General features: G+C 61.0%; 38 protein-coding genes (2 of these 38 running past the window's edge). 18 read left to right on the top strand and 20 right to left on the bottom strand.

Going from position 1 to position 57671, the window contains the following annotated elements; genetic code table 11:
* The 9 genes from CPA54_RS07635 to CPA54_RS07595 form a co-directional block, all read left to right on the top strand.
* Positions 1-756, top strand: the 3' portion of a protein-coding gene (locus tag CPA54_RS07635) for a hypothetical protein (protein WP_249086007.1). 87 nt of this gene lie to the left of the window's left edge; only the last 756 of its 843 coding nucleotides appear in the window; its start codon lies off the left edge, out of view; its stop codon occupies positions 754-756.
* 133 nt (positions 757-889) lie between these two features.
* Positions 890-1669, top strand: coding sequence for a gluconate 2-dehydrogenase subunit 3 family protein (locus tag CPA54_RS07630; RefSeq protein WP_249086005.1), 780 nt, complete (start codon positions 890-892; stop codon positions 1667-1669).
* Positions 1670-1672: 3 nt separating this feature from the next.
* Positions 1673-3466: a GMC family oxidoreductase gene (locus CPA54_RS07625; protein WP_146046919.1), complete on the top strand. Its 1794-nt coding sequence runs from the start codon at positions 1673-1675 to the stop codon at positions 3464-3466.
* A gap of 62 nt (positions 3467-3528) precedes the next feature.
* Positions 3529-4839: a cytochrome c gene (locus CPA54_RS07620; protein ID WP_103765682.1), complete on the top strand. Its 1311-nt coding sequence runs from the start codon at positions 3529-3531 to the stop codon at positions 4837-4839.
* 298 nt (positions 4840-5137) lie between these two features.
* A complete protein-coding gene (locus CPA54_RS07615; RefSeq protein ID WP_081562917.1) occupies positions 5138-8407 on the top strand; it encodes an efflux RND transporter permease subunit in 3270 nt (1089 codons plus the stop codon).
* Complete coding sequence (locus tag CPA54_RS07610; RefSeq protein WP_081562918.1) at positions 8407-9606, top strand: efflux RND transporter periplasmic adaptor subunit; 1200 nt, start codon at positions 8407-8409, stop codon at positions 9604-9606. Before CPA54_RS07615 ends, CPA54_RS07610 begins: the two co-directional genes overlap by 1 nt.
* Before the next feature lie 8 nt (positions 9607-9614).
* The gene (locus CPA54_RS07605; protein ID WP_373364571.1) at positions 9615-11273 is read left to right on the top strand and encodes an efflux transporter outer membrane subunit; all 1659 of its coding nucleotides are present in this window, start codon (positions 9615-9617) and stop codon (positions 11271-11273) included.
* 135 nt (positions 11274-11408) lie between these two features.
* Positions 11409-12503 carry a catalase gene (locus CPA54_RS07600; RefSeq protein ID WP_249079868.1) on the top strand — a complete coding sequence of 365 codons (1095 nt, stop codon included), beginning with the start codon at positions 11409-11411 and terminating at the stop codon, positions 12501-12503.
* A 3-nt stretch (positions 12504-12506) separates the two neighbouring features.
* Entirely contained in the window at positions 12507-13055 is a 549-nt protein-coding gene (locus tag CPA54_RS07595) for a cytochrome b (protein ID WP_249086003.1), read from the top strand.
* A gap of 79 nt (positions 13056-13134) precedes the next feature.
* Here the strand turns inward: CPA54_RS07595 and CPA54_RS07590 are convergent, their stop codons facing one another.
* The 3 genes from CPA54_RS07590 to CPA54_RS07580 form a co-directional block, all read right to left on the bottom strand.
* Positions 13135-14526, bottom strand: a complete 1392-nt coding sequence (locus tag CPA54_RS07590) for an NAD-dependent succinate-semialdehyde dehydrogenase (RefSeq protein ID WP_249086001.1) — start codon at positions 14524-14526, stop codon at positions 13135-13137.
* 133 nt (positions 14527-14659) lie between these two features.
* On the bottom strand, positions 14660-15820 hold the full coding sequence (locus tag CPA54_RS07585) for an iron-containing alcohol dehydrogenase (RefSeq protein ID WP_081562922.1): 1161 nt from the start codon (positions 15818-15820) through the stop codon (positions 14660-14662).
* A 221-nt stretch (positions 15821-16041) separates the two neighbouring features.
* A complete protein-coding gene (locus CPA54_RS07580) occupies positions 16042-16635 on the bottom strand; it encodes a TetR/AcrR family transcriptional regulator (RefSeq protein WP_086431560.1) in 594 nt (197 codons plus the stop codon).
* A 153-nt stretch (positions 16636-16788) separates the two neighbouring features.
* Here CPA54_RS07580 and CPA54_RS07575 point away from each other — a divergent pair, with 153 nt between their 5' ends.
* The 3 genes from CPA54_RS07575 to CPA54_RS07565 all read left to right on the top strand — a co-directional run bounded on the left by CPA54_RS07575 (position 16789) and on the right by CPA54_RS07565 (position 19985).
* Entirely contained in the window at positions 16789-17490 is a 702-nt protein-coding gene (locus CPA54_RS07575) for an AraC family transcriptional regulator (protein ID WP_249085999.1), read from the top strand.
* A gap of 84 nt (positions 17491-17574) precedes the next feature.
* Complete coding sequence (locus tag CPA54_RS07570) at positions 17575-18477, top strand: dihydrodipicolinate synthase family protein (RefSeq protein WP_249085997.1); 903 nt, start codon at positions 17575-17577, stop codon at positions 18475-18477.
* A 215-nt stretch (positions 18478-18692) separates the two neighbouring features.
* Positions 18693-19985 carry an esterase family protein gene (locus CPA54_RS07565; protein ID WP_249085995.1) on the top strand — a complete coding sequence of 431 codons (1293 nt, stop codon included), beginning with the start codon at positions 18693-18695 and terminating at the stop codon, positions 19983-19985.
* Between the two features lie 2519 nt (positions 19986-22504).
* Here the strand turns inward: CPA54_RS07565 and CPA54_RS07560 are convergent.
* Together CPA54_RS07560 and CPA54_RS07555 are read right to left on the bottom strand one after the other, a co-directional pair.
* The gene (locus CPA54_RS07560) at positions 22505-23968 is read right to left on the bottom strand and encodes a mannitol dehydrogenase family protein (protein ID WP_081562377.1); all 1464 of its coding nucleotides are present in this window, start codon (positions 23966-23968) and stop codon (positions 22505-22507) included.
* A 72-nt stretch (positions 23969-24040) separates the two neighbouring features.
* Positions 24041-24712, bottom strand: a complete 672-nt coding sequence (locus tag CPA54_RS07555) for an HAD family phosphatase (RefSeq protein ID WP_052348991.1) — start codon at positions 24710-24712, stop codon at positions 24041-24043.
* Between the two features lie 281 nt (positions 24713-24993).
* Between CPA54_RS07555 and CPA54_RS07550 the strand changes: the two genes are divergently transcribed.
* Positions 24994-25776: a DUF421 domain-containing protein gene (locus CPA54_RS07550; protein ID WP_081562378.1), complete on the top strand. Its 783-nt coding sequence runs from the start codon at positions 24994-24996 to the stop codon at positions 25774-25776.
* On the opposite strand, the gene CPA54_RS07545 is transcribed toward CPA54_RS07550, so the two are convergent.
* On the bottom strand, positions 25777-26430 hold the full coding sequence (locus CPA54_RS07545; protein WP_219811875.1) for a hypothetical protein: 654 nt from the start codon (positions 26428-26430) through the stop codon (positions 25777-25779).
* An 84-nt stretch (positions 26431-26514) separates the two neighbouring features.
* On the bottom strand, positions 26515-27081 hold the full coding sequence (ssb, locus tag CPA54_RS07540) for a single-stranded DNA-binding protein (RefSeq protein WP_043558983.1): 567 nt from the start codon (positions 27079-27081) through the stop codon (positions 26515-26517).
* A 137-nt stretch (positions 27082-27218) separates the two neighbouring features.
* On the opposite strand from ssb, the gene uvrA reads away from it, so the two are divergent.
* From uvrA to CPA54_RS07520, 4 genes are all read left to right on the top strand, one after another.
* Positions 27219-30155 carry an excinuclease ABC subunit UvrA gene (gene uvrA, locus CPA54_RS07535; RefSeq protein ID WP_249085993.1) on the top strand — a complete coding sequence of 979 codons (2937 nt, stop codon included), beginning with the start codon at positions 27219-27221 and terminating at the stop codon, positions 30153-30155.
* 14 nt (positions 30156-30169) lie between these two features.
* Positions 30170-30508, top strand: a complete 339-nt coding sequence (locus CPA54_RS07530; RefSeq protein WP_043558985.1) for a multidrug efflux SMR transporter — start codon at positions 30170-30172, stop codon at positions 30506-30508.
* Positions 30509-30511: 3 nt separating this feature from the next.
* Positions 30512-31057, top strand: coding sequence for a hypothetical protein (locus CPA54_RS07525; RefSeq protein ID WP_249085992.1), 546 nt, complete (start codon positions 30512-30514; stop codon positions 31055-31057).
* 239 nt (positions 31058-31296) lie between these two features.
* The gene (locus CPA54_RS07520) at positions 31297-33477 is read left to right on the top strand and encodes a TonB-dependent receptor (protein WP_408902151.1); all 2181 of its coding nucleotides are present in this window, start codon (positions 31297-31299) and stop codon (positions 33475-33477) included.
* A gap of 68 nt (positions 33478-33545) precedes the next feature.
* Here CPA54_RS07520 and CPA54_RS07515 read toward each other — a convergent pair whose 3' ends face one another.
* The 8 genes from CPA54_RS07515 to CPA54_RS07480 all read right to left on the bottom strand — a co-directional run bounded on the left by CPA54_RS07515 (position 33546) and on the right by CPA54_RS07480 (position 50698).
* Complete coding sequence (locus CPA54_RS07515) at positions 33546-34490, bottom strand: rhodanese-related sulfurtransferase (RefSeq protein ID WP_043558988.1); 945 nt, start codon at positions 34488-34490, stop codon at positions 33546-33548.
* 109 nt (positions 34491-34599) lie between these two features.
* Positions 34600-36120, bottom strand: coding sequence for an autotransporter strand-loop-strand O-heptosyltransferase (locus CPA54_RS07510; protein ID WP_248630756.1), 1521 nt, complete (start codon positions 36118-36120; stop codon positions 34600-34602).
* Positions 36117-37286, bottom strand: a complete 1170-nt coding sequence (locus CPA54_RS07505) for an autotransporter strand-loop-strand O-heptosyltransferase (protein WP_043558991.1) — start codon at positions 37284-37286, stop codon at positions 36117-36119. Before CPA54_RS07505 ends, CPA54_RS07510 begins: the two co-directional genes overlap by 4 nt.
* Positions 37287-37356: 70 nt before the next feature.
* Positions 37357-39180 carry an AMP-binding protein gene (locus CPA54_RS07500; protein WP_249085988.1) on the bottom strand — a complete coding sequence of 608 codons (1824 nt, stop codon included), beginning with the start codon at positions 39178-39180 and terminating at the stop codon, positions 37357-37359.
* A complete protein-coding gene (locus tag CPA54_RS07495) occupies positions 39177-45689 on the bottom strand; it encodes a type I polyketide synthase (RefSeq protein ID WP_249085987.1) in 6513 nt (2170 codons plus the stop codon). The genes CPA54_RS07500 and CPA54_RS07495 overlap by 4 nt, the downstream gene beginning before the upstream one ends.
* A 57-nt stretch (positions 45690-45746) precedes the next feature.
* Positions 45747-47324, bottom strand: coding sequence for a class I adenylate-forming enzyme family protein (locus tag CPA54_RS07490; protein WP_198027161.1), 1578 nt, complete (start codon positions 47322-47324; stop codon positions 45747-45749).
* A gap of 97 nt (positions 47325-47421) precedes the next feature.
* Positions 47422-48381 carry a glycosyltransferase gene (locus CPA54_RS09225; RefSeq protein ID WP_249085985.1) on the bottom strand — a complete coding sequence of 320 codons (960 nt, stop codon included), beginning with the start codon at positions 48379-48381 and terminating at the stop codon, positions 47422-47424.
* A gap of 103 nt (positions 48382-48484) precedes the next feature.
* Positions 48485-50698, bottom strand: a complete 2214-nt coding sequence (locus CPA54_RS07480; RefSeq protein ID WP_249085984.1) for a protein-disulfide reductase DsbD — start codon at positions 50696-50698, stop codon at positions 48485-48487.
* Positions 50699-50856: 158 nt separating this feature from the next.
* On the opposite strand from CPA54_RS07480, the gene CPA54_RS07475 reads away from it, so the two are divergent.
* Positions 50857-51510: an RDD family protein gene (locus CPA54_RS07475; protein ID WP_249085981.1), complete on the top strand. Its 654-nt coding sequence runs from the start codon at positions 50857-50859 to the stop codon at positions 51508-51510.
* A 4-nt stretch (positions 51511-51514) separates the two neighbouring features.
* On the opposite strand, the gene mdoH is transcribed toward CPA54_RS07475, so the two are convergent.
* The 5 genes from mdoH to CPA54_RS07450 form a co-directional block, all read right to left on the bottom strand.
* Positions 51515-53824, bottom strand: a complete 2310-nt coding sequence (mdoH, locus tag CPA54_RS07470) for a glucans biosynthesis glucosyltransferase MdoH (protein WP_249085979.1) — start codon at positions 53822-53824, stop codon at positions 51515-51517.
* Complete coding sequence (locus CPA54_RS07465) at positions 53821-54936, bottom strand: polysaccharide biosynthesis/export family protein (RefSeq protein ID WP_181005218.1); 1116 nt, start codon at positions 54934-54936, stop codon at positions 53821-53823. The genes mdoH and CPA54_RS07465 overlap by 4 nt, the downstream gene beginning before the upstream one ends.
* A 35-nt stretch (positions 54937-54971) precedes the next feature.
* Positions 54972-55976 (bottom strand): hypothetical protein, encoded by a 1005-nt coding sequence (locus CPA54_RS07460; protein WP_248630748.1) that lies wholly within the window; start codon positions 55974-55976, stop codon positions 54972-54974.
* Positions 55977-56203: 227 nt separating this feature from the next.
* Complete coding sequence (locus tag CPA54_RS07455) at positions 56204-57484, bottom strand: YncE family protein (RefSeq protein WP_227449731.1); 1281 nt, start codon at positions 57482-57484, stop codon at positions 56204-56206.
* A protein-coding gene (locus CPA54_RS07450; protein ID WP_408902150.1) for a creatininase family protein crosses the window boundary here: on the bottom strand, positions 57481-57671 show its 3' end. The gene runs 700 nt beyond the window's last position; the window shows 191 of its 891 coding nt (coding positions 701-891); its start codon lies beyond the right edge, outside the window — the gene reads right to left on this strand; the stop codon is at positions 57481-57483. The genes CPA54_RS07455 and CPA54_RS07450 overlap by 4 nt, the downstream gene beginning before the upstream one ends.

Genomic DNA, 57671 nt, shown 5'->3' with positions numbered 1-57671 from the left:
CTGGCTCTGCTGGCAGGCTGTGCCTCCGGCGGTTCCGGAGAGGAAACATTCCCGTCACCGGATTACAGCTACCTGCCCCCCCTCAACCTGAATGTCAGCCAGGTTGATGTCAGCAACCAGGTCCAGCCCGACAGTGACGCCCTGTCCTCCCACAGCCCGACCAACCCCGCCGACGCTCTGGCCCTTATGGGGCGCCAGCGCCTGCACGCCATGGGGGCATCCGGTACAGCCAGCTTCACCATCACGAAAGCGGAGATGAGCAAGGCCCCGCACCATGCCCTCAGCGGGAGTTATACAGTCCAGCTGAACCTGAATGACGCCGCCAGCCATCACCACGGCTTCATCACGGCGCATGTCCAGCGCACGATTGATGCCCCGGGCAAGCTCGGGCTGGAGCACAACCTCCATACGCTCAACACGCAGCTCATGGATGACATGAATGTCGAGCTGGAATACCAGGTTCGCAGCCATCTGGCCTCATGGCTGACGGACGCAACAGGCACACCGCTGAATGCCGCCACCATCCAGAGCCAGGAGCTGAGCAGCACGGATCTGTCCGGCACACCCCCGGCTGCACCGCAGCCCCCGGCCAGCACGGTCGTGACCGGTGCCACCGCAACGGCAGACCGGGCCGTTGGCAATACTGCCAGCACTGCCGGCAGCTGGCAGAAACCGGCTGATACGGAAACAGGCCAGGCACCTTCCGCAGGCCGCATCCATTCTCCCCAGCCCCACATGCTCACCCTGCCCCAATAACGGACCTGGGCGCCCAATGCGGGAAAAAAGGCGGAAGAAAGCAGGCATGACAGCTGGTTAACTTGTCTTCTGCTGCCTTTTTTCCCATTCTGCCCCCTCTTCTGGACTTTCTCAAACCGGGCCGCCCTGTGCGATGACATCATCTTCCTCCCCTCCCTCCCACGATGCTCCTGCCCCGCTGTCCCGGCGTGGCTTCATGGGAGGGGCAGCCTCCCTCTCCAGCCTTCCCCTGCTCAGCCATGCCGCCCGGGCAGACGAAAAGGATGGGAAACAACAGCCCGCCCCCCCGGATGATGACCCCGCCCATTACAGGCCCGTCTTTTTCAGTGCGGAGGAATATCTCTTTCTCTGCCATGCGTGCGAGCGCATCTTTCCGCAGGATGAAAACGGGCCGGGAGCCCAGGCCCTCGGCGTACCCCGCTTCATCGACAGGCAGATGACCACCCCTTACGGCCGGGGTGACCTCTGGTACATGAAGGCCCCCTTCGTGAATGGGCCGCCAGAGCTGGGCTACCAGCTGCCCTACAGCCCACAGGACCTCTATCGTGGGGCCATCACGCCCATCAACACCCATTGCCTCATGCTGCATGATGCCGTTTTTGCAGCCCTCTCGCCACAATGGCAGGATGAGGTGCTGCATGCGCTGGAAGATAACAAGCTCCACCTCAATGACATTCCCGGTGCCGCCTTCTTCGAGCAGCTGCGGACCAATACACTGGAAGGAGCCTTCTCCGACCCTGCCTATGGCGGCAACCACAACATGGCTGGCTGGAAAATGATGGATTTTCCCGGTGCCAGGGCGGACTTCATGGACTGGATCAACCAGGACGGGGCCCGCTACCCCCTGGGCCCGGTCGGCATGCCTCCAAAACCGGACCCATACAGCGCCTCTTTCCAGAATGAGGAGGGATGAACCATGACAGACCAGACATTCCCTCCCGCGAAGCCGGATGTCGTTGTCATCGGCGCTGGCTGGGCCGGCAGCATCATGGCCAAGGAACTGACAGAGGCCGGACTGAACGTCACCATGCTGGAACGTGGGCACGACCACAGCACAGCCGTGGAAGGGACCTATCCCGGCTCCATTGACGAACTGCGGGGCGCCGTGCGCAAGCGCCTCTTCCAGAAACTGGCCCGCACCTCCCTGACCATCCGCAACCGCCCAGACCAGACTGCCCTGCCCTACCGCCAGCTGGCCGCCTTCCTCCCCGGCGAAGGCGTTGGTGGTGCCGGACTGCACTGGTCAGGCTGCCACTTCCGTGTCACGGAGGATGACCTCCGCCTGCGCAGCGCCACCATTGAGCGCTACGGGCAGAAATTCATCCCCAAAGACATGCACCTCCAGGATTACGGAATCAGCTACGGAGAACTGGAACCGTTTTTCGACAAGGCAGAGAAGGTCTTTGGAACTTCGGGGGAGGCATCCTCCGTGCAGGGGCAGAAAACAGGCCGTGGCAACGTCTTTGCCCTGGACCGCTCCAGCCATTTTCCCCTGCCGCCCATGGCAGACACCTTCTCTGCCAGCGTCTTCCGCCAGGCAGCCCGGGAGGCAGGCTTCCACCCTTACAGCATGCCTGCCGCCAATGCCTCCCAGCCCTATACCAATCCTTATGGCTGCCAGATGGGCCCCTGCAACTTCTGCGGTTATTGCAGTGGCTATGCCTGCTATCTCTATTCCAAAGCCTCCCCGAACGTGAACATCCTGCCCGCTCTGCGGCAGGACAAACGCTTCCGGCTCATCACACAGGCACAGGTGCTGGAAATCCTGCTGGATGACACCCGCAAGAGAGCCACCGGTGTGCGGTACATCGACCTCAAAACCGACTCCGAACAGGTCATTGAGGCGGATCTGGTCATCCTCAGCGCCTTCCAGCTGCACAATGTCCACCTCATGCTGACATCCGGCATTGGCAAACCCTATGACCCGGTCAGCCAGAGCGGGACCATCGGCCGCAATTTCACCTACCAGACCATCACCTCCTCCCGTGTCTGGCTGCCGGAAAACCGCTGCACAAACCAGTTTGTCGGCGCCGGCGGCGCTGGCGTGGCCATTGATGACTTCAACCAGCCCGGTTTCGACCGGGGGCGGGCCGGTTTCATTGGCGGGTCTCCTGTCTGGGTCAATCAGGCGGGCCTCAAGCCCATTGCTGCCGCACAGGGCAGTGGCGGAAAAGGATCACCCCGCTGGGGAGGTGCCTACAAGGCCGCCATGATCGACCAGTACAGGCATTCCTTCAGCATTGATGCCCATGGCAGCAACATGGCCTACCGGGATGTCTATCTCGACCTGGACCCCACATGGCGCAATGCCTATGGCCAGCCCATGCTGCGGATGACCTTCACATGGAAGGACAACGACATCCGCATGAACCAGTATGTCGTCAGGCAGATCGGCGACATTGCCCAGGCCATGGGGGCCACACGGACCAGCCTGAACAGCCTCCAGCCGGGCCAGCTTTTCGACAGCCGCATCTATCAGACAACACATCTCAGCGGTGGTGTCATTCTGGGCAGCAACCCGAAGACCAGCGCCCTGAACCGGTATCTCCAGAGCTGGGACGTCCCGAATCTCTTCGTCATCGGCTCCAGCGCCTTCCCGCAAGGAATGGGATACAACCCGACAGGCCTGGTGGCAGCACTGGCCTACTGGTCCGCTTACCATATCCGCCAGACCTATCTCCGCAATCCCGGCCCGATGGTACACGCCTGATGTCCCTGTTCCTCCGTTCCACCGGCACGAAACGCACATCCCCCCTTCGCCCCCTGCTGACGATGGGGCTGGGTCTGCTGGGCATCGTGGCTGCCACCCTGCCCACCCGTCCTGCACAGGCTGATGATGCTCCCCTGCCTGCCGGACTGATTGAAGAGGGCCATTATCAGGCCGTTCTGGGCGACTGTGCCGCCTGCCACACCCAGCCGGGGCGGCCACCCTACAGCGGGGGGATGCCCTTCAAGCTGCCCATAGGCACCATCTACTCCACCAACATCTCGCCAGACCCCGTCCACGGCATCGGCCACTATACCGAAGCCGAATTCGCCCGGGCCGTCCAGCTCGGCATCCGCAAGGATGGCAGCGCCCTCTATCCGGCCATGCCCTATCCCTCCTACGCACGGCTGAGCAAGGCGGACATCCACGCCCTCTATGTCTATTTCCAGAGGGGGGTGACACCGCAGCCTGTTGACCCGCCCGCCAATGGGCTGATCTGGCCACTTTCCATGCGCTGGCCCCTGCATATCTGGCGCTGGCTGTTCTCACCCTCCATCCAGTCTGCCCAGCTGCGCACCAACAACCAGTTCTCCGACCCCATACTTGCCCGTGGAGCCTATCTGGTGGAAGGACCCGGCCATTGCGGGGCCTGCCACAGCCCCCGCAGCATCACCCTCAATGAAAAAGCCCAGACAGCCAAGGACGGGCCGCTCTTCCTCTCTGGCGGGGGCGTGGTGGAACAATGGGTCGTCCCCTCCCTCCGGCAGGAAAACCGGACAGGACTGGGCCGCTGGAGCGAACAGGACATCGTGGATTTCCTCCGCACGGGGCGGTCCCGGACTGGTGCCAGCTTTGGCGGGATGACGCCTGTCATCGTCCATAGTGCCCATGCCTTCAAGGAGGCGGACCTGCACGCCATTGCCCGTTACCTCATGCAGCTGGCCCCGGCACGCAAGGAAACACCCTGGGTCTATGACCCCACGACGACCGACATGCTCCGCCGTGCCGACCTCTCCCAGCCCGGGGCACAGACCTACATGGACCGCTGCGCCGCCTGCCACCGCACCGATGGTGCCGGGTATGGAACGGTCTTCCCCCCACTGGCTGGCAACCCCATCGTGATGACGGATGATGCCACATCACTCATCCATATCATTCTGGCCGGCGACAGTATGCACGCCCTGCCTACGGCGGCCTCCGCCTTCACCATGCCGGGCTTTGCGGACACGCTCTCTGACAGGGAAGTAGCTGATGTTGTCAGCTTCATCCGGCAGAGCTGGGGCAATAACAGCAGCCCCGTGAAGGAAAGTACCGTGAAACACATCCGCCACTCCATCCCGCAGGCAGAAACACCGGACCAGCTTCCCAAAAACTGACACCATCGGCACGGAAGGAAGAAACACCCTTGGCGGTTTTTTCCCTCCGTACCCATACAGACGGAGCGCTGCATTCCGTGACATTCCTGTAACCTATGCTCCCGTCATCTCGTGACAGGATGAAGACTGCAGAACAGAAGCAGGGGCCTTTCTGCCTGCCCTACAGAGGAAGGTGCCGTACCTTACGGAGATGTCATAACTCAGACTAAAACAGTATTTAATTCGCCCTGTCGTCCTTTTTGCCTAGATTGTCCCGGCTTCCTTCTGCCTCTGGAATAAAACTGGAACAGTCCGACCCATGAATGCCATTGTCATCACCGCCCTGAAGCGGCCTCTGACCTTTGTGGTACTGTCCATCCTGATCGTGATGTTCGGGGTGATGTCAGTCTTCAAAACACCGACTGACGTCTTTCCGAATATCAAGATCCCGGTGGTCTCTGCCGTCTGGACCTATGGCGGGATGCTGCCTGAGGAATTTGCAGGCCGCATCATCTACAATTACGAGCTGATGGTGACCTCCACCGTGGAGGGCATCGAGCACATGGAGTCCAACTCCTATTACGGGCGGGGGATCGTGACGATCTTCTTCCAGCCCGGGTCTGAGATTGGCGAGGCAGAGGCGGAAGTCACCGCCATTTCCCAGACCGTCATCAAGCAGCTGCCGGTGAACATCCCGGCCCCGATGATCATGCGGCTGGATGCGTCTTCCGTTCCAGTCATCTCGCTACAGATCACCTCGGACAAGCAGACGCCGTCCGACCTCTACAAGCTGGCGATGATCCGTGTCCGTCCGCTTCTGGTCACCGTCGAGGGGGCCGTGGTGCCGCATCCCTATGGCGGGATGGACAGCTTCGTGATGGTCACGCTGAACCAGGACCAGCTGCGGGCGCACCATCTCTCGGCCATGGACGTGCAGAATGCCATGCATGACCAGAACATCGTCCTGCCCGCCGGTGACCAGAAGATCGACGCCGTGGACTGGATGGTGCAGACCAACGCCACCCCCAAGAGCATGAAGGCCATCGGCAACATTCCGGTCAAACGGGTGGGCAATGCGGTGATCTACGTTCACGACGTGGCGGACGTCTATCGTGGCGGCCATCCGCAGACAAACCTCGTGCTCGTGAAGGGACGTCAGGGCGTCGAGGTCGTCGTCATGAAGAGCGGCGAGGCCTCCACGCTGGACGTGGTGGATGGCGTGAAGAAGGCCCTCCCCCGCCTGCGGGCCGTGCTGCCGGATGACGTGAAGGTCAGCATCCTGACCGACGCCTCCATCTTCGTGAAGGACGCCATCAAGGACGTGGTGCGGGAGATGGTCACCGCTGCCTTCCTGACCGGCATCGTGGTGCTGCTCTTCCTCGGCTCGTGGCGGTCCACCGTCATCATCGCCACCTCCATCCCGCTGGCCATTCTCTGCTCGGTCATCGGGCTGAGCTGGGCCGGGGAATCCATCAACGTGATGACACTGGGCGGGCTGGCCCTGGCGGTCGGCATCCTCGTGGACGACGCCACGGTGATGATCGAGAACATCGACACCCATCTCGAGATGGGCAAGGAGCTTGAACCTGCCATCATCGATGCCGCCAACCAGATCGTGACGGCGACCTTCGTCTCCACCACCTGCATCTGCATCGTGTGGCTGCCCCTGTTCGAGCTGGACGGCGTGGCCGGTTACCTCTTCCGCCCGATGGCGGAAGCCATCATCTTCGCCATGATCGCCTCCTTCGTCCTCTCCCGGACGCTGGTCCCGACCATGGCAAAATACCTGCTGGCCAATCATGGTCACGGGCATGACATCCCGGACAGGGAGCAGCATACTGCCGATGCCAACGCTGCTGCCGTGGCAGCCGGTCACCCGGCCAACCGTGGCGACGGGACAGACAGCCACAATCACTCCGCTCCCCTGCCACCACGCAGCGGTGTCATGGGCTTCTTCATCCGCTTCCAGCGGGGCTTTGAGGAAAAGTTCAACAGCTTCCGGGACGGCTATTACGCCATTCTGGTCCGCTGTGTGGAGCAGCGCAAACTGTTTGTCGGCATCTTCCTCGGCCTTTCCGTCCTGTCATTGGGGCTTTACTTCACGGCCGGGCGGGACTTCTTCCCGGAGACGAAGTCCAACGCCCTCCAGATGCATATGCGGGCCCCGCTGGGTACCCGTATCGAGGTTGCGGGCCGCATTGCCGCTCTGGTCTCCGACCGCATCGAGCAGGACCTGCCCGGCCAGGTGGAAGAGATCGTCAGCAACTGCGGCCTGCCGGAAGGGGCGCACAACCAGGCCTTCATCCCGACACCGACCATCGGGACGCAGGACTGCGACCTGACCATCGCCCTGAAAAACGAGGCCTCCCCCGTGTGGGATTATCGTGCCCTGCTGCGCAAGGACCTCTCCGCCCGCTTCCCCGGGACGGTCTTCACCTTCCAGCCGGCGGACCTGACGGCGAAGATCCTCAATTTCGGCTCTCCCGCACCGATCGACATCCAGATCAACGGGCCGGACATTGCCGACAATTATGACTATGCCCGCAAGATCATGACCCGCCTGCGGCACATCCCGGGGGCTGCCGATGTCGTCATCCAGCAGACGATGAAGACACCAACACTGATGATCCGTGGCAACCGGACCTTCAGCCAGGCCACCGGCCTGACCGAGGCCGACCTCGCCAACAACCAGCTGATGACGCTCTCCGGTTCCAGCACGGTGGACCCGCAGTTCTGGCTCGACCCCAGCAACGACGTCACATTCCCGCTGAACACCTACGTCTCGCAGGACCAGCTGACGCATCTGAGCGACCTGCTGACCATTCCGGTGGACAAGGGCGACGGCAACCCGACCGGTACGGGCGACCAGCTTCTGGGCAGCATCAGCACCGTCGTGCCGACCGGCACGCCGGGTGAGGTGTCCCACTTCAACTCCATGCCGGAGGTGGACATCTACGTCTCCACCGAAGGACGGGACCTCGGGGCCGTGCTGACGGACGTCAAGAAGGTCATCAGCGACACGAAATCCCTGCTGCCCAAGACGGCCGCAACGGAGATTCATGGGGCCGCCGTGACCATGTACGGGGCCTATGGCCAGCTCATCATCGGGCTGATGGTTTCCATCGTGCTGATCTACCTGCTGATCGTCGTCAACTTCCAGTCCTGGATGGACCCGTTCATCATCATCACCGCCCTGCCCGGCGCACTGGCCGGGATCGCCTGGGCCCTGTTCCTGACCGGGACACGCCTGTCCGTCCCGGCCCTGACAGGGGCCATCATGTGCATGGGGACGGCCACGGCCAACTCCATCCTTGTGGTGTCCTTCGCCAGGGAGCGGATCGAGCTGCATGGTGATGCCCTCCGGGCAGCGACGGAAGCCGGACGGGAGCGCATCCGCCCCGTGCTGATGACGGCCCTTGCCATGGTGGTGGGGATGATCCCCATGGCCACCTCCAACTCCACCAATGCCCCACTGGGCCGGGCCGTGATTGGCGGGCTGATTGTCGCCACGCTGTCCACGCTGCTCTTCGTTCCCTGTGTCTATGCAATCATCCACAACCGTACTGCGCGTCATAAGGAGACCGTCTGATGGCCAGCATGTCCCGCAAACACAAATTACTGCTCGGCCTGATCGCCCTGGCGCTGGGCCTCTACATCATCGTGCTGCTGCTCGGCCGCATGGCCCACAACGCCCACCTGCATGACGTGGCGGAACAGAGTGCCGTGCCCAACGTGGCCATCATCCTGCCCCACAAGGCGGACAGCAAGGTGAGCCTCACGCTCCCCGGCACGATTGATGCCTGGTATCAGGCGCCGATCTATGCGCAGGTCTCCGGTTACGTGAAGATGTGGTACAAGGATTACGGTGCCGTCGTCCATCAGGGTGATGTGCTGGCCGAAATCAACGCCCCGGCACTGGATGCCCAGTACGCCCAGGCCCTGGCAGACCTTGATGCCCAGAAGGCCAAGTACAATCTGGCCTCCGTGACGGCCAACCGCTGGCGGGCCATGGGGCACTCCCAGGCCGTTTCCGGGCAGTCCGTCTCCGTCGCCACGGCGGATGAACAGGCCGCCTACGCCAAGATGGAAGCAGCCCAGCGCAATGTGGACCACTTCGCCGCCCTGGAGAAGTTCAAGCAGATCGTGGCTCCGTTCGATGGTGTCGTGACGGCCCGCTCCATCAATGTGGGTGACTATGTCAACAGCGGGGGCGGGCAGCTCAACGCCACTGGTGGGGCCTCCGAACTCTTCACCGTGGCGGACACGCACCGCCTGCGTCTCTTCATCTCCGTGCCGGAAATCTTCTCCTACATGCTGACGGACGGGCTGACGGCGGAGGTCCACGTGCCGCAGTATCCGGACCGCATCTTCACGGCCAAGTTCCTGACGGCATCCCTCGGCTATGACCCCAACACGAGAACGGCCGTCTCCGAATTCACGCTGGACAATGCCGACCACGCCCTCTGGCCGGGGACCTTCGCCTCTGTCTCGCTGAAAGCCAACAATAATGCCTCCCACCTGCTGAAGATTCCCACGGGGTCCCTCGTCTTTCAGGAAAAAGGAATGCAGGTGGCAACCGTGGACCAGAAGAACACCGTCCACTTCAAGAACATCCGTGTCGGCAAGATGGCGGACAGCTCCACCGAGGTTCAGGCAGGCATCACGGCGGATGACCGCATCATCAACAACCCGCCCGCCGACCTTCTGGAAGGCGACCCCGTCCACATCGTGACACCGGCCCGGGGCTATAACCAGAGCGGCTGGGAAGAATCCGGAGATGATGACTGATGACCACCATGATCTCTGACCGTTCTTCCTCCATGAAGAAGACCCGCCGCAGGCTGGGCCGTCTTGCCCGCCGGACTGCCCTTGGTGGCAGCCTGCTGGCCCTGACGGGCCTCGGTGCCTGCGACCTCGCCCCACACTACGAACCGCCGCATTTTGTCGTGCCGGACAGCTGGCAGGGGCAGGCCCCCTTCGCCGTGGCGCAGCCCGCCGATGCCACTCTCCCCAGCGACTGGTGGACGCTCTTTCATGATCCGCTGCTGAACGAGCTGGAAGACCGGGCCATTGCCGAGAATGGCGACCTCCAGGCCGCCGCCGAGCGTTTCCTTCAGGCCCGCTCCCTCGTGGCCAAAGCCCGGGCGGACCTGCTCCCGCATCTCAGCCTTGATGCAGGCGGGTCGGACAACAAGCAGTCGGCAGACAGGCTCTTCCGCAACGGGGCCACGCTGACCCAGACGCAGGAAGAATATGCCGGTCTGGCCTCGTGGGAGCCGGACATCTGGTCCGCCATCCGCAACCGTGTCCGCATGAACCGGCAGGCCGCCCAGCAGGAGGCCGCCCGCTTCGCCATGGCACGGCTGAGCCTGGAGGCCGAGCTGGCCACCGACTACATCCAGCTGCGTGGTTATGATGCGCAGATCGCCATCTACCAGCAGTCCATCGCCTATTATAACCGGGCACTGGATGTCACCCGCACCCAGCTGAAATACAAGGCGGCCCCCCGGCTGGACCTCGCCCGGGCAGAAGCCCAGCTCTACACCACGCAGGCCGCCCTGTATGACATCCAGGCCGCCCGTGAGGTGACGGAACATGCCATCGCCGTGCTGACCAACAGTGCGCCCTCCAGCTTCCACATCGACCCCGTCAAGGCGCTGGACTTCCACCAGCCCAACATTCCGGCGGGCGTGCCCTCGGGCCTGCTCCAGCGGCGGCCCGACATTGCCAGTGCGGAGCGTGAGATGGCCCAGGCCAACCGGGCCATCGGCATTGCCCGTGCCGCCTTCTACCCGCATTTCTCTCTCAATGCGGATGCCGGGTTCGAGGCCAACGGCTTCAAGCTGGCCAATCTGGCCAACTCGCTCTGGACCTACGGTGCCCGCATGAACATTCCGCTCTTTGATGGCGGCGTACATCGGGCGGAACTCCAACGGTCATGGTCCGCCTACCGGGAGACACGGGACCAGTACCGCACGACCGTCCTCTCCGCCTTCCGGGAAGTGGAGGATGGTCTCTCCCGCACCAACCGCCTGAATCTGGAAAACCAGGCTCTGGAAAAGGCCGTCAATGCCAATCTGGAAACCCAGAACATGACCATGACGCTCTATCAGGGCGGTGTGGGCACCTATCTGGATGCCATTTTCAGCCAGGAAAACACCCTCCGCAGCCGCATCACGCAGGTGGAGGTGGCCACAAGGCTGTATCAGGCTGATGTTTCGCTGATCCGCAGCCTTGGCGGCGGGTGGGACTCCAAGAACCTTCCCACGATGGCCGAGACGCTGTCGGTCGGTGCCTTCCAGTATGAGGGGCTGCACCACCCCAAGCAGGTTGGTGACGTCAATGCCTCCGAACATCCCGAGGCCCATGAGGACCTGACCCATGATGCCCCGGATGCCGTAGGCCGTGGCACCAATGCCCACCTCAAGCCGCTTCCCATCGGGGCGATGCCCTGAGAGGGACGGCAGCTCCACCCGCCCCATCCGGCGGGTGGAGACCCCTGGTGCGGCCCGTCCACTTTTCTTCCCGTCACTGGTAACATCTGATACAGCCTACGAATTAGTTTCGTCACCTGTTGAGGAGAGCATCCAATGGCGCATTCCCCCCGCAAGGGCAGTCCGGCCCGCTGGGCGGCTGTCATTCTGCCGCCACTCTGTCTGGGTGGCCTGCTGGCCTGGACGGCCGACATTTTCAGCCCGGCCGCCATATCTCCTTCCCACTTCATGCAGCGATTCCATAATGCTGGGGCTCCGGGTGATGGCTTCCGCCGTGCCCATGCCAAGGGCATGTGCGCCACCGGCTGGTTCGACCCCACACCGGAGGGCCGTGCCCTGTCCCGTTCCGGCATCTTCAGGGGCGAGCATCTGCCTGTCATGGGGCGTTTCTCACTGGCTCCGCCACTGCCGTATCTGCCGGACAATCCCGCCGTGGCCCGCAGCCTTTCCATGCAGATACGCTCCCCATCCGGTGATGACTGGCGGCTGGCGCTGGTGGATGCCCCTCTCCAGTCCATGCGGGATATTGCCGATGCTTACGCTTTCTTCGGGGCCGCAAAGCTGGACCCTGCCACCCACAGGCCCGACCCTGTGGCCGTTCAGGCCTATGCAGCCCAGCGCCCCTGGCTGAAAACGGCTTTTGAACAGGCAAAAGCCCACAAGCAGACATCCGACCTGACCAACGACACATACAACAGCCTCGACAGCTTCATCCTGACAGATGAAGCTGGAAAAAAGACAGCCGTCCGCTGGGCTGCCGTGGCGCAGGAACCCTTCAGCCCGGCTGACGGCAGTGGCGCCAATGATGGCAACTATCTCTTCAAACGGCTGGTCCAGACGCTGGATCAACGGCCCCTCCGCTGGGACATCGTTGCCACGGTGGCCCGTGAAGGAGACCCGGTCAACGACTCCAGCCAACCATGGGACAATGCGGACCAGAAGGTAACGGTCGGCACGGTGACCTTCACGAAGGCCTACAGCGAGGATGAAAGCCCCTGTGGCCCCATGGTGTTCGACCCCACCATCCTGCCTGACGGAATCAGCGCCTCGGACGACCCGCTGCTGGCCCTGCGCTCGTCAGTCTACATGAGGTCCTATGCAACCCGGTCTGCCGAGCACAAAGCACCCAGCATGGTCACGCCGGGCGATGTTGCCAGTCCGACCCTCACACAAGACGAGAAGGGCCAGTAACCCATGTCTTTTCCACAGAATACAGGCCATGCTACGCCCTTCCCCCGCCTCTCCATCCTGCTGCACTGGGTGATGGCAGTCCTCATCATCGTCATGCTCTTTGTCGGGCTGGTCATGGCGCATGACTCCACCATCCACTATGCCGGTCTCTTCACGCTGCATCGCACGGTGGGGTTCCTGCTCCTGCTGCTGGTGGTCATCCGGCTTGTCAACCGGTTTGCCAACCACACACCTGCCCTGCCAATGGACATGCCCGGCCCCATGAAGCTGGCCGCCCATTTCTCCCATATCCTGCTTTATGGCTTCATGATCGCCCTGCCGCTGGTCGGCTGGGCCATGCTCTCGGCTGGCGGATACCCGATCACCCTGTGGGGGGGCTGCCATATCCCGCCGCTCATGGGCTTCCATCCCCATCTGTGGGGTGCCCTGCGCTGCCTGCACAGTCTTCTGGCCTATGGGCTGATCCTGCTCATTCTCGCCCATATCGGAGCGGCCCTGCTGCACGGCATCATCCGGCGGGACGGTGTCATGGGCTCCATGCTGGGGCGATAAAAACCTCCAGACACGAAAAAAGGCGGCTCCATGATGGAGCCGCCTTTTTCATGACCAAAGATACGGGCCAGCCCGTTCTTCAGAACGGAGAGTCAATGTCCATGACATTGACGAGCTTGTGGTTCACGAATTCCTTGATCCCAAGGCTCATAAGTTCACGCCCATAACCGGAGCGGGCAATACCGCCGAAAGGCAGTTCCGCTTTGGTCGTGGTCGGGTGGTTGATGAACACCATGCCGGTACGGATCTTGGACGCCACACGAACTGCCCGGGCTTCATCCCTGGAGAAGATGGCGCCACCCAGACCATAAGGAGAGTCATTGGCAATGCGAACGGCATCATTCTCATCCTTGGCACGATAAAGCTGGGAAACCGGGCCAAAGAACTCCCAATGACGGGCCTCATTGTTCTCATCCAGTTCCGTCAGAACAACCGGCTGGAAAAACGCCCCCTGGTTAGGCACGGCTACAGGAATGGTCTCAGCCTTCGCTCCCTGCTTGACGGCTTTCTCCACCATTTCACGCAGATCATCCGCAGCCTGCTGGGAAGCAAGAGGAGCGAAATTGGTGTTCGGGTCCAAAGGATCCCCGGCCCTCAACTCGGCAATGCCCTTCTTGTACAGTTCCACAAAGCGGTCATAAAGGCTGTCCACCACAATGATGCGCTTGGCAGAGACACAGACCTGACCGGCATTCCAGTGGCGGCCGAACACGGCCCATTTAACGGTCTTCTCAAGGTCAGCATCATCCAGAACGATGAAGGCATCGCTGCCCCCCAGCTCCATGGTCGCCTTCTTGAGAGCCTTGCCAGCAGCACCAGCCACGATGGACCCGGCCCGCTCGGACCCTGTCAACGCCACACCACAGGTACGGGGATCATCCAGCACCATCTCCGTGAATTTGTGCGGCATGTAGATATTCTGGAACAGCCCCTTCGGTGCGCCCGCTTCTTCAACCAGCTCCTGGCAGGCAGCAGCACACTGCGGCAGGTTGCCTGCATGTTTCAGAAGGACCGCATTACCGGCAGAAAGCTGTGGCGCCACAATGCGCAGCACCTGATAATACGGGAAGTTCCAGGGTTCGATGGCCAGCACGATGCCCTGCGGCTCATACACCAGCTTGGCACGCCCCAGCTTGGGGTCGGAGAGCTTCAGGTCTTCCGGCTTCAGCAGCTCTGCCAGGTTCTCGGCATAATATTCGCAGATCTGGGCAGACAGGATGGCCTCGGCCTTCCCTTCGGCCAGAACCTTGCCCATCTCCAGCGCAGCCAGACGGGCCAGCTTCTCCGCATCACGGCGCAGCAGGGCACCGATGTTCTTCATGAGCTTGGCGCGCTCTTCAAAGCTGGTTTCCCGCCATGCTTCGTAAGCCTCATGTCCCCGGGCCAGGGCGGCCTGAACGTCCTGTTCCGTTGCTTCCGGAAACTCTTTGACAACTTCATTCGTATAAGGATTAACAGTGGCAAATGCCATGATACACCTCGTTCTTCCCGGGTCCCTGCAGCGGAACCTGGGTGTGATATGGACAGTGTTGAATCACTGCCCAAAGGTCGGCTGGGGAGCAACAACACGGACCATTGCCGCCCCCCAACCAGATATTGGAACCTTACAAACTTCTTTCCAGAACTTTGCGGCTGATTTCTGACGTAATGTCCTGATGTTCACCAAGAGTTGTCATGCCATGCTCTTCCAGCTGGGCAATGATGGGATCAATACCAGCACGGTCAATGTCGTAGGCAGAAAGACGGACCGGAATCTCCAGCCCTTCAAAGAAGGCTTCGATACGGGCGATGGCGGCATCGATGCGCTCATCCTCCGTGCCTTCCGTCAGCCCCAGAACACGGGCGGCATATTGCAGCAGCTTGGCACGCTTCTGCTCCCGACGCTCCTTCAGCATGGCCGGGAAGACGATGGCCAGCGTGCGGGCATGGTCGATCCCGTATTTCGCCGTCAGCTCATGGCCGATGGCATGGGTGGCCCAGTCCTGCTTCACGCCAGCCCCGATGAGACCATTCAGGGCCTGTGTTGCCACCCACATCAGGTTGGCACGCAGGTCGTAGTCATCAGCAGGAGCACTGGTGATGCGCTGGCCAATCTCATGCAGGCTCAGCAGCAGGCCCTCAGCGTAGCGGTCCTGCACCATCGCATCCTGCGGCAGGGTCATGTACGCTTCCATCACGTGGACGAAGGAATCCGCCACACCATTGGCCACCTGCCGGGGCGGCAGGCTGAAAGTGCGGGTCGGGTCCAGAATGGAAAAGACCGGGAAGACGTGCGGGTTCGAGAAAGCCAGCTTGTCGCCCGTCTCCTTGCGGGAGATCACGGCAATGCTGTTCATCTCCGACCCGGTAGCGGGCAGTGTCACGACCGTTCCCAGCGGCAGGGCCTGCTGGACCGTCTCACCCTGCTTCAGCAGGATTTCCCACGGTTCGCCCTGATACGGCACGGCAGCAGCAACGAATTTCGTGCCATCCATGACGGAACCGCCACCAACAGCCAGAAGGAAATTCACCTTCTCCTTGCGGGCGACCTCGACAGCCTTCATGAGCGTCTCGTAAGTCGGGTTGGCCTCAATCCCGCCGAATTCGCAGAATGTCCGCTGCCCCAATGCCTTGCGGACTTCACCCAGCGTACCGCTCTTCTCGGCGCTGGCACCACCATAGAGGACAAGAACCCGGGCCTGCTGGTCGATCTGCTCATCCAGCCTGGCAATCATCCCTTTGCCAAAAAGGATTTTTGTCGGGTTATAGAATTCAAAATTATCCATGCTGTCCTCCTTGCCGCTCTTTCAGGCCAGATCACATAATAGACCGGTCATCTTTAACGGCCATGTGAGATACCATTCTCTCCCTGGTCCCAAAGCCTTTAGGGAATCGGCCCTGAACCTTCATCGGGAACACTCAACAAATAGACCGGTCATCTCGAAAATGAAAGACCCTTCCCGAAAAAACTTTCCTTCTTCGAAAAAAGACGGGAAACCGGGATGACTCAGACTGTCACAAGATGACGGGTCGCCTCGAAAGCCTCCTCGAACGGAGCCTGCTGGTGCGTGACCTTGACCAGCAGAGTGGCTCCGAGCCACGTCTGATACACGGCAGACGCCAGATACCGGGCGGGCAGCGCCTTCGTGATGGAGCCATCCTTCTGCCCCTCCTCGACGATACGGGCCAGACAGTCCACGATCCGGGTCGTGCCTTCGGCAAGGATCAGCCGCATCCTCTCCGAAAGATCGGACACCTCCGCCGCCAGCTTGACGACAAGACATTTCTCATTGAGGCAGCCATCCTGCTGGGCATCCACCCAGCACTGGCAATACAGAGACAGTTTCTCAAACCCGGTCCTGCCCGTCTGCGCAATGAGAGCTTCCAGCTTGACCAGATACTGCTCGTTGTAAAGCTCCAGAAGGGCAGCCCCGAAATGCTCTTTCGACTCGAAATAATGATAGAACGAGCCTTTGGGGATACCAGCTGCCTCCAGAATCTGGCTCAGCCCCACGGCAGAAAACCCCCGCAGCCCAATGAGAGGGCGGGCAGATTCCAGAATACGCCGACGGGCCTGCTCATGCTTTTCTGCAACTGTCATGCTGTAACCCTATCAGGAAAGACCTGTTCTGTCCACAAAGAATAGACCGGTCATTCTATTTTTGGTGCCCTCCAGATCAGATGGACGCTCCCCCGGAAGGCAGGTTATCCTGACCACCCTATCAAGGACCAGACGACGCCCCGGCACCACATCATGCTCCCTCTTTCCTCCTCCCTGATGCCTCCCGGCCCCCCGTGGCACTACTGGCGGGCAGGCCATCCTGACGTGAAAGAAATGAGCATGGCCCGAGGCACCACGCTCGCCTTGCCACTGCATTTCCATCAGGAAGACCAGCTGGCCTTCATCCTCTCCGGCTGTCGCCATTTTCTCATCGCTGGCCAGCCCGTCCACCTCACGGCGGGGCAGGCCCTGCTCATTCCTGCGGGTACGCCCCACGTTTCGCAGGATGCCGATCCAGCCCGTGCCGGGCAGACACTCTGCCTGAACCTCTATCTCACGCCCGGTCTCCCTCTGGACCAGGCAGACTGCGCCGCCCTCATCCAGCACTGCCTTGGTGACCGTCCATCCCATGTCCATCTGGCCGCCCCACCGCGCCTTCCCCTGCCCATGCAGGACATGTCGCTCACGACGTCCATCCAGAGTCTTGCCCAACAGGCCAACATGAGCCGGGAGGCCTATTCCCGCCGTTTCCAGCGTCATTACGGCTTATCACCACAGACATTCCGCCTGCTCCAGCAGCTCAACCATGTGAAAACGCAGCTGCGGGCCGGTGTCAGCAGCCTTCAAGCCGCCATGGAGGCAGGCTTTGCCGACCAGAGCCACATGGGCCGCCTCTTCCGCCGGACATTCGGCACGACACCGGGCCGGTACCGGGCAGGCCCCCTGCCCCGCTGAAACCACGGCCTGTCACATTCCTTCTATACGGCGCAGCCTTTTTCCCGCCATCATGACCGGGACCGTACACGGAAAGGACAGACCATGACATTTTCCTTCACGGGGCTGAGTGCCTTCCCCATCACCCCCATGCACCAGGACGCACCCAATGAGGCCCGCTTCGCCGCACTGATCGCCCGGCTGGTCGAGGCAAAAGTCGATTCCATCGGTGCCCTCGGTTCCACCGGCAGCTATGCCTTCCTGACCCGGAACGAACGGGAAAAGATCGCCCGACTGGCTGTCAGCCACGCTGGCACGACGCCGGTTCTTGTCAGCATCGGGGCCATCAACCTGCGGGACACGCTGCTGCTGGCCGAAGATGCCCAGAAAGCCGGTGTCAAAGCCCTGCTGCTGCCCCCGATGAGTTACTTCCCCCTGCGGGACGAAGAGGTCTTCACCCTGTATGAAACGGTGAGCCGCCATGTGTCCGTGCCGCTGGTCGTCTATGACACCCCCGGCACGACACAGTTCCATTTCTCCGATACCCTGATGCAGCGCATCTGCCAGCTGCCGCAGGTCCGTTCCATCAAGCTCCCCAGCGGCTCCCCCACGGCAGAAGAGGCTACCGCCCGGATGAAACGCCTGCTGCCTGCCCTGCCTGACAGCACCTCCCCCGGCATCAGCGGTGATCCGACCGCCGCCGGTGCCCTGATGCAGGGCGCCCGCATCTGGTACTCCGAATGGGGTGGCCTGTTCCCCCGTCTGGCCCGCCGGCTGACGGATGCGGCCCTGACTGGCCAGAGAGAGGATGTAGCCCGCATCGAGGCCATCTTCGCCCCCTTCTGGGAGATGAGTGCCCGTTATGGTGGCTCCCTGCGTGTGATCGCCTCTGCGGCGACGATCATGGGGCTGGCTGGACCCAGTGCGCTCCCCCGTCCGCTCCAGGGCGTGTCCCCGCAGGATGCGAAAAAACTTGCCACGCTGATCGACACCCACCAGCCGGGCTGATCCAGCAGGATGGGCCTCTGATCCCTGGGTCAAGGCCCATCATTTCCGGGACAGCAGGGCTTGGAGATGAGGCAAACTATGGTAGCGTCTGACACGATGTGTCCCATATTTCTTCTTCCGTGATGTTTACCATGCGTTTTTCTGCCTCAAGCCCTTCACCGCTCCGATGGAGCACCAAAATCCATTTTTGCCGATACAGACTCTGCACCGGGCTCATGAGTCTGATACTGGGTATTTCAGCCCCCACCCTGGCACAGGCTGCCTCTGCTGACTGCGTTCCCCTGAAAGCCCTCCAGCCCCCACAGGCCAATACAACCGCACCACACAAACCTTTCTTCATCGACACATCCGGCCTGAGTGGCTCTGGCGCCATGCCGATACATGATCCACATGATCCACTTTATCCTGAAGCCATTGACCTGCCCGACAACGCCCTGCCGCCTGTGGATAAAACAGGCAACTACATTCTTGGCACCTCCCACACACTCCCTGCACAGTGGCAGAACATACAGCTCCCGGAGGGGCGGATCATCAGCTTCACGCTGGCCTCATCCCCGACCAGTGGCTACAATCCCGGCACTGTACGGGATGACCCGGTCCCCTGCACCACCAGCACAGGGGAAGCAGGCATGGTGCATGTCTCCACAAGCGTGCCGGGCGATCCATCCAATCTGACCGTTCCCGGAGCTCACCCGGCCCCTTGGACCCGCACGGTGGATGTCTATATCCCCCCCAACACGCCGACCGACCGCCCCCTTCCCTTTCTCATCTTTGGTGATGGCAGCAATAATGGCCTCTATCCGGGACGGGATCTTTTCGCCATGGTGGACGGGCTGCTGAAAGAAAAACGTATCCCTCCCATGATTGTCATTGGCGTTGGAGCCGGGGGTGGCGACGCCCAGGGCAGTGAACGGGGACGGGAATATGACACCATGTCCGGCGCTTATGCCGACTGGGTAGAGGCGCATGTCCTCCCTCTTGTGGAGAAGAAGGCCAGCCTCACTCTCTCCCGCAACCCGGAGGAACGGGCCACCATGGGGTTCAGCTCCAGTGGGGCAGCGGCCTTTGCCATGGCCTGGTTCCGGCCCAACCTCTATCACCGGGTGCTGGCCTACTCTCCTTCGCTGGTCAACCAGCAATGGCCGCACGACCCCGCCCTGCCCGGCGGGGGATGGCAGCTTCACTCCCCATGGGCCGGAACACCGGAAGCCGTACCACCCCATCCCGGTGCGGCGCTCATCCCGGCGGCACCACTGGCCCCGCTGCACATCTGGTACGAAGTAGGCGACCAGGACCTGTTCTACCCCGTTCCGTCCATGCCTGATGGCATGCATGACTGGGTGCTGGCTGGGGAAAACATGGCCCGCATGCTGGCCGACAAGGGCTATGATTACCAATTTGTCTTTGCCCGCAATGCCCGGCATGTGGATGGCCCCACCATCGAACAGACCCTTCCCGAAGCTCTGGAATGGCTCTGGCGACCACATATGCCACCAACCATCCCATGACCCACCGGCGAACAGTTCGGTACAGGCCAGTGATGGCGGTCTGGCACCGAGTTTGTCCCCGCGTAGGCGGGGAACAGGGGTAGATGGGCTGACTGGGACCAATAAGTCTCGGTTCATCCCCGCGTAGGCGGGGAACAGGACCCTGCATACCACGCAGCGCACGGGCACGACGGTTCATCCCCGCGTAGGCGGGGAACAGAGGGAAAACACGGTTCATACTCTGCCCCTTCACGGTTCATCCCCGCGTAGGCGGGGAACAGGAAGTCGATCTGGTCCCACTCCAGAGAGGCCGCGGTTCATCCCCGCGTAGGCGGGGAACAGTGCACCACCAACGCAAAAATGAGTTGTTTCGGCGGTTCATCCCCGCGTAGGCGGGGAACAGGTCCTCTGCTAGTTGCCGAGACCGCTTTTGCTCGGTTCATCCCCGCGTAGGCGGGGAACAGGATCTCAGGCTGTCCGCTTCCTCGTGTATCCCCGGTTCATCCCCGCGTAGGCGGGGAACAGCCTCCCCATCATTGAGTTCAGGCCGCCATGAACGGTTCATCCCCGCGTAGGCGGGGAACAGCTGCAGGCCCTCCTGCACCTGCTGACTCAGCGCGGTTCATCCCCGCGTAGGCGGGGAACAGAGCGGGGTGGAGAGATGTGGAGCAGATGAGCACGGTTCATCCCCGCGTAGGCGGGGAACAGATATCCCTCCGGGGTCACTGTCGTGCTATCGCCGGTTCATCCCCGCGTAGGCGGGGAACAGGCCTATTCTGGTGCGTCCACACGCCCATCCGCCGGTTCATCCCCGCGTAGGCGGGGAACAGTATACCAGCTGATGCCGGATACGGCTGCATGGCGGTTCATCCCCGCGTAGGCGGGGAACAGCTAAAGAAGCAGCTCCAGAACATGGATAAGCGCGGTTCATCCCCGCGTAGGCGGGGAACAGTGGCGTGAAGATGAAGGGCTCAATCGTATGAGCGGTTCATCCCCGCGTAGGCGGGGAACAGTAAAGAAGAAGTGCCGCTTAACCTCCTGTTTTCGGTTCATCCCCGCGTAGGCGGGGAACAGTCAACGTTGGGACCGTAATTCACTCTCAAAGACGGTTCATCCCCGCGTAGGCGGGGAACAGGGGTTGATAGAGGCGTGGATTTCCGCCTTTAGCGGTTCATCCCCGCGTAGGCGGGGAACAGGAGAGGCTGGCCAGAGCCTCGGACAGTGCCGCCGGTTCATCCCCGCGTAGGCGGGGAACAGGTCACCAGCGGTCGGCTCATGAAAGGTCAACTCGGTTCATCCCCGCGTAGGCGGGGAACAGCTGCATGATCCTTCTGCTGCCGCTGGGTCGAACGGTTCATCCCCGCGTAGGCGGGGAACAGTGGACAGGCCACCCCGACCGGCTCAACCGTGACGGTTCATCCCCGCGTAGGCGGGGAACAGGCCTGCGCCAGCTTCATCCGTTTTTTTCTGGGCGGTTCATCCCCGCGTAGGCGGGGAACAGACCGTACCGGGCATTGATCTCGCTCCGGAAGTCGGTTCATCCCCGCGTAGGCGGGGAACAGGCCAGCCGCAATGATGGCGGCATTTTTGACGGCGGTTCATCCCCGCGTAGGCGGGGAACAGAATACAAGGTGTCCAGACTGTCCGGGCCGCACCGGTTCATCCCCGCGTAGGCGGGGAACAGTCACCGAGCCAGCCTTCCGCTCGCACACGGGCAGGTTCATCCCCGCGTAGGCGGGGAACAGCACCTAACCACCATTTAACCACCAATAACCACCGGTTCATCCCCGCGTAGGCGGGGAACAGACAGCAATACGAAGCACTGAAGCAGAGCCTGTCGGTTCATCCCCGCGTAGGCGGGGAACAGTCAAAGAGATCATCAGGAATGCAGACGATCATCGGTTCATCCCCGCGTAGGCGGGGAACAGCATACGACTGGAAACACCGAGCCGCCGGGCAGCGGTTCATCCCCGCGTAGGCGGGGAACAGATTTAGAGCTAATTTTTTCATCATTCGCAACACGGTTCATCCCCGCGTAGGCGGGGAACAGGGGTTGAAGCGACGGTAAAAGCATTGCAGATTCGGTTCATCCCCGCGTAGGCGGGGAACAGTCAATGCCGGGGCAAAGACCTCAATCCGACTGCGGTTCATCCCCGCGTAGGCGGGGAACAGTTGGCCGGACCACGGGAACAGCTGGAGGGAGACGGTTCATCCCCGCGTAGGCGGGGAACAGCGCCCCGTCACCCGGAAATCCCACCATCCTGCCGGTTCATCCCCGCGTAGGCGGGGAACAGACTTCCTGTAACCATTTGTATTATAAGTCTTTTTTAATTGTCAAAGAACTTACCGAATTAAATATAATTTTAATGACCTCGCCGAGGCAAGTCCCCTCCGGCCCTTACAGAAGAAAGTTGAGACGCTGAACAGCCAAAAACCACTCCAGCAAATTTTATCCACAAGATTGACAGCAAACATGAAAAAGGGAGGCCGGAGCCTCCCTTTCTCTACACACAATCAATTTTCAACGGATCATCGCCTCATCACACGGGCAGGCTGGCCAGAACACCCTTCTGACGGATCAGCTCCCGATCACGCACAATCTCCTGCTTAATCTCTGGGGTCAGAAGATCACGCCAGCTGTCGAAAGCAGGCAGACCGATGGAAGCCTCAAAATCATCAGAGGCAGCAATGTTCAACTGTTCTGCCGTCAGGAACGGCTCCTGAAGCGCAATTTTCTCGCCTTTTTCATTCCTGCCCCGCAGCAGCTCCAGCAGGAGGGCCATGCAGTACACGATACGGGTCCGCTCCCGGCCACCCTCCAGCACGGCACGCACTGTTTCCGTCCAGAACACCTGCGCCTTGGATGTTGCATCCGAGGCAATACGGGCTACCTGGTCTGCCATGGCAGCGTTGGAGAAGCGGGTCAGAAGTGTCGCCTTATATTTATGCAGGTCCACACCCGGCGGAGCCTTCAGTGTGGGGATCACATCCTTTTCCAGAACAGAATCCACAAACTTATGCACACGTGGTTCACCCAGAACCTGGTCCACAAGTTCCAGATTCAGCAACATGCCCGCAGCACTGAGAATGAGATGGCTGGAATTGAGCATACGGATCTTGGCATGTTCATAGGCACTGACCTGATCGGTAAACTCCACCCCGACCTTATCAAAGGCGGGACGACCTGCCGCAAATTTATCCTCAATCACCCACTGGATGAAATCCTCGGACAGAAGCGGCTGGAGATCGTCCAATCCGCTGCGCTCATTCAGCTTGGCTTTACCCTCATCAGAGACAGACGGCGTGATGCGGTCCACCATCGCATTGGGGAAGGTCACGTTCTGATCGATCCACTCGGCAAGGTCCGCATCCACAGCCCGGGCATACCCGACAAACGCCTTGCGGGACACATCGCCATTATGCCGCAGATTGTCGCAGGACATGACAGTCAGACCACCATGACCCGCCTCACGGCGGCGGCGCAGCCCTTCCACCACAAAACCGAAGATGGTGCTGGGCTTTTTCGGGTTGGCAAGGTCCTCCTGCACGGCAGGCAGAGACGTACGGAACTCCCCTGTTGTCTCGTCAATATTGTAGCCGCCTTCCGTGATGGTCATGGAGACGATCTTCGTGGCCTTGTCCGCCAGAAGGGCGAGAACCGTCTCCGGCTCATCAGGCGCCTGGAGATAATCCCTCAAACATCCCATGACACGGATCTCCGCCTTGCCATCAGCGGCAATCTCCGTCAGGGAGTACAGCCCCTCCTGTGCCCGAAACTCTTCGGCCTTCCTGTCGGAGTTCCCACCGGAGCGCAGCCCGACACCTGTGATGCCCCAATGCTGCTGGTCCGGAAGAGCCAGAACACGGTCCACATAATACCCCAGATGGGCTCGGAAGAAATTGCCCACCCCGAAATGCACAATGCCTGACGTCACCTTGCGGACGTCATAAGCAGGACCAGCCACCTTCTGCGGCAGGGATTTCAGGCTGTCATATGTCAGCATAACAGGTCTCCAGCAGGATCATGAACAAAACGGGCGGGAGCGTGGCTCCGGCCTCCAGCAGGCAAGGGTGTCTCAGCCCTTGCGATGCTCTTCCTGTGCAGCGATGATTTTCTTGAGCAGCGGCACGAACTCATCAAGATGGGCAATACGCAGCAGGCCCGGCCAGGACGGGGCAGGCTTGTCAAGGTCACGCAGCAGCACGCAGGCCATACCGGCACGGCGGGCAGCCTCGACCCCGGCATCCGAATCTTCCAGCACCAGGCAATGCGCCGGATCAACCCCTTCCTGCTTCGCCCCGTGCAGGTAGATATCCGGGCGAGGCTTGGGCATGTTCAGGTCACGGCCGGAATGGATGCGCTCTTCCTTCAGAATCTTGTCCAACCCTGTGCTGGAAAATTTGGCCTCCATCTCTGCCTCGGAAGAGTTGGAGCCAACACGGATCGGCAGGCGAATCTCGTTGACGACATCACGCAGCATCTTCGTGGCACCGGGCACTTCCTTCGCCTTCTTCCGCATCATCTCCACAATGCGGTCCTGCATGATCATGTCCCAGTTGTCCGGGAGCTTGTCACCTGTCTTCTCGGCGATCATCTCACCAATCTTGGCCAGCTCACCACCACCGAAGAGCTTGTTGCCTTCTTCATCACTGATGTCCCAGCCATGGCTGCGGGCATCTTCGGACATGAGCGCTGTGGAGAGATGCTCCCCCCCTACCAGCACGCCGTCACAGTCAAAAAGGATCATATCAAGGCGCCCCGTGGGCAGCACCGCAGCAGGGGCCTGATCGGGGATCGGAAAATTCGTGTGCTTGCTCATGAATACTCCTTGTTTGCCTGACCTGATTCGGTCTCCGAAAAATTCGATGTCTGTTCTGTTTCCTCAAGGGTAACAGGCAGGAAAAAGATCGCAACATCTTGAAAAGATATTAATGCCCCTTATAGCCTTGCATACAAAGGTGCATCTCCCTTACACGGCAGCAGGGGGACACCCGCTGCCCCCTCTTCCCCATAGCAAGGTTCTCCCCGATGCTTCACCAACTCTTTCCGAATCTGGCTCTCAACATCTGGATGTTCCTGAAGCTGGTCACCGGCTTCGCCATCATCATTGCTTATCTCAACATCTCTGGCCGCAGCCAGGTCTCCCAGATGAACGCCATCGACCTCGTCGGCAACTTCATCCTCGGCGGACTCGTTGGCGGCGTCCTTTATACGACCAACATATCCTTCCATGAATATGTCATCGCCCTGCTCATCGGGGTTGGTATCCTGCTCACCCTGACACGCTTCTGCAGAAAAATCAACATGTTCAGAAACGTGACCATCGGCAGGCAGATTCCGATCATCAAAGATGGCCGCTTCCTCATGGAGAACATCCGTGACAAGAACAACAAGATCGACATGCTCAACATTGCCTCCCAGCTCAACATCCAGGGTATTTATTCCTTTGATGATGTTTACTTTGCCCAGATCGAGCCGAGCGGCGCCATTACTGCCATCACGGACAAGAAAAAACTCCCTGCACTGATCGTCTATTATGACGGGGTTGTCCGTGCTGATGACCTTGAAGATGTTGGCCTCTCCGAAGAAGCCCTTATGGAAGACATGAAAAAGCGGAACATCGAAAAACTGGAGGACATCTTCCTGGCAGAGATCAAGGATGGCCAGTTCCGTTACGTGCTCATGGATGGTAACGTCATCCCGCACACACGGCATGATGACCGGGATGGTGCACCAAAAAAGGCTCCTCACAGCCCCGGTGCGGCAGCGGCCCTGGCCAACGGCCTGACAAGCCCGCAGAAGGGCGGCTGATCAGAACAGCCAGTCCCAGAAATTTTCCCACCAGCCGCCCTTGAGCCTGTCCCGACAGGCATCATACTGCTGCTGATACTGCCGGGCACGGTGGCCCACCTTGCGGGCCACCGTCACCAGCCAGCCCTTGCTGGCGTAAGTCCGGCGACGGTACCCCGTCCATCCCTCATGATAAGCCAGATACTGCCTCGTGGCGTCCGTGACGGGGATACCATCCACCTTCCGGCTGTTGGTGATATACCAGTTCATGAAATTGAGAGCGTCGGCATAATCTGTCCGGCTGCCACCGGCGCCAGTCTGCCGCTGGTAATCACGCCATATCTCGTTCTTGGCCTGGGCATAGCCGTAAGCCGTACTGATATGCCCCCACGGAATGATCCAGAGTATGTAGGTCCGTCTGGTCCGTGCATTGGCCCGGAAACTTGATTCCTGATTCATGATGGCCATGGGAACGGAAGCAGGAATGTGCCATTTGGCCTCCTGCCGCATGGCTGTGTGATACCAGCTGCGTTTTTCCTGAAAAATGTCGCAGATATTATTGGGATGCTGCGGGGGCGTTGCCGCACACCCAGCCAACAGGCCTCCCGCCGCAACCAGCACGGCACCAGCCTGCACCCGCCACCTTACGGCACGCCTGCTCCCCGTTCCGCCCATGTCCCACCCGTTCCCTGCCTGCTGCCTGCCTGTCCTGCACGACCCGATGGCACCCACCGGACCGTGCCTCATGAAAGGACAGGGTCAGAACGGAATCTCGTCATCCAGCGCCTGATCACCCTGCCCGGAAGAACTGTCCCAGCCAGCACCGCCACCGAAGTTGCCACCCTGCTGACCACGACCACCGGCACCGCCACGGCCCGCCGGAGCGGACCCGCCACCAGCCCAGTTGCTGCCGCCATCACCATAACCACCGTCATAACCATCATCACCATAGCCGCCGCCGTCACCACCGCCACGCTGGCTGTCCAGCAGGACAAGATTGCCACGGAAGCGATCGATCACAACCTCGGTCGTGTATTTCTCCACGCCCTGCTGGTCCGTCCACTTGCGGGTACGCAGCTCGCCTTCGATATAAACCTTGCGACCCTTGCGCAGATAACGTTCCGCCACATCACCGACACGCTCGTTGAAAATGACGACACGGTGCCATTCCGTACGGTCACGCCGCTCTCCTGTATTGCGGTCGTTCCACGTATCGCTGGTAGCGATAGCCAGATTGACGATCTTGCTGCCGGACTGGGTGTTCCGGACCTCCGGGTCACGCCCAAGATTTCCCACCAGAATGACCTTGTTTACGCTACCTGCCATGCGTTTTTTCCACTTCTCTCAAGAACTTTTCATTGCCACGGTTCGATTCTGGCACCGTGTACCCATATTGCCTATATTGCACAGATGGACCGCCCGTGCATCCATACCTGCCACAAAGGCCGTAATGAGGACATAGCGTGACAGACACAGCCCGCCCTGCCAGCACAAGCCACATCATCGTCCGTGGTGCCCGTACGCACAACCTGCGGAACGTCAACGTCACCATCCCCCGGGACAGGCTGACCGTGCTGACGGGCCTTTCCGGCTCCGGCAAGTCCTCCCTCGCCTTCGACACCATCTATGCCGAAGGGCAACGTCGCTATGTGGAGAGCCTCTCCGCCTATGCCCGCCAGTTTCTGGAACTGATGGGCAAGCCGGATGTTGATTCCATCGAGGGCCTCTCCCCGGCCATTTCCATCGAGCAGAAAACAACCTCCCGCAATCCACGCTCGACGGTCGGCACGATCACCGAAATTCACGACTACATGCGCCTGCTCTGGGCACGGGCGGGTGTTCCCTACTCCCCGGCTACCGGCCTGCCCATCGAGGCCCAGAGCATCAGCCAGATGGTGGACCGTGTGATGGCCATGCCCGCCGGCACACGGCTCATGCTGCTGGCCCCGGTCGTGCGGGACCGCAAGGGCGACTGTGCGAAGGAACTGGCCGAGCTGACCCGCCGTGGCTTCGCCCGTGTACGCATTGATGGCACGCTCTACGAGATCGGCGACGCCCCGAAGCTGAACCGCAAGACACGCCACAACGTGGATGTCGTGGTGGACCGTGTGGTGCTGAAGGACGGTGTGGAAACCCGGCTGGCCGACAGTTTTGAAACCGCCCTGGACCTCTCGGACGGCCTGGCCTCTGTCGAGGAAGTCCTCCGCAGCGGGGAAGACCGTGAGCCGCTGAAGGCTTCCTTCTCCTCACGCTATTCCTGCCCGGAATCCGGCTTCATGCTGGAAAGTGTGGAACCCCGCCTCTTCTCCTTCAACGCCCCGATGGGAGCCTGCCCGACCTGTGACGGGCTGGGTACGGAAACGCATTTCGACCCCAACCTCATCATCCCCGATGACAGCCTGACCCTGCGGGAAGGCGCCATTGCCCCGTGGCGGAATGAGCAGGACCCGCTCTTTGACCAGACCCTCGCCGCCCTGGCCCGCCATTGCGAGGAAACGCTGGACACCCCATGGAACAGGCTGAAGGACAGTTCACGCCAGTTCCTCCTGCATGGCGGGCCGGAAGCCGTCGGCATCCCCTATCAGGATGGCAAGGGGAAGACACACACCATCCACCGGCCTTTCGAAGGCATCATCAGCCATCTGCAACGCCGTCTGGCGCAGAGCAGCAGCGTCCATGTCCGGGAGGCCCTGGGCCGGTACCAGTCCGCCATGCCCTGCCCGGCCTGTCACGGTGCCCGCCTGCGGCCGGAAGCCCTCTGCGTGAAGGTCAATGACAGCAACATTGCCGAGGCCTCTGACCTGACCATCAGCGAGGCCCTTGCCTGGTTCAGCACCGTGGAGGCCAGCCTGACACCCCAGCGGGCCGAGATCGCCCGGCGCATCCTCAAGGAAATCACCGAGCGGCTGCATTTCCTCGACCGTGTGGGGCTGGACTATCTCACCCTCTCCCGCAGTTCCGGCACGCTCTCCGGCGGGGAGAGCCAGCGCATCCGGCTGGCTTCGCAGATCGGCTCCGGCCTGACGGGCGTCCTCTACGTGCTGGATGAGCCCTCCATCGGGCTGCACCAGCGGGACAATGCCCGCCTGCTCACCATGCTGGAGCGGCTGAGGAATCTCGGCAATACCGTCCTTGTCGTGGAACATGACGAGGATGCCATCCGGCAGGCGGACTACCTCATCGACATGGGGCCGGGAGCTGGAACACAGGGCGGGCACGTCATCGCCTGCGGCACGCCGGAAGAGGTCGCCCAGAATCCCGACAGTCTGACGGGCGCATGGCTGGCTGGCCGCCGGGGCATCCCCGTCCCCGCCACCCGCCGCAAGAGCAGACGCTGGGTGAGCATCCACGGGGCAAAGGGAAACAACCTCAAGAATGTCAGCGTGAAGTTCCCGCTCGGCACCTTCATCGCCGTGACGGGAGTTTCCGGCAGCGGCAAGTCCACGCTCATCACCGACACCTTCTACAAGGGGCTGGCCCGGCAGATCATGAAGTCCGCTGCCGTCCCCCTCCCTTATGGACGGCTGGAAGGCACCGAGCAGCTCGACAAGATCATCGAGATCGACCAGTCCCCCATCGGGCGGACACCCCGCTCCAACCCCGCCACCTATACGGACCTCTTCGCCCCCATCCGGGACTGGTTCGCCGAACTGCCGGAGGCCAAGGCACGGGGCTACAAGCCGGGACGTTTCTCCTTCAACGTCAAGGGAGGGCGCTGCGAGGCCTGCCAGGGTGACGGCGTGCTGAAGATCGAGATGCACTTCCTGCCGGATGTGTTCGTCACCTGCGATACCTGCAAAGGGGCCCGCTACAACCGGGAAACGCTGGAGATCAAGTTCAAGGGCAAATCCATTGCCGACGTTCTGGCCATGACAGTGGACGAGGCCGTGCCGTTCTTCAGTGCCGTGCCCCGCATTGCGGACCGTCTCTCCATCCTCCAGCAGGTGGGGCTGGGCTATGTAGCCCTCGGCCAGCAGGCCACCACCCTCTCCGGTGGTGAGGCCCAGCGTGTGAAGCTCGCCAAGGAACTTGCCCGCCGTGCCACGGGCCGGACCCTCTACGTGCTGGATGAACCCACCACCGGCCTGCATACCGAAGACGTCCACAAGCTGCTGAATGTCCTTCATGCCCTTGTGGAACAGGGCAATACGGTGCTGGTCATCGAGCACAACCTTGATCTCATCAAGACGGCGGACTGGGTGATCGATATCGGGCCGGAAGGCGGTGCAGGCGGTGGGCAGGTTGTCGCCACCGGCACGCCAGAAGACATTGCCGCCTGCAAGAAAAGCCATACCGGGCAGTTCCTCGCCCCCATGCTGGCCGCCGGGAAAACAGGCCCGGCACCAGCCACGCCGCAGCAGGGTACCGGCAGGGAAGGTGGCAGAAAAAAGAAATCCTGATATAGGATGTCGCCATGACGCCTTTTCTTGCCTGGCTCTTCCTGTTCGGGGCCATCCTGCTGGAGGTTCTGGCAACCAGCCTGCTCAACATCTCCAACGGGTTCCGCAGGCCCCTGCCCACCATCGGCTCGCTCCTGCTCTATGGAGCGGCCTTCTTCTGTCTGGCACAGGCCCTCAAATGCGTCCCTCTTGGCATCGCCTATGCCGTCTGGTGCGGGGTGGGGATCGTCTGCATCGTCCTCATCGGCGTGACCATCTTCCGTCAGCCCCTGTCCCTGACGGCCTATCTGGGCGTGGGGCTGATCATGCTGGGCACGCTGCTGGCCTGTCTCTCCGGTGGAGTCCGGCACTGACCCATGAAGGTTCTCTCCACCCACGGCCTGATGACCTCTGCCCTGTTCCGCTGGACGCCACTGCGCCTCCTCATGTTACTGGTCATGCTGCTGGGATTCGGGGCACAGACCCTTCTCACGGCCACCAGCCTGCCCGATGAAAGCCCCCGGGCCGCCATCCTGCGGCTGACAGGCATCGACATCGCCCCCCGGCCAGAAGCCATCCCTGCCGCCACCATGCCGGGCATGGATCATGCCACCGTGAAGCAGGGTGCGGAGCCACAGGCGCACTGCCATCCCCACAGCCCGACAGCACCATCAGCTCCCCTGCTGATGGACCATCATCTTTCTGGCGGGCACCACCATCACGGGCTGGACTGTCCCCTCTGCCCCCTGCTGGACCATGTCCTGCTCGCACTGACCGTCCTTGCCGTCCTGCTGAGCTGCACCCGGCTGGCCCGCCAGATATGGCAGGCGGTTCCTCCCGCACAGGCACCGCCAGAACCGACCCGCCAGCGGCCACCGAGCCGTGGGCCACCTGTCACCATCCTGAGCCACGCATCCGCCTGACCGGCCCGGCCTGAAGAGGGCTGCGTGTCGGCCTTTCCGCATGTTTTCTTCAGAATGGATGACTCTTGTCTATTTTTCCCCGTTGCACGGGTGGACGTATCGTGCGTCCGGCCCTGACCACCCTGTTTCTGGGAGGTGTGATCCTGCCAGCCGGACAGGCCACCGCCCAGACCCTGCCAGCCTCCGGCTCCTCCCTCCCCGGCCCTGGGGCCACGACCAGCCCCCCGGACAGGCCGCAGATGTCGCCCATCCGGCAGGTCCCCACCTCCCTGAAGCCTGGCCAGGCCCCAGCCTCCTCCAGCAACCGACCGGCTGAAGAGATCAGCGTCACAGCCATCCGACGCCCTTTCACGCAGGCAGCCGACACGGCGGCCCTGTTCCGGGACGTACCGGGTTACAGCAGCTACAGAACGGGCGGCATCGCCAGCCTGCCCGTTCTCAACGGCATGGCGGATGACCGGGTCGCCACATTCGTGGACGGAATGCCCCTGATGGCGGACTGCCCCAACCACATGAATCCTGCCCTCTCGCAGATCAGCCTAGATGAAGTGTCCCACAGCGTGGCCATTGCCGGGATCACGCCTGTCAGCCTCGGCGGAGACAGCACGGGGGGCACCATCTCCGTGGAACGGAAAGACCCGCAGTTCGCCCGGGAAGGCAACATCCTCGTGACAGGCGATGGAAGAGAAGACTGGCGCAGCAATGGCGGCGGCTCCGGTGCCGGTGGTTCCATCACGGTTGCCAATGACATGCTCAGCCTGCGCTACAGCGGCTCCTACACCCATGCCAGCGATTACACCGCCGGAGGGCGTGGCGGACGGGTTCTCTCCAGCAGCTATCTCAGCTTCAATCATGATGTGACGGCGGGCCTGAAACTGAAGAACCATCTCTTCAGCCTGACATTCGGACAGCAGGACACGCCCTACGAGGGTTTCCCCAACCAGTACATGGACGAGACCAACAACCGCTCCACCTTCGTGAACGGGAAATATGTGGGCACCTTCGGCTGGGGGACGCTGGAGGCCCGGGGCTACTGGCAGCGTGTGACCCATGCCATGAACATGCTGGCCGACAAGGGCGGCCACAGCGCCACGACCGGCATGCCCATGAACAGCGATGGCCGGACAGCAGGCTACAGTCTGGTCGCCACCATGCCGCTTGGGCGACGCCATCAGCTCAAGATCGGCAGTGCCTTCAGTCATGATGGCCTCAATGACTGGTGGCCGCCCGTCATGGGCAGCATGATGATGGGGCCGGGCACGTTCCACAGCCTGAACGGTGCCCATCGGGACCATCTTGGCCATTTCATCCAGTGGAATGCCCAATGGACGCCCCGCCTCTCCACCGAACTCGGCATGCGCAGCGACGTCATCATGATGAATACCGGCCCGGTCTCTCCCTATCAGGGCCTCTCCTCCAGGAATGACACGGGAATGGGCAGCATGGGCATGGGAGGAATGTCTGGCATGAACATGATGAGCATGGGCCACATGTCGGATATGGGCATGTCCGGCATGGGTATGTCTGGCATGAACATGGGCAGCACCAATCAGGCGGCCGCACGTGCCTTCAACAGTGCCCGCCGGGGCCGCACGGATGACAATTTCGATGTCACAGCCTTGGTGCGCTACAAGGCCAGTGCCTATCTGAACATTGAGGGCGGCTATGCCCGCAAGACACGCTCCCCCAACCTGTATGAACGCTATGGCTGGAGCCGGGACAGCATGACGGCCCGGATGATCAACTGGTTTGGTGATGGCAACGGCTATGTCGGCAACCTGAACCTGAAACCTGAAGTCGCCAACACCACCAGCGTGACATTCCGCTTCCACGATGCGGATGACCACCAGTGGGAGGCCATGATCCAGCCTTTCTACACCTACACGCACAATTACATGAACGTCGTGCGCATCGGTGCCCTGTCACGGGGTTTCAACCTGCTCCAGTTCGCCAACCACAATGCCCAGAACTACGGCATCAACGCCTCTGGCCGGACGACCCTGTGGGACAATACACACTGGGGCACGGGGGAACTCTCCGCCACTCTGAACTGGGTGCGGGGGCAGGACTTCAAGACCCATTCGGGACTGTACCAGCAGATGCCGCTCAACGGGACCATCCGCCTGCATGAGCATTTCGGCCCGTGGCACGGCATGGCGGAAGTCGTGCTTGTCAAAGCCAAACATACGGTGGACTGGGTCCGCAACGAGCCCCGGACACCCGGCTATGCGCTGTTCAATCTCGGAGCCGGGTATCACTGGTCCCGCTATCTTCAGCTGGATGTGAGCCTCGACAACCTGCTGAACCAGCGTTACGCCCTGCCGCTGGGGGGCCGGGCCGTCAGCACGGCGGGCAGCCCTCCCGGGGCTGTTCTGGGCATGGGCCGGTCCGTCAACCTGACCCTGCGGGAACATTTCTGAACAAGATGGAGGCGTCACCCCGTTTCGGGGGACGCCTTTTCCACGGCAGACCGGGGCTGAAAAGCCGGTCAGCCCTGCGCCTCATCCCCCAGATGGGCCTGTCCCCGTTCTGCCGCCAGCTGCGCCTGACGCTGGCGTTCACGATAACGCTGCCGCTGGGCATCCGTTCTCTGCCCGTAACAATGCGGGCAGCTCACGCCTTCCTCATACTGGGGCGACTCCTTGTCTTCCGCACTGATGGGCGCACGGCAGGCATGGCAGAGGTCATACCTGCCCAGTTTCAGCCCATGCCCGACCGACACACGCTGGTCGAACACGAAACATTCGCCATCCCACAGGCTTTCTTCCTCTGGAATCTCTTCCAGATATTTCAGGATGCCGCCTTTCAGATGGTACACATCCTCCACCCCTTCCTGCCGGGCAAAGGCGGTAGATTTTTCGCACCGTATGCCCCCCGTGCAGAACATGGCGATCTTCGGCGTGCGGCCCTGTGCCTCCACCTCTTTCCGCCAGTTGCGGAACCACTCCGGGAAGGCACGGAATGTCTTCAGGTTCGGGTCCACGGCACCCCGGAAAGTGCCGATGGCCACCTCATAGTCGTTGCGTGTGTCCATCACGACCGTATCAGGGTCAGAGATCAGGGCATTCCAGTCCTTCGGCTCGACATAACGGCCAACGCAGACATGGGGGTCAATGTCCGGCTGCCCCATCGTGACGATCTCTTTCTTCAGCCGCACTTTCATCCGCAGGAAGGGCATCGTCTTCGCCCGGGACTTCTTGTAATCGAACCCGGCACAGCCCGGCAGGCTGTCGATGTAGGCCAGTACGGCATCAATGCCTGCATCAGGCCCGGCGATCGTGCCATTGATGCCCTCACGGGCCAGCAGCAGGCTGCCTTTCACGCCCTCCTTCTGGCACAGCTCCAGAAGGGGCTGGCGCAGGGACTTGTGATCCTCAAACGCCGTGAAATGATAGAGGGCGGCCACGCAGACCGGCAGGGATGTATCTGTCATCAGTCAACCATTCTCGCAAAGAAGGAACCTGACCGCCCTTCTAGCAGGCTGACCAGCAGATGGCACCCTCCGGCAGACAGGAGATGCTGCCGGGCCGCCACTGGAAGGCTCAAAGCTCCCAGTACACCTCATGCCTGTGCTCGTAATGCAGATTTCCCTTCACCATGGCGATCCGTTCTGCATCATCAGGCCAGGGTTCCCCGGCGGCCACAGCCGGTGGCACATAGCCATGATCCCTGCACAGCTTCTTGATGACGGACAGTACATACGATGTGCTGATGTTGCGTGTACATTCAAACGCCTTGTCCGTCCCTTTGTGCCGGGGGCAGAACAGATGATCATCATGCTGGAAGGGCGTCCGGATATCGTGCCAGCAACTGTTGCAGCCATGGTTGCTGAACACCCGGTACGGCGTATGGAACTCGTTGATCGGGTCCGTAAAACCACTGATCATGATGACAGGCGTACCGGTAGCCCAGGCCAGCCATGACAGGCCGGAGGACAGACCGACAAAAAACTCGGCATGTTTCAGCCAGCGGGCCCGTTCTGCCAGCGGGCGCTCCCCTGTTTCATCCTCCACGCCATTGGGTATGTGGTTCCAGGTAATATTGTGCCCGACCACCGGGTCCTTGTCGATACAGATGACCCGATACCCCATCCTCTTCAGATACTGGACCGTATCCAGCCACCCGAATGGATTCTGCCACATCTTGCAGGCACAGGAAGCCTGCACGGCCACCACGACATAAGGCTCCTCGATCGGGCGGGTATCAGCCTTCTCGATGACCACCTTCGGGCGGATCTCTGTTGGATCCACGCCAAGAATCCACCCCGCTGTCCTGTGCAGGCCAACGGCACGGAAGTCCCGCGGCTGCCAGGCCTGTTCCACATCATGAAAGAACAGCCCGATGTAATAGGTGGCGTAGAATTCGTCCTTCACATCCGCAAATTCCTCTTCCTTCAGGAAGCGGACATGCGGATAGGCCGGCCCCATGAGGTCGATGATCACCTCACTGGTCACGATGGTCATTTCACAGTCATGATCACGCCCGAACCGGTCGGCATAAGGGACCCAGCCCAGCGGATCCCCCAGAGTGCCTGTCGGCATGAGGACAGCGACCTTCTTGCCCCGTGCATCATATTCGTGCGTCCAGACAAGCGTTTCACCATCGAACAGTTCGATCAGCACGTTCATGAAATACTTTTTGCGGGAGGAAACATATTCCCCACCAACCTTGCCGTCATACAGGCAGGTATCCGTATCCATGTCCCAGAAACGCAGCCGCCACTGCTCACCCTCCGGCACCTTCACCCGGACGCCGAAGTTGAAATCATACCGAAGGCCGTGGTCACCTCCCTGCGTCGGCTCCATAGCAGGCGCAGGAAAAGGCAGATGGGGCAGCCTCTCGATGCCATCGTCCTTTTCCTTCAACGATCCCGCATCACCTGCCCCGGATGGGACAGATGGCAGCTCCGCAGCGGAAAGAGAGGAGACAACAGACTGTTGTTCCCCCTGCTCCTCCAGGCCAGAACCTGCCGTCTCCTCCGTAAAGGGCAGACGTGATGCCGAGGAAGGGGCCTTGAGAGCGACGATATCCTGAAGAACACGTTCCGTTTTCTTTTCAGTCATTCTGACAGCTCTCCAAAACCCGGAATCCGCTCAATGGCCTTTTTGACCTGCGTAAAGGAAATCCCGCGTGAACACTCAAACATCCTCTCCGTGCCTTTATGATGAGGACAGAAGAAAGGATCCTCCGCTTGCAGGTCGATGTTCACATCATTGGCACAACCATTGCAGACATGCCTGTTGATGACACGGTATGGCGTATAAAACTCGTTATATGGCTCTGTATAACCACTGATCATGACCACCCGGGCTCCGGCTGCCCAGGCCAGCCATGACAGACCGGAGGATGTCCCCACAAAAAACTCGGCATGTTTCAGCCAGCGGGCCCGTTCTGTCAGCGGGCGGGGACCTGTTTCGTCCTGAGCACCATGAGGAATGGTCCGCACCGCCGTGACAGGGCCTGCCACACGGTCTTTGTCAATGCAGACCACCTTGTATCCCTTCTCCTTGAGAAAGCGGATCAGATCATACCAGCCACGGGGATTATTCCAGTATTTGCTCAGACCCGAGGCCTGCGCCCCGATGCAGACATAGGGCTCCTCCATCGGGCGCCCGCCCGGATCCACCACAATACGTGGTTTCCTGTCCTGCGGTGGCAGTCCCAGAATGTAAGCCCCCATATGGGAAAGACCCGTCTGCCGATAATCGTTGGGCTGACAGGTGAATTCCCTGTCCCCGAAGAAAACCAGAACCCTATACCGTGCGTAATATTGCCTGTCGCCCACGTCCTCTTCATCAATGAAGCGGATATGGGGATAAGCATCCTCAAAAAGGGAAATCAGAGCCCCGTTCACAAGAAAGCTTGCCCGGCAGCCATGCTCCTCCACAAAGGCGGCGGCCTGTCCTACCCAGGCAATATGGTCTCCCAGCCCGCCCAGCTGCATCACGATGAGCACTTCACGGTCCTTCAGGTCGCAGACATGGGTAAAGACCTCGCTGCCATCCTTGCAGACGGTGATCTCGAACCGGACATAGTAACGCTTGAGGCTCTGCACCATGCCGGACCCGTTGATCTCCTGAAAGAACAGGACAGTATCCGTATCCACATCACGCAGGCTGACCGTCCAGCGGGCCCCCTCCGGCACCCAGACACGACAGCCATCCATGAAATCATACCGGATGCCCTCGGGGCCAACCTGTGTCAGAACGACCCTGTCATTATCACTCATGGCCACACACTCGCATACATGCCTTTCCTTCTCCCCCGGGCGCCTCTCCACCCGTCACCATCATAACCAGTCACAGCGGCGTCTTTCCCCAGGCCAGAATCTCGACCCTCTCCAGGGCCTCCTGACCAAAAAGCTGCTCTGCCACGATGGGCAGGCGCCCCGCTGCAAAAGCCCCGGCTGTAGCCGCAAGACGTATCTTGCCACTTGGCGTGCGAAACACGCCGCCCTGCCGCACCAGAACACAGCGCAGCTGCCGGACCGGGCAGACCCGCCCTATGGCCTGGGCCATGTCGGCCAGAAGCCTCTCGTACCCTGCCACCTGCCTTGCCTGTGCCAGGGACAGCTCCCCCATGACGCACAACACGCCCTCATGCCGGAAAACCGCCACACTCCGGCTGGTAAAGACAGGACAGGCCTGCCGGACAGCCTGTGCCAGATCATCCGGGTCATAGCGGTGGTCACCAACAGGGAGGCTGTTCTCCATGCGACCTGTCACGAACAGATGCCCCTTCACGAGAAAGCCTGAATCCCGGCTGCGGAACCAGGTGCGACCATCCGCCCCCGTGACGAAACGTTCCCTGTTTTCCTGCTCCCGGTTCAGATACCCCGGTGTCACGCAGGGGCCACTCAGCCATAGCTCGCCCACCCGACCATCCGGCAGGCTGTCTCCCGTCTCCGGGTCCACGACAAGAACGGCGTGTTCCTCAATCACACGGCCACAATCTGCGAGAACACGCTCGTCATGCTCATCACGGGGCGGGCCGACCCGCCCTTCTGCCAGCCCGGCACGGGAAAACGTGGCAAAAGACACGCCCTCACCATCCCGGCTGTCACCGGTGATCATGAGGGTTGTCTCAGCCATGCCATAACCCGGCCGCAGAATGGACGGCTTCACCCCGAGCGGCCCATACCGGCTGAAGAACCGCTCCACCGTTCCCCGTTCGATCATCTCCGCACCGATGACGGACTGTGTCCAACAGGAAAGGTCCAGCCCTTCCAGGGCGGAATCCGGGACATGCCGGGCCAGAAGCTCATAGGCAAAGTTGGGACCGATGGAGAAATTGAGACGGTACCGGTCCATCGCCTGCACCCAGCGCTCCGGACGGGTGATGAAATGCTCCGGTTTCATCAGCCATGTCGTGCCTCCCATCGCCACGCCGAACATGAGACTTACCAATCCCATATCGTGCGACAGAGGCAGCCAGACCAGCCCACGCCGGCTGAGCCAGAAGTCACTGCGGATGGCCAGCAGATGCAGGTTCGTCCCCAGATTGCGGTGCGTGACCTTCACACCACGGGGCCGCCCTATGGAGCCGGACGTATATTGCACAAGCGCCGTATCATCCAGGCCTGCCGCATGGCGGCGCTGGAGCGGCTCGGCACTTTCAGCTCCTTCAACGGGAATCCACTTCACCTTGCGGGCACGGCCCGCCGCCTGCCGCCGAAACCCCATCAGGGTCTCCCGTGGCCCCAGAACGGCGACCGCACCGGAATCCTCCAGAATGTCAAACAGGCGGTCCACACTGCCCACCATGCTGGGATACACACCCAGAACAGGCACGGTATTGGCATAAACACAGCCAAAAAACCCCGCCACAACTGCCGCCTCATTCTCAAAACAGAGCAGGACCAGCCCCCGCTCCGGCACGAAACGGCTCACCAGTCCCGCCACCCGGCATGCCCACTCATGCGCCTGCCGGAATGTCAGGGACGCAGCAACCTCCAGCGTCTGGTCCAGTGCAACGCACTGAAGCTCATCAGGCCGCTCCTCCGCCCGGAAGCTCAGCATCTCATCCAGTCTGCTTTCGTACCTGTCCAGTATGCTGAACCCATTGTCGTAATACTCGACCACATAACCGGACTGGCGGACAATATGGCATGTCCAGGGGATCATGCTTCCCCTCCGACGGCCTGTGCCCCTTCCAGAGCAACCGTGCCCCCCTGCTGGGCCATCACTACCGCCTGACGCAGCAAGCTGCGGGCCATTTCGAGAATGGTTTCGTTACGGGCCAGCAGCACGAGGGACACATCCACCCCAAACTCCGACCGGATGGCTGTCTGAAGTTCCACGCCGGCGAGGGAGTCAATCCCCAGCTCGGAAAGGCGGGCACTGTCCTCGATCGTCTCCGGCTCAACCTGCAACACGGAGCCAAGCTGCTGTTTCAGACGGAACAGGACATAATCCAGACGCTCATTTTCCGGCATGCTCATCAGCAGCTGGACCGAGCCCGACATGCCTCCCTTGAGGCTTTCCTGCTGCAACAGCGTAAAGCGTGCCGAAGTTTTCAGCCAGGCCAGCGCCCCGAACACCTGCGCCCAGTTGAGGTCCACCAGAGACACGTCACTGCGGTCCACGCCATAGAGCACCGGCAGATACGCCAGAGAGTCCGCCGCCATCATGGTTCTGATGCCAGCGACATCAAACATGCGACCGGCAGCATCACTCTCGGTCAGCATCCCCACATCCCCAATGGCTCCCCAGCCCACCGCCATGGCGGGCAGCCCCTGCTGGCGCCGGTTTTCAGCCAGGGCATTGAGGTAGCTGTTGGCCGCCATGTAGCTGCTCTGCCCCAGATTGCCGATCTCTGCCGTAAAGGAGGAGTACAGCACGAAATGATCCAGCTCCAGCCCACGGGTGGCATCATCCAGCGCCTGGGCCCCCAATACCTTGGGTGCCATGACATGGGCGACATTCGCCGCATCCATCCTGCTGAGAAGCTGGTCATCCACCACACCGGCGGCATGGAAGACACCCCGCAGCGGCACATCATCCCGGGCCAGTTTCCTGACCAGACGACGCACAGCCTCCTGATCCGTCACATCCAGACGATGGGTCACCACCGCACCGCCAACACTTTCGGCCAGCTTCTTCAGCATTGCGATGGCCTGTTTACGCTCCGGGTCTTTCGGCAGGGACCGCCCTGCCAGATGCAGCACCCCTGCCCCCTGGGACAGAAGATATTCTGCTGTCTTGAGGCCAAATCCGCCCATGCCACCAGTGATCAGATACGCCCCCCTGCGGCTGAATCCCGGCTGAACCTGCGGCAGCGGGCGGGCCTTGAGGCCGCTCATGTCCTCATAGGAGAGCATGATCTTGCCAATGTGCCGGGATGACATGAGGTAGCGGAAGGCCTCGGACGCTTCTGCGGCCGGGAAGATGCGTGTCTGCGGGAAGGAGAATTTCCCCTGACGGGCCAGCAGCAGGATTTCGTCCATGACGCCATACAGTTTCCTGTGCGGCATCATCCGATCCATGTCGAAGGAGAAATAGGCCAGATTTTCATTGAAAGGCATCAACTCCAACGCCCGATGCTCCACGATGTCCCGCTTGCCGATCTCCAGAAAACGCCCCATCGGCGCCACGAGCCGCAGGCTGTGGATCATCGCCTCACCGGGCAGGGAATTCAGCACCACGTCGACCCCCCGGCCATTGGTGGCCTCACGGATGCCATCCACGAATTCCAGCGTCCGGGAGTCCCAGACACCCGCACAGCCCTGCTGACGCAGATAATCCCGCTTCTCCTGGCTGCCTGCCGTGCTATAGATCACCGCCTTTTTCAGCTGGGCAATCTGGATGGCGGCCTGCCCCACGCCACCAGCCCCGGCATGGATGAGAACACTCTCCCCTTCCTGGAGCTGGGCCAGGTGGACCAGCGTATAATAGGCTGTCACGAACACCAGCGGCAGACCGGCAATCTGCTCCAGCGAGAACGGCAGGGCCTCTTCCGACAGGGGCAGGGCACAATAGGCCAGTTCACTGGCCTTCACGATGCGGCGGGATGCAAAACTGTCGGGATAGACAAGTGCGAGCATGTCGCCCGGCTTCATGTCCTCAACCCCATCTCCAACCGCCTCGACCTCAACCACACATTCCAGCCCGAGAGCATCGCCGCTGAAGGTCCCTTCCGTCACGCTCTCCGGCAGGAGAGACATGGCTTTCAGCACATCCTTGAAGTTGAGGCTGGCCATGCGGGTACGGAGCCTGACTTCGCCCGGACCCGGCTCCGGCACGGCAAAAGCCTGCCATGTGACACCATCCAGTGTCCCAGACCGGCTGGCCTCGAGGCGGACACCGACGGTACCATCATCCTGTCCCCCCATGATCTGCTCCAGCAGAACAGGCTGGGGATCGGGCTCCAGTGGCGGAGATACCAGCCGCTGGACCATGCGTTCCACCATCTCCCCGGCTGGAGCCGCCCCATGGCCAGCCCCGCCATCAGCCTGACGCAGCCAGACCGTATCCTCCGATGTGTCCTCAAGAACGAGTTCGGCCGCAATATCCTCCAGAAAGGCCTCTGTGCCCTCGGCAGGAACATCAACACACCGTACGGCGAGGTCCAGAACACGCTCAGCAGCAGCACCACGAAACAGACCATGGAAGGCCCGCTGGAGCGCCTGCGCCTGCCCATCCCTGCCATAAGCGCCACGGGTCACGATAATGACCGGCAGGCGCCGCTTGCGTGCCCGTGTCGGCACACGCTGGAACAGCGCCACGCAGGCGGCCATATCATCAAGGCACTGCTGGTAATCATCCCCGCCATGCGGGAACAGCACCAACGCCCGCTGTCTGGCGAGGAACGGTTCCTGATCCAGCTGCTCCGCCAGATCAGCCCCATCCAGACGGGAACTGACGGTCAGCTCGGCACCATTATCCTCCAGCAGGTCTGCCAATCCGGCCACCAGTCCATTACCTTCACCCAGCAGAGTGATGGCCAGCGGTTCGCTCAGCAACACCTGTCGCTCCGCACTCATCCAGTTTGGCGCATAGACCAGCCGTGCCGCAGATGACGCCTCATGCCCGCCACGGGCCACACGGCGACAGCACAGGCCCATCACCTCGCAGAGCAGCTCACCCTCCGGTGTGAAAAGCCGCAGATCGGCCACGATCTTGCGGGAGGTCCGCAGGGTTGGCGTCACCATCACATGGGCCCGGGAGACCTTCTGCCCCATATAGCTGATACGCTCGATGGACGCCGGAACGTACACGTCCTTCTGCTCCTCAAACGGGAAAGCCCCGATGAGAGCATGCATGGCACCATCCAGCAGTGCCGGGTGCAGATGATACTCCTCCAGCGTGGCGGCCTGCCCATCCTCAAGGGCAATCTCCGCCACGGAATACCCTTCACCACGATACAGGTGCCGCAGGGTCTGGAAGGTTGGTCCATAATCCAGCCCCATGGCGGCAAAAGCCTCGTAAACCTCTTTCCCTTCAAAATGGGCCGTTCCCGCACACAGGGCTGCGAAATCAAAATTCCTGTTCTTTTCCGATGCTGCACACCATGGAGCCGCCTGAAGGATGGTGGCCTGCCCATGTGTCTGCCAGTCCCCATTCCAGGCCACGGTCTCGCTGTCAAAAACGAGACGGCGGGTCGCCATGTCAAACCGCCACATGACAACCGGCGCCTGCCCCTCCTGCACGACCAGCGGTGTGCTGATCGTGATGTCCTCGATCACGGCCGGAGCTTTGGCCTCCAGCTGGGCATGAGCCGCAAGAGCAGCCTCGACATAAGCAGCCGCCGGGAAGAGCGCCATACCATGGACCTTGTGGTCCATCAGCCATTCCATGGAGGCCACGCCGATATCAGCCCGCCAGGCACGGCTTTCCAGCAGACTGGGCGCGCCGAGAACGGGGTGGACCTGCGTATCCAGGCGGTCACGGCGGGAGGCCTCGGTCTCCAGCCACATTTTTCCCCCTTCTTCCCACCGGTAGAAGGGCAGCTCCATCCGCTCCGGCCGCAGGACATGTCGCCAGTCCGGCTCTGCCCCGCTGAGTGTCAGGCGGACAAGGGCCCGCAACAGCCCTTCTGCATCATCCTGCATGCGCCGCAATGTCGGAATGACAGCCACCTCGTGACGTCCCTCCCCAGCACAGCCTGTCACGGATGCCCCCAGCACCGGGTGGGCCGCAAGCTCAAGGAAAATGACGTGACCATCATGCAGCAAAGCCCGTATGGCCTCATGGAACAGGACCGGCTCCCGGGCATTGGCGTACCAGTAGGCACCATCATGCAGCGCCCCATCGTCCCACAACCTGCCCGTAACGGTGGAATAGAGCGGAATCGCTGGAGCACTGGGCTGGAGATGGGCCAGGGAGGACAACATCTCTGCCTCGATCGCAACCATGTCAGGACTGTGATAGGGCACATCCACCTTCAGGAACCGGGCAAACACGCCTTCCCTCTGGCAGTCTGCCTCCAGCACGGCAAGGTCATCACGGGGGCCAGCCACCGTGCAGGACTCACTGCTATTGATGGCAGCCACAGAGAGCCTGCCACCGAAGGCCTCCAGCCGTTCTTCCAGCAGGCTGCGGCCCATGCCGACAGCCAGCATGGTGCCCCGGCCTGCCAACGTCGCCTGAAGGCGGCTGCGGTGATAAATGACTGTCACGGCGTCTTCCAGCGTCAGTGCCCCACTGACATGCGCCGCTGCCACCTCTCCCACGCTATGGCCGACAATGGCGCCCGGCGTTACGCCATGCCGGGCAAAGAAAGCTGCCAGACATATCTGCACAAGGAAAATGGCAGGCTGGGCAACTTCCGTCTCCTGAATACGGGATTTCTGTTCCGGCTTCAGCAGTTCAGCCCGCAGGGACCACCCTGCCATCTTCATGAACAGTTCATCACAGCGCCGGGCCAGCGCACGGACCTCCGGCGGCCCCTTGCGCAGGAGATGGCGGCCCATCCCCCACCATTGCGGCCCCATGCCGGAAAAAAGGAAAACCGGTTTTACAGCTTCATCCACAACAGCCTTGCCCGTGAACAGGGCCGGATGGGTCCGCCCTTCGGCCAAAGCCTGCAAGGCCTCACGGGCCTGGGGGATCTCATCCTCTCCCCGGGCCGGGAGGATCACCGCCCGCTGCCGGAACCGTGCCCTGTACCGGGCTGCCGAGAAGCAGAGAGCCTCCCACAGGCCATGCCCGGCCTGCCCACCTTCCAGCCGTTCGGCATACGCTTTGGCCATATAGCCCAGCGAGGGCTCCGCAAACGTACTGAGCAGCAGCGGCACACGCTGCATGAAACCCGCCGGACGAACACCTTTCAGCCGATGATCCCGCACGGCCCGACGCTGGGCCACCTTCCGCTCCGCCTCGGTCGGGCGGCGCAGCAGGGCCACGGCATTCGTCCCGCCATAACCGAAGGAATTGACAACCGCATACAGCTTTTCCCGCTCAGGCAGAGCCGTGGCCTCTCCCCGCGCCACCTGTACGCGATACTCCTCGAATGGAATGGCAGGGTTCAGCTCCTTCAGGTTCGCCTGTCCGGGCACCATGCCATGTTCCAGACACAGCATGGTCTTGAGAACAGCCACAGCACCAGCTGCCGCTTCCATATGCCCCAGGTTGGCCTTTACCGAGCCAACGAGAATGCTGCTTCCCTCCGGCTGGTACTGCCCGATGGCCCGTGCAATGGCCTTGGCCTCGATCGGATCGCCAACAGGCGTCCCCGTACCGTGTGCCTCGACATAGGCCACATCCCGCGCTGCCACATTCGCCCGACGCAGCACATCCCGGATCAACGCCTCCTGCGCCCCGGCATCCGGCATGGTCAGAACCGGAGTCCGGCCATCCTGGTTCACACCGGAGCTGCACACGACACCCCGTATGTCATCCCCATCCCGCATGGCATCCTTCAGGCGCTTGAGCATGAGGACCACGCAGCCCTCACCACGCCCATAGCCATCCGCATCTGCCGCAAAAGATTTTGACAGGCCATCCTTGGCCAGAAAATGGCCCTTGGTCATGAGCATGGCCGTCTGCGGGATCACCATGAAGTTCACGCCACCTGCCAGAGCCACGTCACACTCACCAAGACGCAGACTGTTGCAGGCCTGATGCATGGCCACCAGCGAGGATGAACAGGCTGTATCCATGGCAATGGCTGGTCCCTGCAGCCCGAACACATGGGCAAGACGGGCCGCATACATGGTCATGCAGGAAGACACCGCCGCAAACTGGTCACGAATCTGCGACTGCATGAAAGGGCTGCCACACTGGACGAGCTGGTCCTGTGTGAAGCTGCCCATGAAAACACCCGTCCTGCTGCCCTCGAGCGTACGGGGAATCACACCGGCATTCTCCATGGCACGCCAGCTCACATCGAGCAGAACACGCTGCTGGATGTCCATCACCATCCCCTCACGGGGAGAAATGCCAAAAAACAGGGGCTCGAACTGATGGTCTTCCGGCCTTACGAAATGACCATACTGCATGGTCGTCTTGCCCGGGGTCTGGTCAACCGGGTCATAGAACCGTCTGCGCCCCCAGCGGTCATCAGGAACAGGCACGCAGCCATCCCGACGCTCCAGCAGAAACTGCCAGAGGGCATCCCTGTCCCCCAGCCCGGCTGGCAGAATACAGCCAACACCAATGATGGCGATTTCATCGGGAGTGTATGTCTGGCTCATGAATGATCTGTTTCCTGTTCCCGGTTGGTCCAGCAGCTATCCTGCATCATGAAAAGGTCAGGCCTGCCCTCTGTGCAGCCCACGCTGGATATAGTCCTTCAGCGTCGCTTCCAGCCTGCGTCTGTCCACGTGGCCCTCCTGTGTGCGTGGAATTTCCGGCACCCAGATCATGACGACCGGCGGCAGTGCAGGGTAACGCTTCCGCAGGCGGGCAGACAGGGCCTGCTCATCAAACGACTCATGAGACACGATGGCCGCATAAAACCGTTCCTGCCCCTGCCCGTCCGTCATCATGAAAACACCCACGTCCCTGATCCGTGTTTCGGAGCGCAGGATGTCTTCCACCACCTCCAGGTCGAACTTGGCGCCACCGGCATTTACCAGCGCATCCATTCGCCCCCGCAGGTGCAACCCACCTCTGGCTGACATGAAGCCCCGGTCTCCCGGGTAAAACCAGCCATCCCGGAAGCGCTGTTCCGCTGCCGGGTTGTCATCCACATAGCCCCGGACAACACCACCGCCACGGATGCGGATCTCACCCACCTCTCCTGCCGGTACCCTGTTACCCCCGGCATCCACGATCTCGACATCCACCCACGGCAGGGGAGCACCGACATCATCCTCACTCCTGCGCTGATCGGCAGGCATGGCCGCCACCAGGCCGCTTTCATCCGTCCCGTACACAACCTGAACATGCGGCGTGAAACGTTCTGTGGTCTCCTTCAGAAGACTGTCGGACAGCCTGCCCCCCACGATGCTGAGATAGATATGGCTCATGGGCCGCCCCTGTGGTGGCAGGGCACGCAAAAGATGCCTGAGATGAACCGGCGTCATGACGATCATGAGGGCAGGCGCCTGCATGACTTCCGTCCCGATATTCTGGGCATCGCTGCTCCGCAGCGTGGTGCCACCTGCAAGGGCGGCCCCCATCATGAGAAACCCGCTCAAGGATTGCGGGCCAACCGTGCAGAGCAGCTGTGGCTTGCCCACCATACGGCTCTGGCCCCTGCCCATGCGGGTAAAATACTCCACCATGTCATGATAGATGATCCGGTGCAGCTGCTCCTCCACCTCACCGAAGCTCAGCTCCAGCAGATGTGGCTCCCGGCCTGTCCCGCTGGCCAGGGCAGCACGGCATGGGGCCGACCGCTCCACAGGGACAGGCGGGTAGTAACAGGACGCATCATCATCCTCCACATTGGCGAGGGCACGGCTGAACCAGTCCTCACCGAGGGCCAGACGCCCCTCACCGGGAAGCAGGCCGCCCGGACCGTGGAGGATGATGAGGTCCGGGCGCAGGGTGGCCAGCTCCTCCTCCGAAACATCCCCATTGGACAGGGAAGCAGATACAAGCCCCAGCCGGCCAAGCGCCAGGGTCAGTGCCCAGTGCCGCCATGTATCGGGGCACTGCACGGCCACACGACGAAGATTGAGGGAGCGCAGCCCCTCCAGCGCATGGGCCAGACGACTGACCGTTGCCTCCAGCAGGGCATAGGACCGCTTCCGGGACAGGCTGCCAAACGCCACCTCGTCTCCTGTCATCCGGGCATTGTAAGCTACAAAGCGGTCCAGCATCGTCTCACCCTCCCAGGCGGCCTGTCGGAAAACCCGCCGCCATCCATGTCTCTCTGACAACCAGAAGACGCCATTGATTAATGAATGTCTTTTATATCGTTAACGAGTGACGAAAACATCCCTGCCGTACAGCTTTTTCCTGCCCCCGGCAGCAGTCTCATCCGCAGAGACATCCATAGACCTGCTGTATCTGCGCACTGACCCTCTCTGGCGCATAGGCCCGGGCCGTACACCGCCCCTGTTCCACCATCTTCAGCAGAGCGGAACTGCCGGAAACATATCCCTCCAGCGCCATGGCCAGGGAGTCCACGATGCCTTCCATATCCTCCGGGGAATGCCAGAACCCGTTCTGCGGCGTGGCGTACTCGCGCCCACCACCACCATGATACCCCACGACAAGGCAGCCTGCCGCCATGGCCTCCAACGCCGTGATGCCAAGAGCCTCCATCCGTCCCAGAGCAAGACAGACAGCGGACTCACCCATGAGGGCCGCCACCTCCGCCTCCCCCCTCTTTTTCAGAGGGATCCACGGAACGTTGGAAAACTGGGGATACTTCAACGACAGCATGTCACGGAACAGGCAGACATAGGCTGGTATCCCTCCCTGATGGGGCCATTTCCACTCAGCACAAAGGATCTGGAGTTTTTTCTGCCGTGGCCTGAACACAGCTCCATCCACCACGGGCGATGTGACAGGAACAGCCTCCAGTCCCAGCACCCGCTGGATCAGATGCGCTGCCTCCATCCCCGGAGCCAGAACCTGCGTCACGCCCCAGTCCCTCAATTTTTCAACTGATGGCCTGTATGTGAAGAAATAATAGGGATTCTGACAGAAGATGATCTTCTTCCCGGCCATGGGCTGGCGGATCATGTCCGCATACCATCCATCCAGCACTTCGGGAAAAACGACCATATCCTCTTCTGCAAGATCCTTCACATCCCTGCAGACCAGCGGCAGCATCTCCTGCCCCAACCATGACGGCAAGCCTTCAGACTGCAGGACCTGCGCCTGAAATCCCGCCTGACGGAGCAGGAAAGCGTGGCGGTAGACTGTCTTGATGCCGCCAGAAACGAGATCCCGTGGGAAGCAGTTCAGAAAAATGATTCGCCCCGCCACCAGTCAATCTCCCAGCCCACCACTGCACCCTGCCCACTCCGGGTAGAGAATGACTGGAATATTTACAATTTACTAACGAAAAGTAAATATCATACCTCTGGAATCATTCCTCCTTTCCACGCTTCCCGGCAGGTGAAAGCACGTCCAATACAAGGCCGGGTGTAAGAATCTGTGGCAACACCTGCTCCGCTCCCCCAGAAGGATAATACAGGTATAGCGGTACCCCATCACGATCATGGGCCCTAAGAAACGCCGTGATCCGCTCGTCCCGGCGGGTCCAGTCGCCCCGCAGGATGGTCACGCCATGCTGCCGGAATGCCTGCCGGACAGACGGAACATCCAGCGCCACGTGCTCATTGACCATGCAGGTCACACACCAGGAGGCTGTCATGTCCACAAAAACTGGCTGCCCTGCGGCCCTCAGAGCAGCCAGACGCTCTGCCGAAAACGGTTCAATGGTAGGGCCATCCTGTCCCTGTATCGCTGCTCCGGTCTTTCCGGTGGCTGCGACGGGAGAGCCAGACTCATCATCCATCACCACACTGCGCCCCAGCCCGGCAAGACAGACCAGCAGGCACAGCAAGGCAAGCAGGCGGCAGCCCAACACGAAACGGGGTGCCTGCCCCAGCATGGCCCGCTGCTGCGCCAGCCCGTACAGCCAGCTCCCCAGCCCCAGAAGCACGGCCCCTCCGGCCATCAGCAGTACTGCATCTCCCCCACGCTGAAGCACCGCCACCCAGAGCAGCCACACGCAACTGGCCAGCAAAGGAAAAGCCAGCAGCTGTTTCAGACGTTCCATCCAGCCACCGGGACGTGGCAGACGCTGGGCCAGTCCCGGCACAAGTGCCAGCACGCCATAAGGTGCTGCCAGCCCCAGCCCCATGGAGAGAAAGATCAGCAGGCCAGACCAGATCGGCCCACCCAGCGCTACAGCAATGGCGACCCCCATGAAAGGTGCCGTACAGGGCGTGGCCACGATCACCGCCAACAGGCCCGCCAGAAGATCACTGGCCGGACCATGCCCTGCGGCCATCTGCCCGGCCCGCCCGGCCAGGCGCCCCCCCGTTATCTGGAACACACCCAGCAGATTGAGCGCCATGACAAACAGCAGCCAGCCAACCCCCACAACAAAAGCGGAAGACTGGAACTGGAACCCCCACCCCACGGAAGAGCCTCCATAACGCAGGGCCATCATCAGGGCACCAAGAAGGGCAAAGCAGCCCATGATGCCCAGAGTGTAAAAGGCTGCACTCCGCCAGCGTGTCCGCCAGCCAGCTCCCCCCATATGGGCAAAGGAGAGGATCTTCATGGCCAGCACGGGAAACACGCAAGGCATGAGATTGAGAATGACACCCCCCAGAAAAGCCGAGAGCAGGCTGCTCCAGACGGGCCGTTCCCTGTTCCCGGTGGCAGCCACGACGGGAACAGCCGGACTGGCGCCAGACACTGGAACCGCCGTTACCTGAAGGGCCGACCGGCTGCCAGCAGCATCCACCAGCACGACAACACCAGCCAGCGGTTTCTGCCAGAAAGGCGGATGGGCATAGGAATCCGGCTTCAGTGTCAGAGCCAGCTGCCCGGTCTGGACAGACAGGGGCTGCGGCGCATTCTGGGCGATCACGCCGCCCTCCTGTGGCAGAAACCAGGCCTGCCGCACCGTATCGGGCGAAAGGCCAGCTCCATGCAGGGTCAGCAGACCATCGGGGCCAAGACGGGCCTCAAAGGGGGAAGGCTGGGGCATGGCCGCATCGGCCCGACGGAACAGGGCTGCCTCGGCAGCATCCGGCACAACATCCGAGGCAACAGCAGGCAATGCAAGGGAAAAGACGCCTTTTTCGGGCACGCAGACATCCGCACAGACCAGCCAGTCTGCACGGGCCGTGACCTGCACCGCACCTGCCCCCCGCCCCTGGAGGGGAACCCGCACAGGCAGCAGCACATCCCCCTGGTAGGCATAGGCCATCAACCCGCCCTCTGGAATGCGCTCCGGCACGGGCCATGCGACCGTGTCCGTCCCGCCGGACCGGCTGCCACTCACCATGACATGGACATGCGGCGCCTCACCGGCATCACCGGGATTCTGCCAGTATGTGTGCCAGCCGGGCTTCAGCTGGAGCCTCAGCCCGACCCGCAGCGTGCCCCCTTCAGCCTGACTCTCCTCCTGCCCAACAGCATCCACCGCACTGACAAGGGTAGCCGTTGTATGGCTGGTCACGACCGGTGTGCTCTCCGCCGCCCGAACAGGAGAGGCCAGAAAGACCATCCCGCTCACCATGGCAAACACAGCCATCATCATCCTGCCAATATGCCGCGCCATCCGCTTACCCTCCCTTTCATGATTGCCAGACAGCCCCGGAACCTGTCCCCGTACCCCGGGCAGGCAGCACTGGCCCATAGCATTGGCCCATATCCGTCTTAAAGACATAATTGCTGTCTACCGTCCCCAGTCCACTCTTTCACAGACCATGATAGGCCATGACCACACATCCCGCCCCATCCGACCATCCCAAAGCAGGCCCGTGGAACCGCCTGATAGCCCGCAGCATTGATCTGGACATCTACGGAAGCCTTCTCATGCTGCCAATCTATGGTTCCATCCACCAGCTGGAAGACATATTTCCCACATTGCAGAAAATCGGCAGTGCATCCTTCAGTCCCATGATGCCACGCTGGGATACCCTCATCGCCAGCCTGCTGCTCATCTTTCCCCTCTCCATGGTGCTGGATGCCCTTGTCTGCGCCTGGTTCGGCAATACGCTGGGCAAGCACCTCCTCGGCATCAAACCCTACCGTACCAATGGCCGCCCCCTCGATCTTTCCACCTGCCTGAAACGCAACTATCTCATCTATGTTGCCGCCTATATGGGGGGCATGGATGTCCTGTCACCGCTGGCAGGCCTCATCCATTACATACGCTACAGACGCACCGGAACGACTTTCTGGGACGAAGAAATGGGCACGGTCGTCCGCTCCCTGAAAAGTAGCGTCGCCCGCACGGTCACAATCACCATCCTGTGGTTTCTGGTCTCAATCCCGCTCACCATGGTTGGAAACCTGCTCTTCCCGTCCATTCTGAACAACATCAGCACCGTGACGCCCGCATCCCTGCAGAAACCGGCCACTCCCTGAAAGACTACAGGCCATAATAGCCCTGGGCCCGGAAATGGGCTTTCACCAGCGCCACGAAACACGCCCGTTCATTCAGGGCAAGCAGCAGGCTGCGCCTGTCCAGCTCATGCCCGGCCCTGATGGCTGGCAGAAGCCTTTCCGCCACGGCCCGCCGATGACGGATCTGCCGATAATGGGACACATAGAACAGGGGACTCTCCAAGGCATGGCGAAGGATGGCACCATCCGCTGGTGGAAAGCAGCTCCCAAGCCACACGAGAGCTGCCTTCAGGCAGCGGATGACAGCGGGTTCCGACTCTTCTTCCGGGATGAGGAACCACCTGCAACGATTGACCAGTGCTGATGTCCGGCTGGTCAGGTATGCTGTGAAAGGCGCCAGAACGAGACCGGCAATCACCGGCAGAAACCAGACCAGTAGCGCCTCCCCTGACAGAACTCCCTCTGAAAGATGATCCAGCAGGGTAGCGCCGTAAGCAAACTGCTTCTCCAGCACCTGCACCAGCCCCCAGGCCCCCGCCAGACCAAGGGCAGAACACCATCCGTAATCCTGCAGGCAACTCCGGAATGTCAGTGGGGCATCATCTCTCTGCTGCCCAGCCCAACGGACGGATGACCGCCTGAAACAGGCCAGCAGGAACTTCACGATGAAGCACATGAGAACCGGATTGAGCAGAAAGGCAAACAGCATCTCCAGCAGGAAACTGAGCAATAATCTGCCACGACCACCATACTGCCTGGCCACAGGACGCCGCATGGCAACGGCCAGGGCAATCAGCCTTGGCGACAGCAGGAAGATCATGGCCAGCACGAACAGTCCGGCAAAGGCCAGCCTCACACTCTCCAGCTCCCCCGTTCCCTCTGCCCCCATGCCCGCCTCCAGATGGGCCAGTGTATAAACGGATGACACCATGAACAGAACACTGAGCGGCGCCATGAAATAGGCCAGTGCCCCCATCAGCAGGGTTTCCCTGTGCACCCCCTGAACCCTGTCTGCCGACAGAAAGCGGACATTCTGGAAATTGCCCTGCATCCATCTGTTCTCACGGGCCAGAAAGCCCGAAAGATTGGCCGGGAGCTCCTCATAACTGCCCCTGACATCCGCAAGAAACCAGACTTCATGGCCTGCCCGCCCCATCATGGCGGCCTCGGCAGTATCATGTGAGAGCGGCCTGCCGCCCCATGGCCTTTCCCCCGGAAAATCCGGCAACAGGCAATGCTTGATGAAGGCATCCGTCCGTATGATGGCATTGTGCCCGATATAGCTGCCATGCCCCATGGAAAGAGCCTCCACCGCCTGGGGAAAGACAGCTCCCTGGAGGTGGCTGCTGAACTGCATGAGCCGCCCAAAAAAGGATTGCCGCAGGACAGGCAGCGGGCTGGTCTGGATGATGCCGACATGCGGGTTGCCTGCCATCATTTCCAGACACTGATGGACACAGGCCCCCGACACGATGGAATCAGCATCCATCACGTAGAAACAGGCATAATCCCGTCCCCACCGGCGAAGAAAATCCGTGATGTTGCCCAGTTTGGCATTGGCATTATGTGCCCTGCGCCGGTACCGGACTGTCACACCCGGATAACGCTGCCTCAAATGATAGAGGGTGGCCTGTTCGGTCAGGACATGTCGTACGTCCGTACTGTCCGACAGCAGATACAGGTCATAATGATGGAGCTTCTCTGGCACATCCTGGCTGAGTGTCTCGATCAGGGATGCCATGCCCGCCCCGACCCGGTGCATCTCCTCATGATGGACGGGGTACAGAATGGCACAGCGCTCTTCCGGCCCCGGCTCCCTGGCCCCGTGTGCCGGATGGCAAGGATTCCCCGCTGCCCCCCGGCGGGCCAGCCGGTAACCGACAACCATCTTCACGAAGGCATATGTCGCAAGAAAGGTGAACAGCAGGTACAGGGCCGCATAAAGGCATGGCAGGATTTCATGGTCGTCCAGATCGGGAAACAGGGTCCCACTGGCCAGGCTGAACATGAAACCGGCCACCAGCAGGGAGACAAGCAGCATTTTCCGCCGCCGTCGGGCCATGATTCTTACCCAACCCGGCTGTCTCTGCCCCCCTTTGGGACATGCCTGCCAGACCAGCTGGCGGATGATCTTCTTCCAGTCCGTATCAAACCGCATGATCTGGAGAGGCAGCCGTCTGAATCCATCGCCCGATGCACCGCCATCAGTTTCCTCCCGCTCCAGAAACCGGTTGAGGGTCTCGAATGACGTGATCTCCCCATCCACGCCTCCCAGAATGTCCCTGTAGGGAGAAAAATCAAACGGTATCGCCCCTTCTTCCTCCTGCCCGTTCATCGGGCAATGGAGGCCAGAACCCCCGCCTGAAGCATGAGGGAAAAAACCTTGAAATAAGGCACCCATGATGACTCGGCGACATAGACGACATCACCATCCTCCAGCAGGAAACTCTGTGCGACAAACAGGCCGTAGGTCCGGTCAAAACGGATTTTCAACAGATGAGGCGTGTCATGATCCCGTCGCAGCACGAAAATGGCCCGGCTGGAGGCGGCGTCCCGTTGCAGGCCGCCTGATATGGCCAGAATGTCCGCCAGTGTCGGACATGTTCCGAAAGAATAGATACCCGGCCGTGATGCTCCCCCACCCAGAACCGGAATCCTGATGGAGGCCTCCTTCTTCACGATCACCCGGTCATGTGGGGCCAGATGAATGTCATTCACCAGCCCATCATCCAGCGGCAGGGCTCCAACCACCTGCCCATGTCTGACAACAGACACCACAGTTTCAGGCCGAACAGACACAGGCTGCCCATCACTGGGCCCTCCGGCGGGCACAGGCGGGCCTCCCCCCATGGCTTCCGCCAGAACATGGGCCAACATCAGCCCGCCAGGCTGCCACCGCACCTCCCCGGGTGTCTTCACTTCACCCAGTACAAGTACGGAATCAGCTTCCCACCGGCCATCCGGTGCTTCCTCCTGCACGATGACTGACGGATGGCTGAACACACGCTGTGCCGCATAAAGGCGGGACAGCTTCTGCTGGATGCTGGCATAGGTCAGGGACACCACCCGGACAGCCCCCACATAAGGCAGGGTGACCATGCCATCCCGCAATACGGGAAAATGCCCCAGCTTCATGATGGCTGGCGTGTCTCCCCCTCCAGCAAAAGAAAGAATGGACACGCTGAGATCATCCCCCACATGGATGACTGGATCCCGGGTGCTGTGCCCTGCATCAATGGCCCATATGGCCTGCCGGACCCGCAGCTTTTCTGCCTCCCGCATCTGCCCGGCCATAATCGTGGCCTCTCTCAGGGTAATGTCCTGCATCACAAGGCCAGAAAAAAGCCGCCTGCTGTCCTGCCTCTGGGGCTGGGCTGTCAGCTCCTTCACGCCTGGGCCGCCACTGGGCAGGTCACACCCTGCCAGAACCGGCACCAGCAGGGCCATGAACGCCAGAGAACAGAAAAACGGGCCCCTCATCATCAAGCCAGAGCAACATACAGGACCAGCCCTGCGACCAGCGCAATGGCGCTACTCCACCAGAAGGCCGGTCTGAGAGGCGTGTCCTCCACAACAGGCCCGCTGACGGTTTTCAGGAAGTAATGCCCCATGATGGCATTTGTCCTGACAGTCTCACAGGCGGCCATTTCGGCATCCAGAATACTGGAAAGGGACCTGACCTCACGAATCAGACGATCATTTTCCAGAATGACATGCCGTGGTGTCACGCTCCGTTGGCGCAGAACCTCCTGCTCGCCCTCATAGGCCATCACCTCCCTGTGCATGGCTTGTGCGGCATGGTCCACATCCTCCTGAAGGGCCGCCTGCCTGCCCTTCAGGGCTGCCTGGTCCGCCATCAGCCGGAACTGCGTCTTCAACACCGTATCGTAAAAGCCGCTGCCCTCATAAATGCCGGAAGACAGGATATTGTCGGCAATCACCTGCTCATCATGAGCCATGACCTGCCTGATCCTGTTGATGGAGGCCTCATGCTCATGCAGCAACAGATCATCCGGCTCGACATTCAGGCGAGCCAGCCGGGCCCGGGCATCGCCAAGTATCTGCCCTGTCAGACGTTCGGCGAGAGCCGCAGAAGGGGCCCGGAGGGTAAATTTCACAAGGCCATTCTTCTTCCCGACATCAATATCCACGATGTAACGGTCATAATAGCGGTAGAGAGCATGATCATCGTGCGAAAACAGCGACAGAACGCCCCCGAAACTCTGGACGGGATCTGTGAAATCATACGCCTCTGCAAGATTCACGTTCGCCCTGAGGGCCCTGAATTCCTCATAGGACAGCACGAAAGCCTGGAAGAGATAATTCCCCTCATTCCGGCCATCCGGGCCTGTAAAAACTCCCCCGCCACTCCCCCTGCTATCGGGCTTCTCCACGACAAGGACAGTCTGTGTTCTGTAAAGAACTGGCGAGAGAAACGCATAATAGGCCAGCGTTACCAGCAGGGGAACCAGCAGGAGAAAACGCACGGCACTTCCTTTCGTTTCCGTCAGGAAAACACAATCATGCAGACCATCTGTCGGGATGAGCATCCCATAATGACTGGACGCAATGCGTCCCTTCTTATTTTAACAATATATTAACTTTACGGAAACCATTTTCTCCTCCCCCTCCGCAGCCAGACACAAAAAAAGGAGGCCAAAGCCTCCTTTTCCTGAAAAAGCCCCATGAGAGGGAGTAACCCCTGTCTGGTTTCTCAGCGCATGATGCCCGTATGGCCAATGCTGTAGCGACCCGGCTGGGGCCAGACTGTCAGACCATGCGGTTCTGCCCCGACAGGAATCTGTTTCATGGCACCGCTTTCCGTATCAATGGCATAGACGACATCATCAAAACGGCCGGAGAGCCAGAGTGTTCTGCCATCCGCACTGACATTGCCCATGTCCGGGCTGCCACCACCGGGAATAGGCCAGGTCTTCAACACCTTGTCCGTTGCCATATCCACGACGGACACACTGCCCTTGCTGTGGCGTGGCCCATGCACCATGTGGGACCCACGGTTGGCAACATAAAGCAGCTTTGCATCACGGCTCGGATACAGCCCATGCGTCCCCAGCCCCGTGGGAATGAAACCCGTCTCCCTGAAGCTGTCGCCATCAATGATGAACACGCCATCAGCATGCATGTCGGCTACATAGAATTTATGCCCATCCGGTGCGGCGAGAACATCCTGCGGCATCCCCCCCTTGGAGAGTTTCAGCATCCCCAGAAGGGTACGGTTGACCGTATCCACCTTGGCCAGATAGCGCCCGAATTCGCAGGTGAAGATCGCATAACGCCCATCTGCCGAGAAGGCAGCATGATTGATGCCCTCACAGAGCGGAGCCTCGACAGACCCTTTCAGCACCATGCTGTGCGGATCACGGAAATCCAGACGGCGATGGGCTTCTGCCACAACGATGGCATTCTGCCCGTCCGGTGTGAAATACATATTGTAGGGGTCATCCACGGCAATGGCCTTGCCGGGCTTGCCTGTCAGCGGGTCGATCGGTGTCAGGGAGCCATCCGTGTGGCCCTCGCTGTTGTTGGTCACCCACAGGGTCCGCAGGTCCCATGAGGGGACGACGTGCTGGGGGGACCGCCCCACCGGGAACGTATCCACGACCTTGTAGGTCTTCGGGTCGATCACGGAGACACTGTTGCCACGCAGGTTGGGCACATAGATCCGCTCCAGATCATGCGCCACGACGGGGGACAGTTTGTCCGGGCCGCTGGCTTCACTGTAAATGTTGTGAATGTCCGGCACGGGCGGCATGCCCGGAATGGTCTGTACGACCAGCGCCTGCTCCGTCACGGCACCAGATGGTGCAGGTGGCGCCTTTGCCGTGGCGGATGGATCACCATCCGGAAAAGGCTTTGGCGAATCGGCAGCAATCGGTTCATCCTGCGGGTCAGGATGGTTGGCCGTCTGCTGGGCCTGCGCTGCCCCCGCAGCCAGTAATGCCCCCATTGCCAGAAACGAAATTTTGAGCCTCATGGGTGTCTCCTGTTGAAAGACGAAATGGCCTCAACGGCGGCCTGCACCTGCATGGCTGTGCCGACCCGGCCAAGTTCAGCCGTTGCCTGCCGCGGGTCACCACCATAGACACCATCGGCAGAATCCGGTTTTCCAGCCTGCCTCAGAAGCCCCTCCCGCACAAGGGACGGATCCACGGCCAACATGA

This window comes from Parasaccharibacter sp. TMW2.1890, assembly GCF_023337645.1.
Taxonomy (GTDB): domain Bacteria; phylum Pseudomonadota; class Alphaproteobacteria; order Acetobacterales; family Acetobacteraceae; genus Bombella; species Bombella apis.
The sequence above is the reverse complement of the archived record's forward strand: the minus strand, read 5'-3'. Positions and strand labels throughout refer to the sequence as shown.

Bases quoted from the DNA above. Each gene is read 5' to 3' on its own strand.
- CPA54_RS07630 (WP_249086005.1), top strand. From the start codon at position 890: ATGACATCATCTTCCTCCCCTCCCTCCCACGATGCTCCTGCCCCGCTG.
- CPA54_RS07625 (WP_146046919.1), top strand. From the start codon at position 1,673: ATGACAGACCAGACATTCCCTCCCGCGAAGCCGGATGTCGTTGTCATC.
- CPA54_RS07620 (WP_103765682.1), top strand. From the start codon at position 3,529: ATGGGGCTGGGTCTGCTGGGCATCGTGGCTGCCACCCTGCCCACCCGT.
- CPA54_RS07615 (WP_081562917.1), top strand. From the start codon at position 5,138: ATGAATGCCATTGTCATCACCGCCCTGAAGCGGCCTCTGACCTTTGTG.
- CPA54_RS07610 (WP_081562918.1), top strand. From the start codon at position 8,407: ATGGCCAGCATGTCCCGCAAACACAAATTACTGCTCGGCCTGATCGCC.
- CPA54_RS07605 (WP_373364571.1), top strand. From the start codon at position 9,615: ATGATCTCTGACCGTTCTTCCTCCATGAAGAAGACCCGCCGCAGGCTG.
- CPA54_RS07600 (WP_249079868.1), top strand. From the start codon at position 11,409: ATGGCGCATTCCCCCCGCAAGGGCAGTCCGGCCCGCTGGGCGGCTGTC.
- CPA54_RS07595 (WP_249086003.1), top strand. From the start codon at position 12,507: ATGTCTTTTCCACAGAATACAGGCCATGCTACGCCCTTCCCCCGCCTC.
- CPA54_RS07590 (WP_249086001.1), bottom strand. From the start codon at position 14,526: ATGGCATTTGCCACTGTTAATCCTTATACGAATGAAGTTGTCAAAGAG.
- CPA54_RS07585 (WP_081562922.1), bottom strand. From the start codon at position 15,820: ATGGATAATTTTGAATTCTATAACCCGACAAAAATCCTTTTTGGCAAA.
- CPA54_RS07580 (WP_086431560.1), bottom strand. From the start codon at position 16,635: ATGACAGTTGCAGAAAAGCATGAGCAGGCCCGTCGGCGTATTCTGGAA.
- CPA54_RS07575 (WP_249085999.1), top strand. From the start codon at position 16,789: ATGCTCCCTCTTTCCTCCTCCCTGATGCCTCCCGGCCCCCCGTGGCAC.
- CPA54_RS07570 (WP_249085997.1), top strand. From the start codon at position 17,575: ATGACATTTTCCTTCACGGGGCTGAGTGCCTTCCCCATCACCCCCATG.
- CPA54_RS07565 (WP_249085995.1), top strand. From the start codon at position 18,693: ATGAGTCTGATACTGGGTATTTCAGCCCCCACCCTGGCACAGGCTGCC.
- CPA54_RS07560 (WP_081562377.1), bottom strand. From the start codon at position 23,968: ATGCTGACATATGACAGCCTGAAATCCCTGCCGCAGAAGGTGGCTGGT.
- CPA54_RS07555 (WP_052348991.1), bottom strand. From the start codon at position 24,712: ATGATCCTTTTTGACTGTGACGGCGTGCTGGTAGGGGGGGAGCATCTC.
- CPA54_RS07550 (WP_081562378.1), top strand. From the start codon at position 24,994: ATGCTTCACCAACTCTTTCCGAATCTGGCTCTCAACATCTGGATGTTC.
- CPA54_RS07545 (WP_219811875.1), bottom strand. From the start codon at position 26,430: ATGGGCGGAACGGGGAGCAGGCGTGCCGTAAGGTGGCGGGTGCAGGCT.
- ssb (WP_043558983.1), bottom strand. From the start codon at position 27,081: ATGGCAGGTAGCGTAAACAAGGTCATTCTGGTGGGAAATCTTGGGCGT.
- CPA54_RS07530 (WP_043558985.1), top strand. From the start codon at position 30,170: ATGACGCCTTTTCTTGCCTGGCTCTTCCTGTTCGGGGCCATCCTGCTG.
- CPA54_RS07525 (WP_249085992.1), top strand. From the start codon at position 30,512: ATGAAGGTTCTCTCCACCCACGGCCTGATGACCTCTGCCCTGTTCCGC.
- CPA54_RS07520 (WP_408902151.1), top strand. From the start codon at position 31,297: ATGTCGCCCATCCGGCAGGTCCCCACCTCCCTGAAGCCTGGCCAGGCC.
- CPA54_RS07515 (WP_043558988.1), bottom strand. From the start codon at position 34,490: ATGACAGATACATCCCTGCCGGTCTGCGTGGCCGCCCTCTATCATTTC.
- CPA54_RS07510 (WP_248630756.1), bottom strand. From the start codon at position 36,120: ATGACTGAAAAGAAAACGGAACGTGTTCTTCAGGATATCGTCGCTCTC.
- CPA54_RS07505 (WP_043558991.1), bottom strand. From the start codon at position 37,286: ATGAGTGATAATGACAGGGTCGTTCTGACACAGGTTGGCCCCGAGGGC.
- CPA54_RS07500 (WP_249085988.1), bottom strand. From the start codon at position 39,180: ATGATCCCCTGGACATGCCATATTGTCCGCCAGTCCGGTTATGTGGTC.
- CPA54_RS07495 (WP_249085987.1), bottom strand. From the start codon at position 45,689: ATGAGCCAGACATACACTCCCGATGAAATCGCCATCATTGGTGTTGGC.
- CPA54_RS07480 (WP_249085984.1), bottom strand. From the start codon at position 50,698: ATGGCGCGGCATATTGGCAGGATGATGATGGCTGTGTTTGCCATGGTG.
- CPA54_RS07475 (WP_249085981.1), top strand. From the start codon at position 50,857: ATGACCACACATCCCGCCCCATCCGACCATCCCAAAGCAGGCCCGTGG.
- mdoH (WP_249085979.1), bottom strand. From the start codon at position 53,824: ATGAACGGGCAGGAGGAAGAAGGGGCGATACCGTTTGATTTTTCTCCC.
- CPA54_RS07465 (WP_181005218.1), bottom strand. From the start codon at position 54,936: ATGGCCCTGCTGGTGCCGGTTCTGGCAGGGTGTGACCTGCCCAGTGGC.
- CPA54_RS07455 (WP_227449731.1), bottom strand. From the start codon at position 57,484: ATGAGGCTCAAAATTTCGTTTCTGGCAATGGGGGCATTACTGGCTGCG.